52 protein-coding genes (1 of these 52 running past the window's edge) are annotated in these 57,671 nt (G+C 67.5%); 32 read left to right on the top strand and 20 right to left on the bottom strand.

Annotated features, from left to right (window positions below; translation table 11 throughout):
• Positions 1-900: the end of an excinuclease ABC subunit UvrA gene (uvrA, locus tag ACWEFV_RS13645; RefSeq protein ID WP_450070544.1), read on the top strand. Its footprint begins 1,995 nt before the window's first position; 900 of the gene's 2,895 nt are visible here — the last part of the coding sequence; its start codon lies off the left edge, out of view; it ends in the stop codon at positions 898-900.
• 63 nt (positions 901-963) lie between these two features.
• The gene (locus ACWEFV_RS13640) at positions 964-2,610 is read left to right on the top strand and encodes an ABC-F family ATP-binding cassette domain-containing protein (protein WP_450070543.1); all 1,647 of its coding nucleotides are present in this window, start codon (positions 964-966) and stop codon (positions 2,608-2,610) included.
• Between the two features lie 26 nt (positions 2,611-2,636).
• Here the strand turns inward: ACWEFV_RS13640 and ACWEFV_RS13635 are convergent, their stop codons facing one another.
• From ACWEFV_RS13635 to ACWEFV_RS13625, 3 genes are read right to left on the bottom strand one after another with little or no spacing between them, the layout of a single operon-like run.
• Complete coding sequence (locus ACWEFV_RS13635; RefSeq protein ID WP_450070542.1) at positions 2,637-3,203, bottom strand: hypothetical protein; 567 nt, start codon at positions 3,201-3,203, stop codon at positions 2,637-2,639.
• Positions 3,203-4,372: a winged helix DNA-binding domain-containing protein gene (locus ACWEFV_RS13630; protein ID WP_450070541.1), complete on the bottom strand. Its 1,170-nt coding sequence runs from the start codon at positions 4,370-4,372 to the stop codon at positions 3,203-3,205. Before ACWEFV_RS13630 ends, ACWEFV_RS13635 begins: the two co-directional genes overlap by 1 nt.
• A 3-nt stretch (positions 4,373-4,375) precedes the next feature.
• On the bottom strand, positions 4,376-4,726 hold the full coding sequence (locus ACWEFV_RS13625; protein WP_450070540.1) for a hypothetical protein: 351 nt from the start codon (positions 4,724-4,726) through the stop codon (positions 4,376-4,378).
• Between the two features lie 123 nt (positions 4,727-4,849).
• On the opposite strand from ACWEFV_RS13625, the gene ACWEFV_RS13620 reads away from it, so the two are divergent.
• From ACWEFV_RS13620 to ACWEFV_RS13610, 3 genes are all read left to right on the top strand, one after another.
• A complete protein-coding gene (locus tag ACWEFV_RS13620; RefSeq protein WP_135460100.1) occupies positions 4,850-5,344 on the top strand; it encodes a lipoprotein LpqH in 495 nt (164 codons plus the stop codon).
• Between the two features lie 71 nt (positions 5,345-5,415).
• Positions 5,416-7,161, top strand: a complete 1,746-nt coding sequence (locus ACWEFV_RS13615; RefSeq protein ID WP_450070539.1) for a tetratricopeptide repeat protein — start codon at positions 5,416-5,418, stop codon at positions 7,159-7,161.
• On the top strand, positions 7,158-8,354 hold the full coding sequence (locus ACWEFV_RS13610; RefSeq protein ID WP_450070538.1) for a CHAT domain-containing protein: 1,197 nt from the start codon (positions 7,158-7,160) through the stop codon (positions 8,352-8,354). Before ACWEFV_RS13615 ends, ACWEFV_RS13610 begins: the two co-directional genes overlap by 4 nt.
• Before the next feature lies 1 nt (position 8,355).
• On the opposite strand, the gene ACWEFV_RS13605 is transcribed toward ACWEFV_RS13610, so the two are convergent.
• A complete protein-coding gene (locus ACWEFV_RS13605; RefSeq protein ID WP_135455394.1) occupies positions 8,356-8,799 on the bottom strand; it encodes a hypothetical protein in 444 nt (147 codons plus the stop codon).
• Positions 8,800-8,860: 61 nt separating this feature from the next.
• Here ACWEFV_RS13605 and ACWEFV_RS13600 point away from each other — a divergent pair, with 61 nt between their 5' ends.
• Positions 8,861-10,201 carry a hypothetical protein gene (locus tag ACWEFV_RS13600; RefSeq protein ID WP_450070537.1) on the top strand — a complete coding sequence of 447 codons (1,341 nt, stop codon included), beginning with the start codon at positions 8,861-8,863 and terminating at the stop codon, positions 10,199-10,201.
• Positions 10,198-11,337, top strand: coding sequence for a hypothetical protein (locus tag ACWEFV_RS13595; RefSeq protein WP_450070536.1), 1,140 nt, complete (start codon positions 10,198-10,200; stop codon positions 11,335-11,337). The genes ACWEFV_RS13600 and ACWEFV_RS13595 overlap by 4 nt, the downstream gene beginning before the upstream one ends.
• Before the next feature lie 3 nt (positions 11,338-11,340).
• On the opposite strand, the gene ACWEFV_RS13590 is transcribed toward ACWEFV_RS13595, so the two are convergent.
• The 3 genes from ACWEFV_RS13590 to ACWEFV_RS13580 all read right to left on the bottom strand — a co-directional run bounded on the left by ACWEFV_RS13590 (position 11,341) and on the right by ACWEFV_RS13580 (position 16,530).
• Entirely contained in the window at positions 11,341-12,675 is a 1,335-nt protein-coding gene (locus ACWEFV_RS13590) for an alpha/beta hydrolase-fold protein (protein ID WP_450070784.1), read from the bottom strand.
• A 74-nt stretch (positions 12,676-12,749) separates the two neighbouring features.
• Complete coding sequence (gene lysX / locus ACWEFV_RS13585; protein WP_450070535.1) at positions 12,750-16,076, bottom strand: bifunctional lysylphosphatidylglycerol synthetase/lysine--tRNA ligase LysX; 3,327 nt, start codon at positions 16,074-16,076, stop codon at positions 12,750-12,752.
• 67 nt (positions 16,077-16,143) lie between these two features.
• Positions 16,144-16,530: a DUF1844 domain-containing protein gene (locus ACWEFV_RS13580; protein WP_450070534.1), complete on the bottom strand. Its 387-nt coding sequence runs from the start codon at positions 16,528-16,530 to the stop codon at positions 16,144-16,146.
• A 263-nt stretch (positions 16,531-16,793) separates the two neighbouring features.
• Here ACWEFV_RS13580 and infC point away from each other — a divergent pair, with 263 nt between their 5' ends.
• From infC to ACWEFV_RS13555, 5 genes are all read left to right on the top strand, one after another.
• Positions 16,794-17,405, top strand: a complete 612-nt coding sequence (infC, locus tag ACWEFV_RS13575) for a translation initiation factor IF-3 (RefSeq protein ID WP_167858141.1) — start codon at positions 16,794-16,796, stop codon at positions 17,403-17,405.
• Between the two features lie 23 nt (positions 17,406-17,428).
• Positions 17,429-17,623, top strand: coding sequence for a 50S ribosomal protein L35 (gene rpmI / locus ACWEFV_RS13570; RefSeq protein ID WP_135455383.1), 195 nt, complete (start codon positions 17,429-17,431; stop codon positions 17,621-17,623).
• Between the two features lie 40 nt (positions 17,624-17,663).
• Positions 17,664-18,053: a 50S ribosomal protein L20 gene (rplT, locus tag ACWEFV_RS13565; protein ID WP_135455381.1), complete on the top strand. Its 390-nt coding sequence runs from the start codon at positions 17,664-17,666 to the stop codon at positions 18,051-18,053.
• Positions 18,054-18,076: 23 nt separating this feature from the next.
• On the top strand, positions 18,077-18,835 hold the full coding sequence (locus ACWEFV_RS13560; RefSeq protein ID WP_450070533.1) for a TrmH family RNA methyltransferase: 759 nt from the start codon (positions 18,077-18,079) through the stop codon (positions 18,833-18,835).
• Between the two features lie 164 nt (positions 18,836-18,999).
• The gene (locus ACWEFV_RS13555) at positions 19,000-19,440 is read left to right on the top strand and encodes a hemerythrin domain-containing protein (RefSeq protein WP_450070532.1); all 441 of its coding nucleotides are present in this window, start codon (positions 19,000-19,002) and stop codon (positions 19,438-19,440) included.
• Positions 19,441-19,485: 45 nt separating this feature from the next.
• Here the strand turns inward: ACWEFV_RS13555 and ACWEFV_RS13550 are convergent, their stop codons facing one another.
• Positions 19,486-20,793, bottom strand: coding sequence for an amino acid deaminase (locus ACWEFV_RS13550; RefSeq protein ID WP_450070783.1), 1,308 nt, complete (start codon positions 20,791-20,793; stop codon positions 19,486-19,488).
• A gap of 160 nt (positions 20,794-20,953) precedes the next feature.
• Between ACWEFV_RS13550 and ACWEFV_RS13545 the strand changes: the two genes are divergently transcribed.
• From ACWEFV_RS13545 to ACWEFV_RS13535, 3 genes are read left to right on the top strand one after another with little or no spacing between them, the layout of a single operon-like run.
• On the top strand, positions 20,954-21,988 hold the full coding sequence (locus ACWEFV_RS13545) for a sugar kinase (protein ID WP_450070531.1): 1,035 nt from the start codon (positions 20,954-20,956) through the stop codon (positions 21,986-21,988).
• A complete protein-coding gene (locus ACWEFV_RS13540; RefSeq protein ID WP_450070530.1) occupies positions 21,985-22,731 on the top strand; it encodes an IclR family transcriptional regulator in 747 nt (248 codons plus the stop codon). Before ACWEFV_RS13545 ends, ACWEFV_RS13540 begins: the two co-directional genes overlap by 4 nt.
• A gap of 48 nt (positions 22,732-22,779) precedes the next feature.
• Positions 22,780-23,184, top strand: coding sequence for a RidA family protein (locus ACWEFV_RS13535; protein ID WP_450070529.1), 405 nt, complete (start codon positions 22,780-22,782; stop codon positions 23,182-23,184).
• A 9-nt stretch (positions 23,185-23,193) separates the two neighbouring features.
• On the opposite strand, the gene ACWEFV_RS13530 is transcribed toward ACWEFV_RS13535, so the two are convergent.
• Both ACWEFV_RS13530 and ACWEFV_RS13525 read right to left on the bottom strand, forming a co-directional pair.
• On the bottom strand, positions 23,194-24,429 hold the full coding sequence (locus ACWEFV_RS13530) for an acyl-CoA dehydrogenase family protein (RefSeq protein WP_450070528.1): 1,236 nt from the start codon (positions 24,427-24,429) through the stop codon (positions 23,194-23,196).
• 26 nt (positions 24,430-24,455) lie between these two features.
• Entirely contained in the window at positions 24,456-25,478 is a 1,023-nt protein-coding gene (locus tag ACWEFV_RS13525) for an oxygenase MpaB family protein (protein ID WP_450070527.1), read from the bottom strand.
• 228 nt (positions 25,479-25,706) lie between these two features.
• Between ACWEFV_RS13525 and ACWEFV_RS13520 the strand changes: the two genes are divergently transcribed.
• Positions 25,707-26,624: an adenylate/guanylate cyclase domain-containing protein gene (locus ACWEFV_RS13520; RefSeq protein WP_450070526.1), complete on the top strand. Its 918-nt coding sequence runs from the start codon at positions 25,707-25,709 to the stop codon at positions 26,622-26,624.
• Between the two features lie 60 nt (positions 26,625-26,684).
• Here the strand turns inward: ACWEFV_RS13520 and ACWEFV_RS13515 are convergent, their stop codons facing one another.
• The 3 genes from ACWEFV_RS13515 to ACWEFV_RS13505 are packed head-to-tail and all read right to left on the bottom strand — an operon-like array spanning position 26,685 to position 30,990.
• Entirely contained in the window at positions 26,685-27,494 is an 810-nt protein-coding gene (locus ACWEFV_RS13515; RefSeq protein WP_450070525.1) for a hypothetical protein, read from the bottom strand.
• Positions 27,495-27,496: 2 nt separating this feature from the next.
• On the bottom strand, positions 27,497-30,016 hold the full coding sequence (locus ACWEFV_RS13510) for a hypothetical protein (RefSeq protein ID WP_450070524.1): 2,520 nt from the start codon (positions 30,014-30,016) through the stop codon (positions 27,497-27,499).
• Entirely contained in the window at positions 30,013-30,990 is a 978-nt protein-coding gene (locus ACWEFV_RS13505; RefSeq protein ID WP_450070523.1) for a hypothetical protein, read from the bottom strand. Before ACWEFV_RS13505 ends, ACWEFV_RS13510 begins: the two co-directional genes overlap by 4 nt.
• A gap of 543 nt (positions 30,991-31,533) precedes the next feature.
• Between ACWEFV_RS13505 and pheS the strand changes: the two genes are divergently transcribed.
• Both pheS and pheT read left to right on the top strand, forming a co-directional pair.
• On the top strand, positions 31,534-32,577 hold the full coding sequence (gene pheS, locus ACWEFV_RS13500; protein WP_135455365.1) for a phenylalanine--tRNA ligase subunit alpha: 1,044 nt from the start codon (positions 31,534-31,536) through the stop codon (positions 32,575-32,577).
• Positions 32,577-35,069, top strand: coding sequence for a phenylalanine--tRNA ligase subunit beta (gene pheT, locus ACWEFV_RS13495; protein ID WP_135455363.1), 2,493 nt, complete (start codon positions 32,577-32,579; stop codon positions 35,067-35,069). The genes pheS and pheT overlap by 1 nt, the downstream gene beginning before the upstream one ends.
• Positions 35,070-35,071: 2 nt before the next feature.
• Here the strand turns inward: pheT and ACWEFV_RS13490 are convergent, their stop codons facing one another.
• Complete coding sequence (locus ACWEFV_RS13490) at positions 35,072-35,707, bottom strand: maleylpyruvate isomerase family mycothiol-dependent enzyme (protein WP_135455361.1); 636 nt, start codon at positions 35,705-35,707, stop codon at positions 35,072-35,074.
• 45 nt (positions 35,708-35,752) lie between these two features.
• On the opposite strand from ACWEFV_RS13490, the gene ACWEFV_RS13485 reads away from it, so the two are divergent.
• From ACWEFV_RS13485 to argH, 9 genes are all read left to right on the top strand, one after another.
• Entirely contained in the window at positions 35,753-36,613 is an 861-nt protein-coding gene (locus tag ACWEFV_RS13485) for a MerR family transcriptional regulator (RefSeq protein WP_210115527.1), read from the top strand.
• Positions 36,614-36,661: 48 nt separating this feature from the next.
• Positions 36,662-37,696 carry an N-acetyl-gamma-glutamyl-phosphate reductase gene (gene argC / locus ACWEFV_RS13480; protein ID WP_450070522.1) on the top strand — a complete coding sequence of 345 codons (1,035 nt, stop codon included), beginning with the start codon at positions 36,662-36,664 and terminating at the stop codon, positions 37,694-37,696.
• 38 nt (positions 37,697-37,734) lie between these two features.
• Positions 37,735-38,934: a bifunctional glutamate N-acetyltransferase/amino-acid acetyltransferase ArgJ gene (gene argJ / locus ACWEFV_RS13475; protein ID WP_450070782.1), complete on the top strand. Its 1,200-nt coding sequence runs from the start codon at positions 37,735-37,737 to the stop codon at positions 38,932-38,934.
• Positions 38,931-39,809 (top strand): acetylglutamate kinase, encoded by an 879-nt coding sequence (argB, locus tag ACWEFV_RS13470; protein ID WP_135455353.1) that lies wholly within the window; start codon positions 38,931-38,933, stop codon positions 39,807-39,809. The genes argJ and argB overlap by 4 nt, the downstream gene beginning before the upstream one ends.
• The gene (locus tag ACWEFV_RS13465) at positions 39,806-40,981 is read left to right on the top strand and encodes an acetylornithine transaminase (protein WP_450070521.1); all 1,176 of its coding nucleotides are present in this window, start codon (positions 39,806-39,808) and stop codon (positions 40,979-40,981) included. Before argB ends, ACWEFV_RS13465 begins: the two co-directional genes overlap by 4 nt.
• On the top strand, positions 40,978-41,904 hold the full coding sequence (gene argF / locus ACWEFV_RS13460) for an ornithine carbamoyltransferase (RefSeq protein ID WP_135455348.1): 927 nt from the start codon (positions 40,978-40,980) through the stop codon (positions 41,902-41,904). The genes ACWEFV_RS13465 and argF overlap by 4 nt, the downstream gene beginning before the upstream one ends.
• Positions 41,883-42,377, top strand: coding sequence for an arginine repressor (locus ACWEFV_RS13455; RefSeq protein ID WP_210115668.1), 495 nt, complete (start codon positions 41,883-41,885; stop codon positions 42,375-42,377). The genes argF and ACWEFV_RS13455 overlap by 22 nt, the downstream gene beginning before the upstream one ends.
• A gap of 23 nt (positions 42,378-42,400) precedes the next feature.
• Positions 42,401-43,600, top strand: a complete 1,200-nt coding sequence (locus ACWEFV_RS13450; RefSeq protein WP_135455344.1) for an argininosuccinate synthase — start codon at positions 42,401-42,403, stop codon at positions 43,598-43,600.
• Positions 43,601-43,699: 99 nt separating this feature from the next.
• Positions 43,700-45,124 (top strand): argininosuccinate lyase, encoded by a 1,425-nt coding sequence (gene argH, locus ACWEFV_RS13445; RefSeq protein ID WP_450070520.1) that lies wholly within the window; start codon positions 43,700-43,702, stop codon positions 45,122-45,124.
• A gap of 48 nt (positions 45,125-45,172) precedes the next feature.
• Here the strand turns inward: argH and ACWEFV_RS13440 are convergent, their stop codons facing one another.
• The 3 genes from ACWEFV_RS13440 to ACWEFV_RS13430 all read right to left on the bottom strand — a co-directional run bounded on the left by ACWEFV_RS13440 (position 45,173) and on the right by ACWEFV_RS13430 (position 49,201).
• Complete coding sequence (locus tag ACWEFV_RS13440; protein WP_450070519.1) at positions 45,173-46,639, bottom strand: FAD-binding protein; 1,467 nt, start codon at positions 46,637-46,639, stop codon at positions 45,173-45,175.
• Positions 46,640-46,788: 149 nt separating this feature from the next.
• On the bottom strand, positions 46,789-47,268 hold the full coding sequence (locus tag ACWEFV_RS13435; protein WP_135455338.1) for an MPT63 family protein: 480 nt from the start codon (positions 47,266-47,268) through the stop codon (positions 46,789-46,791).
• A 139-nt stretch (positions 47,269-47,407) separates the two neighbouring features.
• Complete coding sequence (locus ACWEFV_RS13430; RefSeq protein WP_450070518.1) at positions 47,408-49,201, bottom strand: ABC-F family ATP-binding cassette domain-containing protein; 1,794 nt, start codon at positions 49,199-49,201, stop codon at positions 47,408-47,410.
• A 152-nt stretch (positions 49,202-49,353) separates the two neighbouring features.
• Between ACWEFV_RS13430 and ACWEFV_RS13425 the strand changes: the two genes are divergently transcribed.
• The 3 genes from ACWEFV_RS13425 (at position 49,354) to ACWEFV_RS13415 (ending at position 53,191) form a co-directional block, all read left to right on the top strand.
• A complete protein-coding gene (locus tag ACWEFV_RS13425; RefSeq protein WP_450070781.1) occupies positions 49,354-52,350 on the top strand; it encodes an acyl-CoA synthetase in 2,997 nt (998 codons plus the stop codon).
• Between the two features lie 67 nt (positions 52,351-52,417).
• A complete protein-coding gene (locus ACWEFV_RS13420; RefSeq protein WP_450070517.1) occupies positions 52,418-52,963 on the top strand; it encodes a hypothetical protein in 546 nt (181 codons plus the stop codon).
• A 9-nt stretch (positions 52,964-52,972) separates the two neighbouring features.
• Positions 52,973-53,191 carry a Trm112 family protein gene (locus ACWEFV_RS13415; protein WP_135455332.1) on the top strand — a complete coding sequence of 73 codons (219 nt, stop codon included), beginning with the start codon at positions 52,973-52,975 and terminating at the stop codon, positions 53,189-53,191.
• On the opposite strand, the gene ACWEFV_RS13410 is transcribed toward ACWEFV_RS13415, so the two are convergent.
• The 3 genes from ACWEFV_RS13410 to ACWEFV_RS13400 are packed head-to-tail and all read right to left on the bottom strand — an operon-like array spanning position 53,174 to position 55,344.
• A complete protein-coding gene (locus ACWEFV_RS13410; RefSeq protein WP_135455330.1) occupies positions 53,174-53,800 on the bottom strand; it encodes a TetR/AcrR family transcriptional regulator in 627 nt (208 codons plus the stop codon). The genes ACWEFV_RS13415 and ACWEFV_RS13410 overlap by 18 nt on opposite strands.
• 6 nt (positions 53,801-53,806) lie before the next feature.
• Positions 53,807-54,634: an ABC transporter permease gene (locus tag ACWEFV_RS13405; protein ID WP_167857873.1), complete on the bottom strand. Its 828-nt coding sequence runs from the start codon at positions 54,632-54,634 to the stop codon at positions 53,807-53,809.
• On the bottom strand, positions 54,559-55,344 hold the full coding sequence (locus tag ACWEFV_RS13400) for an ABC transporter ATP-binding protein (protein WP_450070516.1): 786 nt from the start codon (positions 55,342-55,344) through the stop codon (positions 54,559-54,561). Before ACWEFV_RS13400 ends, ACWEFV_RS13405 begins: the two co-directional genes overlap by 76 nt.
• 80 nt (positions 55,345-55,424) lie before the next feature.
• Here ACWEFV_RS13400 and ACWEFV_RS13395 point away from each other — a divergent pair, with 80 nt between their 5' ends.
• Positions 55,425-56,036, top strand: a complete 612-nt coding sequence (locus ACWEFV_RS13395) for a DNA-3-methyladenine glycosylase (protein ID WP_135460093.1) — start codon at positions 55,425-55,427, stop codon at positions 56,034-56,036.
• Positions 56,037-56,063: 27 nt separating this feature from the next.
• Positions 56,064-57,350 carry a tyrosine--tRNA ligase gene (gene tyrS, locus ACWEFV_RS13390; protein WP_167857872.1) on the top strand — a complete coding sequence of 429 codons (1,287 nt, stop codon included), beginning with the start codon at positions 56,064-56,066 and terminating at the stop codon, positions 57,348-57,350.
• The last annotated feature ends 321 nt before the right edge of the window (positions 57,351-57,671 follow it).

Here is a 57,671-nt window from a genome sequence, read left to right as displayed (position 1 = left end):
GCCACGGTGATGGCCAACAAGTTGAACAAGGCCAGGCAGGTGCCGGGCCGGCACACCCGGGTCAACGGGCTCGACCAGCTGGACAAGCTGGTCCGCGTCGACCAGTCACCGATCGGCCGCACTCCGCGGTCCAACGCGGCCACCTACACCGGGGTGTTCGACAAGATCCGGTCACTGTTCGCCGCCACCACCGAGGCCAAGGTCCGCGGCTATCAACCGGGCCGCTTCTCGTTCAACGTCAAGGGCGGCCGGTGTGAGGCTTGCTCGGGTGACGGCACCATCAAGATCGAGATGAACTTCCTGCCCGACGTCTATGTGCCGTGCGAGGTGTGCCAGGGCGCCCGGTACAACCGGGAAACCCTTGAGGTGCACTACAAGGGCAAGACCATCGCCGAGGTGTTGGACATGTCGATCGAGGACGCCACCGAGTTCTTCGAGCCGATCAGCTCGATCCACCGGTACCTCAAGACCCTCGTCGACGTCGGTCTGGGCTATGTCCGGCTCGGGCAACCGGCGCCGACACTGTCCGGTGGTGAGGCGCAACGCGTCAAGCTGGCCGCCGAGCTGCAGAAGCGGTCCACCGGGCGCACGGTCTACATCCTCGACGAGCCGACGACGGGCCTGCACTTCGAGGACATCCGCAAGCTGCTCAAGGTGATCAACGGCCTTGTCGACAAAGGCAATACGGTGATCGTCATCGAGCACAACCTCGACGTGATCAAGACCTCGGACTGGATCGTGGACATGGGTCCCGAGGGTGGGGCCGGCGGCGGCACCGTCGTCGCGCAGGGCACGCCCGAGGATGTGGCGGCGAAACCGGACAGCTACACCGGCCAGTTCCTCGCCGAGCTGGTCGAGGTGCCCGCGCCGAAACCCAAGCGGCGCAAGGTCAGTGCTTGATCGACCCGGTGCAGCCGCTAATTCGGTTGCACCGGGCCGGTGCGGTTCTGGAGACTGGCACGTATGGGCCACGTTGAGGTCGCACACATCAGCCATACGCTGCCGGACGGTCGGCAGCTCCTCGACGATGTCTCGTTCCGGATCGCCGACGGTGCCACGGCGGCACTTGTCGGTCCCAATGGCGCCGGCAAAACCACACTGCTGCGGTTGATTTCGAGCGACCTGGTACCCCAGCAGGGCACGGTCGCGCACAGCGGTGGCCTGGGCGTGATGCGCCAATTCATCGGCGGCATCCGTGATTCGACGTCGGTCCACGAACTGCTGTTGTCGGTCGCGCCGCCTCGCCTGCGGGCCGCCGCGGTCGACGTGGATGCGGCCGAGCTCGCACTGATGGAGCGTGACGACGAATCCAGCCAGATGCGCTACGCCAACGCGCTCGCCGGCTGGGGCGACGCCGGTGGATACGATGCCGAAATTCTCTGGGACGCCTGCTGTATCGCCGCGCTCGGGATGTCCTACGAGTCCTGTCGCTGGCGCCTGGTCAACACGCTGTCGGGCGGCGAACAGAAACGACTGGTGCTCGAGGCGCTGCTCCGCGGACCCGACGAGGTGTTACTGCTGGACGAGCCGGACAACTATCTCGACGTGCCGGGCAAGCAGTGGTTGGAACAGCGCCTGGGCGAGACGACCAAGACGATCCTCATGGTCAGCCACGACCGAGAGCTCCTCAACCGCACCGCGGAACGGATCGTCACGGTCGAATCGCGGCACGTCTGGATCCACGGTGGCGGGTTCGATGGTTATGCGCAGGCCCGCCGGGACCGCAACGAACGTCTCGAAGAACTGCGACGACGATGGGATGAGGAGCACGCCAAGCTCAAGACGCTCGTCGTCGAGCTGCGCCAGAAGGCCGCGTACAACGACGGTATGGCGTCGCGGTATCAGGCCGCGCTGACACGGCTGCGCAGGTTCGAAGAGGCCGGTCCACCCGAGGTGCCGCCGCGTGACCAGGACATCAAGATGCGGTTGCGGGGCGGCCGTACCGGTAAGCGTGCGGTCGTCTGCGACAGCCTCGAATTGACCGGTCTGATGCAGCCATTCGACCTGGAAATCTTTTACGGTGAGCGCGTTGCGGTGCTGGGTTCCAATGGTTCTGGCAAATCGCACTTCCTGCGATTGCTGACCGCGGTGGCCGATGAATTGCCTCGTGGTGCCACCACCGCCGAGCCCGTGGCGCACAGCGGTCTCGCGCAACTCGGTGCCAGGGTGTCACCGGGACTGTTCGCTCAAACGCACGCACGCCCGGATCTCGCCGGCCGAACACCGTGCGAGATCGTGATGGTCGAGCACGCCAGGCTGCGCACCGAAGCGATGAGCGCCCTGGCTCGCTACGAGCTGCAGGCCTGTGCGGAACAGCCGTTCGAAACACTTTCGGGAGGTCAGCAGGCCCGGCTGCAGATCCTGCTACTCGAACTCGGTGGCGCGACACTTCTGCTGCTCGACGAACCGACCGACAACCTCGATCTTGCCAGCGCCGAGGCGCTACAGGACGGACTTGCCGCTTACGCGGGTACGGTGGTCGCGGTCACCCATGACCGTTGGTTTGCCCGATCGTTCGACCGCTTCCTGGTGTTCGGGGCCGATGGCTTCGTCTATGAATCGACCGACCCGGTATGGGACGAGTCGAGGGTGATGCGCACGCGGCGTTAGCTTTTCGTCAGCGGCGACCGAATCGGTCACCCAAAGGTGTGGTAGCTCTGGAACGCAAACCAGTGCGGGCCAAGCCGTTTCGTCCAGCTGATGACGTAGTCGCCCGATGACTTGTGTTCGGTCTGTGGCGCGCTGCCGTCGGCGCTGTAGGCGAAGCCGTTCCAACCGTTCTGGTCGTCGCGGTAGGTGAAGTCGACGAAGTTGTCGGACCGGCCCGAGATGTACTCGATGGGGTAGCCGGCGATATGGCCGGGGTGTTTACCGAAGGTGGCATCCTGGTTGAAAGCCTGCAGAGCCCGCTCGAACGATGGCTGCGCCATCCGCCAATGCAGTTGCAGTGGAACGTTTGTGCAGATCAGCGCGATGCCCGCGATCACCAGCGCGGGACTTGCCAGCATCACCGCCCAGTCCCGGCGGCCGGCCGTGCGCCGCAGTGCGACACCGACGACGCACCAGATCACCAACAGCGGGATCGATGCCAGCGTGGCGACATAGAAAATGTCGGATGGATCGCCGGGAAAACTCGCCCCGTAGAGCTGACCGACGACGGCGAATCCGGTCAGAGTCAACAGCGCCCAACCCGCGATGCGCATCAGCGCTTCGACAGCGGCGACGGGAACCGGGGTTTGGTTCGCACCCCGGCGAGCCATTCGGTCAGCGCGTCGGCGCGCTGCTGCAACGCGCGGGTGCCGTCACGGCCGATCTCCTCGAGCAGGTGCAACTCGATCCGACCGTCGGTGTCCTGACCCCAGCCGCCCACGATCCGGCCGTTCCACCACGCTGTGGGCCCGGCGTTGCCGTTGGTGTCGAACACCTGGCGGCGGTGATCGCCCAGGTACCAGTCGCGGTCGAACCAGCCCATGGTGGTGACATCCAGACCAGGCAGCAGGGCCGCCCACGGCTCGGGCTCCGGCTCTACGTCGAGGTCATCCGGCAGTACATAACCCACGGCGTCGGGAGCGGCTTCCAAGTCCACCTCGACGGCACCGATATCGCGCAACGCGTGGCGGGCCCAGGTCAGGGTGTTGCCGAACCACCACTTGATGTCGGTGACCGTGGCCGGGCCGAACGTCCCCAGCCAGGTCCGCACCAGCTCGGCACGGGCATGGTCGGGCTCGGCCGGCGGCACTGAAGTCCCGAGCCACTCGGACGTGACGGTCCAGCGCGGCCGCGACGTGGTCCAGGTGCCGTCGTTGGGGCCACGTACGATCTCGCCGCGCACCCCGAGCACCGTCAAAACCCTTGGGGAAAGCGGAGTGTCACCGCCATAGTGCTTTCCCGGTGCCGGGTTGTAGCTGCCTGAGAGTTCGGGCAGTGCGGTGCGCAGCTGTGCCGCAGGGGTGGGCCCGTGCTCGTGCAGGTGGGCCAGTACGGCCTGGCACGCAGTGTCCAGCCAGTGGGCGCCGTCGACGGCCACCCCGGCCTTCTCCACATCGGCGATGAGCTTCCGCTGCTCGTTTCCGGCCACCCGGTCGCTGGCCCCGGCCTGCACCAGCGGCAGGTCCCCGGCGCGCACGATCCACAGCGTGCGGCGCATCGCGAGGTGCTTGAGGATTGTGCGTCGGCGATAAAGCTCGCCGTCCAGATCGTCGGCGGTGAAACCGGGCAGCCGCGCCCACAGGGACAGGTACGGGGTCGATGGATCAGTGGCATGCAGGCCGACGAAGGATCCCGCGATGTCCATGACCGAGGAGGCCGGCCGGCTCAGGAAATGACGCCGGGCCAGCCGAGCCCGGCGCTCGGCGAGTGTGAACGTCCGCACGGATCAGGCGTCGTCCGTCTTGTGCATGGACTCGCGGATCTGCTGTAGGCGCTCGGCAGCAGCCTGCTGGCGCTTCTCGTACTGCTCCTCGATCGAGCGGCCCTCAGGGGTCTCGGCGGCCAACTCTGACGCCCCGATTGCGGTGCCGTACCGGGTCTCGATCTTCTCGCGGACCGCGTCGAACGTCGGTACCCCGGCGGCGGTGTAGCCGGTGTCGGCCGGCTCAGAAACCGGCCCTGGGACAGGCCCGGGCAGCGGGCCCGTGCGGGGGGCTGCGGGAACGATCTCGCCCTCCACCACATCGGGCTCCTGGGCTTTTTCGGGTTGATCCGGCTGCTCTGGGTCCTTCGTCACGAAACCCACGTTACCTGCGGGAACTGACATTTCTTGGGATCGGTAGCACGTGGCCCCGCCAAGACTTCAGGACACGACGGAGCCATCGGGGCAACGCGGAACGAAGGGGAAGACGCAATGACCATGAATCGAGTTATCGCAGGCGCCATGGGACTGCTCGCTACCGGTGCGGTGCTGGTGGGTTGCTCGAACGACAAGGCGGCCGACAAGCCCGCGGACAAGCCGGCCGCGTCGGCGACCGACACCAAGGTCAGCTCCGGGAGCAGTGCCCAGGTCAAGGTCGATGGATCCGATCTGGCGGGACTCGACCTGAACTCGGTCACCTGTGTCAAGCAGGGCGGCAAGATCAACGTGGCAAGCGCCGCGATCGGCGGCCAGCAGGGCCTGGGCGTGGTGATGACGGACGAGGCCACTCCGAAGGTCGAGTCGCTCGGCCTGGTCTATGACGGCAGCGCACTGGCGGTCAGCGAGGCGATGGGTGTCAAGGTCGGCTCGGCAGAGGTCAAGGTCGACGGGGACACCTACACCATCACCGGTGAGGCGTCGGGCGCCGACATGAAGAACCCGATGGCCGGGATGGTCAACAAGCCGTTCACCATCACGGTGTCCTGCAGCTGATCTCCCGACATGGCGGGCGTGCCCGGCAGACCTTCTGCCGGGTACGCCCGCCGCTTTTATATGGTGCAGGGGTGACCATCGCCGGCGATCTCGACCGCGCCCGTCACCTGTCGCTGTCTGCCGAGGAGGTCGCTGCCCGCGACCTGCTGGTGTCGCAGCTGCCCCTGATCGAGCAGGCCGACCGCGACGACTACGCGCTCGAGGTGTTCGCCCAACTCGGTGAGATCTACCTGGTGCGCACCGCGTATGAGGGTGTGGTTGAGAGTATTTCCCGCATCCGCGATTGCCTGGCGATCTACGTCGCGATCCGGTCGGGGCAACGCCCCGACCTCGCGGCCGAGGTCACCATGTCCGACCACGACATCGATCACCTGATCTGCCGGTATACCCGGCGCGTCGAGTTTCTCGCTGCCGGACTCGCCGCGGCTCGTGGCGATCATGACGATGCCGCAGCGCATCTGGCGGCGCTGATCGAAGTCCCCGGGAATTATGGTGACTTGCTGTCCGAGCACCGTAACCTGATCTGCCACACCAGAATTCTGATCGCGAGCGGTCTTTGCGACGATGACCTGTATGCGGCATCGGTACCGGTGTGGGCCGAGGTGCTCGACGTACTCCAGAATGCCGGGCCCGGTGCCGACGACGCCGAGACCGATTCCCTTTTCGTCACCGGCGCACTGGGTTACGGCCGGTTCTGCATCGAGTCCGGCCGGCTCGACGAGGCCGAACCGTGGTTGCGCCGGGCCGGTGCCCGCGCGGAGGCCCGCGACTGGAGGCTCGCCACCGCCCGCGCCCAGCTCGAGCGAGGGGCCTCGGCCTGGTCGGCCGGTCGTTACGCGGAGACCCAGGACCTGGTCACCGCGGCCTACCCGGTGATCGCCGAACATGCCCGCGCCCACGACGTCTCCCGGAGCTGGCTGTATTTCGGACTGATCCGGTTGGGACTCGGTCGCCTGAAGGAAGCCGATGAATGTTGGGAGCACGCCGAGCGGCACTGGCGGGAGCTGGGCAAGCCGCTCCACATTCACCGGATCCTGTTGCAACGCAGCTGGATCGCCATCTTCCGTGGCGCCTTCGAGGAGGCGGTACAACTGGTGGAGCAGGCCAGGCAGTTCCTGGACGCGTCGCCGCGACACAGCTGGCTGCAGTACGCCCGGCTCGATGCGCACCTCGGAAACATCTGGCGGGCCGATGCGCTCGTCGAGATGGGTTTCGACGGCGTCGGCGAGCCCGGCCAGGACTGGAACCAGGTCGAGGCCCGGTACGCGGCGGGGGTCGGCGTGGTCGACTGCGCCCCGGGCACGCCGGAGTACCGCCGTGCGATGGTCAAGCTCGACCGGGCCGCCGCTCTGTTGGTTCCCGCCGCGCTGGCAGTCGATTCGGTGCGCTACACGATCACCGACGCCGGAGCCAGGGCCCGCTGGGCGAGCGGCGTCTCGGCTCCGTTGTTGGCGGGGGCGTTCGCTGTGGCCTGGGAATCGGACAATATCGATCTGACGTGTGAACTGGTCGAATACCACAGCGCGCGAGGAACCTTCAGTACAGATCCGGCAGCTGGGCCGGGTCCGGTCGCAGATTGGACCGGAACCGCCACGGCTGTGGTTCCGGTCGAAGCCGAACTCGCGCCGCAACTCGCTGTTGCGGCCGCTGCAGGGCCGGTCGGCGGCGAAGGCGAGCTGACGCGGCTCGGACCGTTGCCCCCGCTGCGGATGGATCCGAGTTCGGGCCCGATCATGAGCCACTACCGGGAGCTGGCGCTGCAGCGGTACGGACAGGACGTCACCGCGCCCGGTGGGGAATGGACGACGTGGCCATGACCGACACTCTGGTACTGCGGTTCGCCGATGTCGGTATCGCGACCTATGTGAGCCTGCGTGTGGTCGGGGAGCCGCAACGTTCGGTCACCTGGGTGATAGAGGAACCGCACATGCAGGCGGTGGAGGCCGTTCTCAACCCTGCGCTGCCGGACCCGATCGGTACCGAAACCCACGGCGACGCGATTGAACGGGCCGTGACCACAGGCGCGTTCGCCACCGCCGAGGCGGAACTCGACCTGGCCCGGTTGCTGGGCTCGCACCTGATCGGGATCGCCGGCTGGCAGCTACTGGCCGACTGCGTCGCCGACGTGCGGCCCGTCCTGTTCGTGACGCCGAGCCCGCGGTTGGGCCGGGTGCCCTGGGGGCAGCTGGCGATGCCGGGCCCCGACGGCTTCCGGTTGATGGAGTTGGTGGACGTGCTGATGGCGGTGCCGCCCAACATCGTTCACGCACCGCGCACCCCGGCCCGTTGGCAGGACCGCCTCGGACGGCCGCCGGTGCTGGTGCTGGATCCGCGCATTCCCGGACAGCGGCCGGATTCGGCCCTGGGCTCGGTGATGGGTCGCCCATCGCCACAGACTCCGCTGTCGGAGCATTTCGGTGACCTGGTGGCCGGCCACGCCGTCCTGCCGAAGGTCGCCGACACCGTCGAGCTGTTCCGTCGCACCGATACCGATCGGCGCTGGTTGGCCGACGCGTGCGCCCAGGACCCGAGCCGGCTGCTCTACGTCGGGCACGCCAGTGCCGCTGACGGTGCCGCCGGCCACGCCGATCGGGCCGCGCTGCATCTGGCCGAAGACCGGCCGCTGACCGCGGGGGAGATGATCGCGGCGCGGTTGCCGATCCCACCCCGGGTGGCGTTGCTGGCGTGCGCATCCGGCGGCGACTACCGGTTCGACGAGGCGGCCGGCCTGGTCGCCGCCATGATCCTGGGCGGCGCGCAGTTGGTCACCGCGACGCTGTGGTCGCTGCCGACGACTGCGGGCTTCCGGCAGTTCGGCAATGCACCCGAGGCCGATCCGATGGCGGACACCATCGTCGGAGTGGATCTGGCACATCGCGACGAGAACGCGGGCCTGGCGGTGAACCGCTGGCAGCGCGCCACGATGCGCCGCTGGCGCGACGGTGACACCACGGCCAGCCCGCTGTACTGGGCCGCGATGGCCACGTTCACCGTCGACGGCGCCCGCTGAATCAGGCCGGGGTCACACACACCGCGACGGTGCTCTCGTCACCGGGCCGGTAGTAGGTGTCGATCACGTTGCCAGGTGAGACTTTCGCCAGTGCCGTCGCGGGAATCAGCGCGCGCTGGCGCACCGGGAACTGACCGCCGCCGCGCCGGCTGACCATCAGATCGAGTTCGACCTCGCGGTAGTCCTCCCGGATCGCGCCGGTGGCGCGCATCCCGGTGATGATCCCGCGCGACCGGGTTCCGGTACGGATCAGGGCAAGCTGAGTCCCGGTCAGTAATCCCTTGCGGACCAGCATGTGGTCGAACTCGGCCACCAGCTCGCCCAGGGTGACCAGACGCTCGTCGGCCTCGTCATTCGGGTGGATACACCGGGCCCGGCGGGCGGCGGTCAACACGGCGCCCGTGCCCAACAGGCACAGGACGGTGATCAGCACGGCGTCGGTCATGTTCCCAGGGTCCGGCCGGGGGAGCGCTACCGAACCCAACTTCGGCTCTATCCTGGTGCCGGTGAGCATCGGGTCCGATACGGCTGGGGCTGAGGCCGGCCCCAATTCGGGCATGACTTCGGCGCAGCCGCGCCGCGCCGTGATCGACCGGGCCTGGCGCGCACTCGGGCCCGGGGTCGAGGTGTTCAGCGGTGACGACGGCGGGCCGCTGCGCCGGACCGTCAAACGGATCATCGATCCACTGGTGCTCAGACTCCGCAGCAACACACAGTTTTCGGCGCCGATTCTGGCGCCCGACGTGGCCGCCGACCTGCACGAGCAGATGGTGCGTAGCGGGCCACATCTGCGTGCTGCGGCGGCCTGGTTCGTCGAACTCAAACTGCAGCGCCGGCGGCTGCGCATCACCAACGGCAATGCCCAGGAGTTGTATTTTCCGGCGTGTTTCGAACTCGCGGTGACGCGGGGCGCTCCGACATCCGATCGATCGCAGGTGGCGGCCGAGGTGCTGGCCGAGCTGCACGAGGGCCGTGACCGCACGGCCATTGAAGCGCTCAACGCGTATGTGGCCGAACCGCAGGTCGTCGACCGGTTGCGGCGCCAACTGGCGCGCAGCTGGGGTGACGTCGTCCCGTCGGACGCCATCACCGGTCCGTTCTTCGCCGGGCTGGCCACCGTGCTCGGCCCGGCCGACAGCCACCGTGCGGAGGCGGCCCGGCAGCGGGTGTGGTCGGCGTTGGTGGCCGACGCCACGCCGTACAACCTGGGTGCCGGGGCGCGACGTGTCGGGACTGCTCAGCCGTGGTCGATCGTCGACATCGGGCTGAGTTCAGTTCTGCCGCAACAGGCTCCGTCGATCAGCGGGCCGGGCGAGGGGGACCGCCCGCTGGACCGCAGCGTGGTGGACCGGGTCCGTGCGACGTTGCGCCGAGCCCTGGACCGCGATGAGCTGCCCGATCTCCCGCTGCTGTGCTCCGAGGAAGTGGACCGGGCCTGCGCGCCGTGGGGGCTGCTCGCCGAGGACAAACAGGCCGCGCTTCTCACAGGCATCGAGGTGGCGACCGACCTCCATCCGCTCGACGCCTCGGCGTCGGGACGCTATCAACTGTCGGCACGGATCCAGGCCCGGTTGGCCAAGGAGGCGTATGTGCTGCATGCCCGCCGCTATCTGGCGGCCGGCACGGCGGTGCACCCGCGCCAGCAGCAGGTCATCGACGATCTCGGTGCGTTCGCCCGGCCCTACCTGAGCCGGCTGTGGGCGCGGCTGCACGGCCGCGACGTGTGGCAGGAGTCCTGCGCGGACGTCGACGACCTGCGGTCCCTGTTGGAAGGTGTGGCCAGATCGGTCAGCCTCGATCATCGGCAGCGGATCAAGGCGATGCTGGAAGTGCAGGTGGCAGAGTGAAATTGGGTGCTGACGCCGGCCTGTGGAGCACGGGCCACCTGGACCACGGTGCGCCCTTGGTCGCAGTGCTGGAGGTCGGCGGCGCCGTGCTGTCGTGGGTGGTGGATGGGGGCGCCGGCGAACCACCTTCCATCGCATTCACCGACCCCGAGCGTGCGGATTGGTTGTGGCGCGTGCTCGGGGAGTCCGGCCACGTCGCTGTCTTGAACGCGCTGCGTCACAGGGAACTGGGACAACCGCTCGACCTGCCCGATGTGCAGCTGCTGCCCGGCTCGACGGATGCGTTGCGGCGCCTGGCGATTGGCCACTGGCTGCGCCGGTGGTGGCCGGCCAGTGACCGCGACGGCATCGCGGCGCTCGAGCGCCCGCTGCTCGATGCGGAACTCGCCCTGCTGACGGTGGCGGCCGAGGACTTCTTCACCGACGACACCCTGGACTCCGACGTGGAGAGCCTGCTGGCACCCCACATGGAGGCGCTGAATTTCCTCGCCGGTCAAGGTGATCCGAGGGTCGACGAGCTGGTCGGAGAATGTCGGGAGTTGGCCGCCGAGGTCGGGCTGGACTGGCCTGACATCGTCGTCGCGACGGCTCGGCGTGAGGACTACGCCCTGGCGGCCGGGGCCGGCGACGGATCCGGCCAGGCGGGCCTGATCGCCCGAGGGGTGGCGACGGTCGACTGGGCGGCGGTACCGCCCGCGGTATTCGACGCCGCCGAGGACACCGTCGAGTGGTCGGTTACCGCCGTTGGCGAGGCAACCAGCGCGGTGGTGCGGGTGGCGCTCTCGGGCCCGGATTCATCGGCAGGCATCGGCGTGGAAATGCGCGGCGGCGGCTGCGCCGGCTCCGGTGTCCTCGACGCCACAGGCCGCGCCGTGCTGCCGCTGCGCGCTCCAGATGGGCAGCCGCTCAGCGAGACCCGCGCGTGGAATACGGATTGGTCACAGGCCACGGTGCGGGTCGGCGCGGACGGCGTCGACGAGTCCGCAGCGGACCGGGACCGGGTGCGGGCGTTCGCGCGGGCCCGGCTGGCTGGGGCAGTATCCAATTCGGGGCTCGCCGCGGTATCCGATTCGCGGCTCGCCGCGGCGGCCGACGCGTTCCTTGCCGAGGTACGTGCGGCCGAATCCGACTACTGACGGTTATTTGGCGGCGGTCTGGATGTAGGCCGCCGACGGCGATGTCTGCGGTAATCCGACCGGGGTCACCTGGGGGGTGCCGATCACACCGGCCAGCCAGGGCAGGGCAGCGGAGAACGCGTGGCTGGCGAACGGCCAGTCGTGTGTGCCTTGTTGGGTCACCACCGCGCAGGCGATGCCGTGTTTCGAGCCGAGTGCGCAGAGGGCGTTGGCCGCCTTGGCCTGATCGTTGGCGCGGCCCGCGGGCTTGCCCGCCGTCGACGTGTCGTTGACGTCGAACCAGCCGGCGGTCTGCTCGTACTGGCCGTGTCGGTTGATCGCCGTGCTCGGGTCGAACGCATCCCAGGCCGCGGCGTTCCCGCCGAAGAGCCGGTCGATGGTCTGCGCCTTGGTGCCCGAGTTCGGGCCGATGTCACCCGCGATGTCCACGAATGCACTGAACAACTCAGGGTGCATGACTGCCAGGTCCACCGCGCAGGTGCCGCCCATGGACCAGCCGACGATGCCCCAGCCGGCCGCGGCCGGGTTGACGCCGTAGTGGTTGCTCATATACGGCACAACGTCTTTGGTGAGGTGGTCGGCGGAGTTCCCGCGCTTGCCGTTGACGCATTCGGTGTCGTTGTTGAAGGTGCCGCCGGGGTCGGCGAACACCAGCACCGGCGCGTACCCGTGGTGGGTCGCGGCGAAGTCGTCCATCGTCTTGATCACGTTGCCGGCCCGCATCCAGTCGGCTGGGGTGTTGAACTCGCCGCCGATCATCATCACCGTCGGCAACTGTGGCGCGGGATTGGTGGCGAACCACGCAGGCGGCAGATACACGTATTCACCACGATGCCGGAAACCCGATGCGGTGTTGGGGATCTCGACCGGCACCACGCTGCCCTTGGCCGGGATGGTGCCCTGACGTTGCATCGCGGCCACCGTGACCTGATCGGTCTGGTCGGGTAGCGGCCCGGCCGTCAGCTGGTTCCAGGCGGTCTGTACCCACGGGAAGTAGCCCACCCACAGGTTCAGCGCCAGGGCCGTGCACAGCAGGGTCATCGGCACCGCCATGACCGCGGTGCCGCGCCGCCACCAACGGCTGCCGCGCCACCCGGCGAGCAGGACCACAACGGCCACACCCGTCAGCGCGATCCACACCCACAGCGACCGCGGTGCAGGGTTGCCCGCCAGGCCCTCGGAGTCGATGTACCAGTTGGTGCCGACGACCAGGATGCCGCCCACTGCGGCGGCCAGCGGCAGCCAGATGAGCGCCCAGCGGCGGGTACGCCAGCCGATTGCGGCGATCAGCACCACGGCGGCGATGACTTGGACGCTGGTCGGTACCCAGCCGTGCATCAAGGACAGGTGGTGAGTGAAGGTCACACCAATATCGTCGTCGCCGAATCTTGGGAACCGCTGTGAACCGCCTGCTAACGAGGTTTGGCCAGAGGAAACGGCAGTGTTTCGCGGATGCTACGTCCGGTGATCAACATGACCACGCGGTCCACACCCATGCCGAGACCGCCTGTCGGTGGCATCGCATACTCCATCGCCTGCAGGAAATCCTCGTCGAGTTCCATGGCCTCGGGGTCACCGCCTGAGGCCAGCAACGACTGCTCCTGCAGCCGCCGGCGCTGTTCGACGGGGTCGGTCAGTTCGCTGTAGGCGGTGCCCAGCTCGACGCCCCAGGCCACCAGGTCCCAGCGCTCGGCAACCCCGGGAACGCTGCGGTGCGGCCGGGTCAGCGGCGATACCGACGTCGGGAAGTCCTTGTAGAACGTGGGTTCTTCGGTGCGGTCCTCGACGAGGTGCTCGTACATCTCCAGCACCACGGCCCCGGCGTCCCAGTGGGTCAGGTACGGGATGTGCGCCGCATCGCAGAGCCGGCGCAGCGTGGCCAGATCCGTCTCGACGGTGACGTGCTCGCCGAGGGCTTCTGACACCGCGTCGTGCACGGTCTTGACTGCCCACCGGCCCGAGATGTCGACCGGTTCGAGGACCCCATCGGCACGCGGCCGCTGGAAGACCTGGGCTCCGTTGGCGGCCTGGGCGGCGTTCTGGATCAGTTCGCGGCAGCCGTCGATCCACACGTTGTAGTCGGCGTGGGCCTGATAGGCCTCCAGCAGGGTGAACTCCGGGTTGTGGCTGAAGTCCACGCCTTCGTTGCGGAACGCCCGGCCCAGTTCGAAGACCCGCTCGACACCGCCGACGCACAACCGCTTGAGGTACAGCTCGGGTGCTATCCGCAGATACAGATCGAGGTCGTAGGCGTTGATGTGGGTCAGGAACGGCCGGGCGTTGGCGCCGCCGTGGATCTGTTGCAGGATCGGCGTCTCCACTTCGAGGAAACCCTTGCCGTACAACGTCTCCCGAATGGCGTGCAGCACGCCGCTACGGGCCCGGATCAGATCCCGCGCCTCGGTGTTGACGGCCAGGTCCACGTAGCGGGCCCGTACCCGGGCCTCCTGGTCGGTCAGGCCCTTCCACTTGTCCGGCAGCGGGCGGAGGCATTTGCCGATCAATCGCCAACTGTCGACCAGCAGCGAGTGCGTGCCGTTGCGGCTGCGTCCCATCGAACCGGTGACCTCGATCAGATCGCCGAGATCGATTGTTTCGGTGAAGTCGGCGGTGCCGGCCTGCGTCAGGCGGGTGTTGTCGAGCAACAGCTGAACTTCGCCTGACCAATCGCGCAGTTGAGCGAACAGCACGCCGCCATAGTCCCGGATCCGCAGGATCCGCCCGGCCACGCTCACGGTGTCACTGTCAGCGGACTCCAGTGCGGCCGCGACGGTATGGCTGGGGGCCTGGCCCACGGGATAGGCGTCCACACCGTTGGCCTGCAACTGGCGCAGCTTGGCCATCCGGACCCGGACCTGCTCGGGTAGCCGTTGTTGATCGTCGTCGGTCAGAACGTCCCGCAGCCCGTTGCGGTCCGGAGCACTGCCGTCGTGGTGCAGCTGGCCCGAATCCACCAGATCGGCCGGGGCCGCGACGTGTTCGCCGGTGTGCTGCTTGTTTCGCCGGGAGAACGGCAGCACCAGGAAACCTTCGGCGATCACCGAGGCCACCCCGACCCGCGGGATCAGCCGGGCATCCTCGTAGCAGGCGTACCGCGGCACCCACTCGGGCTGGTACTTCATGTTCGACCGGTACAGCGTCTCCAGCTGCCACCATCGGGAGAAGAACACCAGCAGGGCCCGCCAGAGCCGGGCCACCGGACCCGCGCCCAGTTGCGCACCCTGTTGGAACGCCGACCGGAACATCGCGAAATTCAGTGAAATCCGGCTGACCCCAATGCCTTCGGACTGCATGCACAGTTCGCTGACCATCAGTTCGATGGTGCCGTTGGGGGACTGGGGGGAGCGGCGCATGACGTCGAGCGAGACGCCGTTGGCGCCCCACGGCACCAACGAGAGCAATGCGACCACCTCAGGTTCTGAGTTGTCCCCGCGATGCTGCATCGCCTCGACGAGCAGGCAGTCACCGTCGGCCGGGTCGCCGAGCCGGCCCAGCGCCATCGAGAAGCCGCGTTCGGTCTCGGTGTCCCGCCAGGCGTCGGCGCGCCGGATCACCTCGGCCATCTCCGCCTGATCCAGCTCGCGGTGGCGCCGGATGCGCACCGAGGTCCCGGCCCGGCGAGCCCGGGTGACCGCCTGTCGCACCGCGCGCATGTCCGGGCCGGACAGCCGGAAGTTGTCCGGGTGCAGGATGGCCTCGTCGCCGAGTTGCAGTGCGTTGAGTCCGGCCGCCCGGAACGCCTCGGCCGCGGCCGAGCTGGCGCCCATCACGCCCGGCGCCCAGCCGTAGGTCTGGCACAACTGCAGCCAGGCCGCGATCGCCTGCGGCCAGGCCTTGGGATCACCGACAGGATCACCGCCGGCCAGGCACACACCCACCTCCACGCGGTAGGCGATCGCGGCCCGCCCGTTGGGGGCGAACACCACCGACTTGTCGCGGCGGGTGGCGAAATAGCCCAGCGAGTCGTTCTTGCCGTAGGCCTCCAGCAGCCCGCGGATCGCCGATTCGTCCTCACCGGTCAGCGCATTGGAGGCGCGCTGCGACTGGAACAGCACGACGGCGGCCACCATCAGCGCGAGAGCGCCGAACAGGCCGAAGATGGCGTTGAGGAAGGTGTGCGAATAGCCCTCGAAAACCTCGGTCGGGACCGTCGCAAAGCCGCTCACCCGGTTGACGGCATACAGCAGCCGCCACTCGGAGGCCAGCGTGCCGGGGAACAGCTCCAGCAGTCCCCACGCAGCCAGGATGCCGATCGCCATGCCCGCGACCAGCACGACGGCGGATTTGAGCAGCGCCCCGCGCCGTACCTTGGCCCAGAACTGATTGCGGGCCAGCATCAGCAAGGCGATGGCGGCCAGGTGGAATGCGACGCCGATGACCTCGCCGACATCCTCGGCGAGCGGATCACCGCCCGTGGCGAGGTCACCGAGGTTCCAGCCGATGGCGCCCACCATGTAGAGCACCAGGATCCACCAGGCGATCCGCTTGCGGGCCGCGAGCGCGGCGGCCAACAACGCCAGCACGAAGGCCCAGGCGAAGCTGGTGTCGGGGAAGTTGAAGATGTAGTCGTTGACGAACTCGCGCGGCACCTGGATCAACCAGCGCACCGCCGGAGAAACGCTGGCGATCAGCGACAGGGTGGCGATGACCCCGACGGTCCAACCCGCCGCTGCGGGAACCCAGGAGAACCTCGACGCGGGCTGGACCCCGGCGCGGCGGCCGCGGCTGATAACGGTCATAAGCCCGGAGAATAGGCGGTCAAACCGTCAATTGGGTCCATCGCGCGCACAGACACCTTCCAGGCGATTACCAGACCGGACCGGTGTACTTCTCGCCTGGGCCTTTGCCCGGTTCCTCGGGCGCGGCGCTGGCTTCACGGAATGCCAGTTGCAGACTCTTGAGGCCGTCGCGCACGGGGCCCGCGTGCGGTCCGAGGTATTCGGCCGATGCCGTCACGAGGCCGGCCAGCGCGGTGATGAGCCTGCGGGCCTCATCAAGATCACGGTGCGGGCTATCCTCGGGATCCTCGGCGGACAGTCCGATCTTCTCGGCCGCGGCGCTCATCAACATGACCGCCGCCCGGGTGATCACTTCCACCGCGGGGATGTCGGCAAGTTCGCGGACGGCGGGGCCGTCCAGATCGCTTGAGTCCTGCGGCGTAGCGTCGGCGGGCGTTTCTGTCGGATCGGTCATGCCTGCTAGACTGTCATGCGCGACCGTCCCGGCTTATGTCAGGGACAGCAAGTGGAGTCCCACTCCCACCGTTGGCCACAAGGTACAACGGTCCGGTCGCCGGTGTCCTCGGACGCCGGTTCTGTGCTCCAGATACTGGAGGTGCAGGCGGCGTAAGCCGTGATCGGTCGGCATTGGGCCCTGCTTTTAGCAGGGCTTTTCTGTTCTTCGGGCAGAGATGCAGATGGGTGGGTCTCCTCAGCAGACCCAACATAGGAGGCCCCATCAGCACTGAGACCCGCATCAACGAGCGCATTCGCGTACCTGAAGTCCGCCTGATCGGACCGAACGGCGAGCAGGTAGGGATCGTGCGCATCGAAGATGCTCTCCGCGTCGCCGCGGATGCCGATCTCGACCTCGTCGAAGTTGCACCAGCCGCTAAACCCCCGGTCTGCAAGATCATGGATTACGGCAAGTTCAAGTACGAGACGGCACTCAAGGAGCGCGAGTCTCGCAAGAACCAGCAGCAGACCGTCGTCAAGGAACAGAAGCTGCGTCCCAAGATCGACGATCACGACTACGAGACGAAGAAGGGCCATGTGGTCCGCTTCCTCGAAGCCGGGTCCAAGGTCAAGGTGACCATCATGTTCCGCGGTCGTGAGCAGTCCCGCCCCGAACTCGGGTACCGGTTGCTGCAGCGGTTGGGCGCCGATGTCGCCGATTACGGCTTCGTCGAGACGTCTGCCAAGCAGGACGGCCGCAACATGACGATGGTGCTGGCACCGCACCGCGGCGCGAAGACTCGCGCCAAGGCGGCGGAGCAGGCCGAGCGCCCCGGCGGCGGGCAGCAGGCTGCACCAGCCGCACCAGAAGAACCAGACGTTACGCAGAACTAGTTTCAAGACAGAACTGAGGATTCATGCCCAAGGCGAAGACCCACAGCGGAGCATCGAAGCGCTTCCGCAAGACCGGGACCGGCAAGATCGTGCGCCAGAAGGCCGGCCGGCGTCACCTGCTGGAGCACAAGGCCTCCAAGCGCACCCGCCGGCTTGACGGCCGCACCGTGGTGGCAGCCAACGACACCCAGCGTGTCAACAAGTTGCTCAACGGCTAGACCTGCCGCTCCCCGTACCGAACGAGAATAGGAACATCCCATGGCACGCGTGAAGCGCGCACTCAACGCCCAGAAGAAGCGGCGTACCGTACTCAAGGCCTCGAAGGGCTACCGCGGCCAGCGGTCCCGCCTGTACCGCAAGGCCAAGGAACAGCAGCTGCATTCGCTGACCTACGCCTACCGGGACCGCCGTGCCCGCAAGGGTGAGTTCCGCAAGCTGTGGATCTCGCGTATCAACGCCGCGGCCCGCGCCAACGACATCACCTACAACCGCCTGATCCAGGGTCTCAAGGCCGCAGGCGTCGAGGTCGACCGCAAGAACCTGGCCGAGATCGCCGTCAGCGATGCCGCCGCGTTCACTGCGCTGGTCGAGGTTGCCAAGGCCGCGCTGCCCGAGGACGTCAATGCGCCCTCGAATGAGGCCGCCTGACGCTCACCGAGCGTTCTGCCCGGGTGGCGGCTGCAGTCAAACTGCAGCGCCACATCGGGCGCCGCCGCGCCGCACGCTTCCTTGCCGAGGGTCCCAACCTCGTCGAGGCCGCGTTGCGGCGCGGACTTGTTTCCGAGGTGTTCGCGACCGAGGCCGCGCTGGATCGCTTCGGCGCGCTGCTGGCCGACGCGCCGGTGCAGTTGGTCACCGAGCGTGCGGCAAAAGCCTTGTCGGACACCGTGACACCGGTCGGCCTGGTGGCGGTGTGCCGGTTGCCGGAAGTCTCCCTCGATGATCTTCTGGCTGCCGCGCCCCGGTTGATCGCGGTACCCGTGCAGATCTCGGAGCCGGGCAACGCGGGAACGTTGATCCGGACCGCCGACGCGATGGGCGCGGACGCGGTGGTGCTGGCCGGCAACAGCGTCGACCCCTACAACAGCAAGTGTCTGCGGGCGTCGGCCGGCAGCATCTTCTCGCTGCCGGTGATCAACGAGCCCGATGAGGCGGCAACCGTTGCGCGGCTTCAGGCCGCCGGGTTGCAGGTGTTGGCCACCACGATCGACGGCGAGGCCAGCCTCGACCATGTGGACCTGGCCGGGCCCACCGCCTGGCTGTTCGGTCCCGAAGCCCACGGCCTGCCAACCGAATTGGCCTCGGCAGCCGACCACCGGGTGCACATTCCGATGCCCGGAAATTCCGAAAGTCTCAACATCGCCTCGGCGGCGTCGATCTGCCTGTATCAGAGCGCCCGCGCCCACCGCATCGGCCAGATCTCAGAGTAGTTTCGGCTCAGCCCGTCCGTCGCGGGCGTAGCGCCGGGGCGATTTTCGGCCCCGTTTTCCGCCGCAGCGCTTCACTCGTGGAGTCAGAAGGTCGGTCTAAGGTCGATGGATACGCCGAGATCGCCGGAGGACGAGCCGTGTGCCAATACTGCGGATGCCGGGACATGCCCCTTCTGCGGGATTACATCGCCGAGCATGAGCGGGCCGTCGATCACGGCCGCGAAGCGGTCCGCGCCCTGGATCGGGGCGAGCTGGACGTGGCCCGTCAGCGGCTGACGGCGATGTTCGAGGAATTGCGTTCCCATTGGCAGGGTGAGGAAAACGGGCTGTTCGCGGTGATGCACCGCGACGAGCTCTACGCCGAGCACATCGACCCGTTGGTGGCCGAACACCGCGAGCTGGCCGCCTTCCTCGAGGTCGTCGACCTGTCCGACCCCGGGGATCAGCAACGGGTGCGCGATGAGATCGAGGAGCTCTACGCGCACATCGCGAAAGAAGAGGACGGACTGTTCCCGGCTGCGCTCACCGCGCTCGACGGTGTGGACTGGGATGCCGCGATGGCCGGGTGGCGCGAGGCGCACCCGGGTCGCGAGATGATTTCCTAGGGCGTGGACGAGAACCTACGTGACGCGGTATCGGCGAAGCCCGGGTCAGAAGTAGGTGCGGATCATGTCGACGACGAGCGGATCAGTCTCCTGCTGCGCCACGACGGGGATCCATCTCCACTTGTCGAAGGCAGTGCACGGGTGGGAAAGCCCCAGCCGCACAACGTCACCCACGCGAATGTCGGAATCGGGCGGGATGGTCAGGAATGCGTGCTGGTCGTTGACGGCGACGATCTCCGCATCGGTGAGCGGACGCGCGGGCGCACCGAGCTGCGACGCGACCAGCTGCGGGGTGGGGAGTCCCTCGTCGAACGGAACATCTCGCTTTCCGGCGTCCAGCAGTGCCAGCCCGGGTTCTGGGCGTGACACCACCCGCGCCCAGGTGTGCATCGCCGAACGTAGCCGGTACTTTTCACGGCTGCGGCCGAAAGGCGTTATCCCCGTGTAGAAGCCGTCGTCGTGGATGATGTAGGCCCCCGCGCGGACCACGACGTGCGTGCGGCCACCGGCGAGCGGGGCCAGAACATCGGCCACGAGATCGAAATAGGCGCTGCCGCCGGCGCTTACGTACACATCGGCGTCGGTGGGGTAGTGGCCCGCGGCGTCGATGTTCCGGTGCAGCCGCGCCATTTCCTCCAGGTAGTGCCTGACGCGTGCCATCGACGCCTCGGAAGCGTCATGCGCCAGTGACCCCTCGTATCCGCACACGCCGGCCAGGCGCAGGGAGTCGGTGGCCGCGATCCGTGCGGCCACCGCTGCGGCCTCGTCGACCGAGCGGGCTCCGGTCCGCCCGCCGGGCTCGCCGAGTTCGACGAGTACCGGAATAGGCCGGGCCACCCGGGTGTCGGCCAGTGCCGCGTCCATCGCGTCGACGGTGGCTGTCGAATCCGCCCAGGTGAGCACCACGAGATCGGGCCGGGCGGCCATCTCCCGGGCCAGCCAGCGCAGGGCGGCCGGGTCGACCAGGGCATTGGCAAGCAGGATCCGCCGAACGCCAAAGTTCACCGCGACGCGTACCTGGCTCGGTGTGGCAAGGGTGATTCCCCATGCGCCGCTGCGCAATTGACGGTCCCACAGGACCGGCGACATGGTGGTCTTTCCGTGCGGCGCCAGTTCCACCCCATGTGCTGTGCACCAGGCCGCCATGGCGGCGACATTGTCTTCGATGGCCGAATCGTCCAGCGTCATCACCGGTGTGGTGAAGGCGGAGAGGCGGGGCTGGGTGGCCAGGAACTCCGCGGTGGTGAGGCCGTCGGCCTCGACGGGAAGCGCCTTGTCCAATTCCGACAGGCGTTCGGCGCGAAGAGTGTCCCACGCCCGACCGGCCGGCGTGGGCTCGCCTCGCGTCGTCATGCTGATCGTGTCCTCCATGGTGATTCTGGTGCGTTGCACGCACCACAACGGTGTGAGCTGCTGCGTTGCGAACGATGCAATCTATGTTGCATTTTTCAGTGTGACCTATCTAACATGGCATGTGACACCGCGTCAATCGTCTCGACTCCGAAGGACAGCAGTGCCCGAATTGCCCACAGACCCCGTTGGCAGAGTCGCCTGCCTCGGTGAACCGCTGGTCCTGGCCGGTGCGGAAGCCGGATTGCACCTGGCCGGTGCTCAGGCCGGATTGCACCTGGCCGGTGCGGAAGCCAACGTCGCGGCCGGACTCGTCGCCTGGGGCATCCCCGCCTCCTTCGTCGGTCGCCTCGGCGACGACGGCTACGGGGACCTGATCAGGTCGGAGCTGACCGCGCGCGGCGTCGACATCTCCGCGGTCGAGATCGACCCGACCCGGCCCACCGGGTACTACGCCAATCTCACCGCGCTCGACGAGGCGGGGGAGGTGTGCAGCGTCAGCAAGTGCAGCGGGGCCGGCTCGGCGGCCTCCGCGATGGCGCCCGGATTTCTGGACTCGGCCGCCGTCGTGTCCGTACTCGCGAGCGCGTCGGTCGTGCACTGCAGCGGCATCACACCGGCTCTGTCCGATACCTGCCGGGCCATGATGCGCCGGTTGCTCACCGACCGGCCCGGCATCAACGCGCTGTTGAGCTTCGATGTGAACTGGCGCGAACAGCTGTGGCCCGACGGCGATCCGGCCGAGGTGGTGGCCCTGGCCAACCTGGCCGACGTGGTGCTCCTGGGCGCCGACGAGGCGCTTCGCGTCGCGGGAACCGACGACCCGGTGGCGCTGCGTCGCATCCTGCCGGGTCCGGAGATACTGGTCATCAAGGACGGTGCAGACCAGGCCTTCGCGGTCGACCGGACCGGCGATGTTTTCGTCGCCCAGGCGTTGCGCGTCGACGTCGTCGAGCCGGTGGGCGCCGGCGACGCCTTCGCCGCCGGATTCCTCAGCGGTGTTGTGCGCGGCGAGGATCCGGAATCGTGCCTGCGGCGCGGCCACATCGGAGCCGCCGTCACCCTGACTGTCGTGGCGGATTCGGCCCCGCCACCGCCTGATACGGCGATCGAGCACCTGCTCGCCTGCACAGACGGAGAGTGGGCGGCGACGAAGGTGAGTGAGGTCGGGTTCACGGTGTGCGGGAGCAAGCGGTGAGTCAAAGTGTCGCGCGGGCACTACAACTCTTGATTCAGCTGGGAAACGGTCCGGCCGGCCTGGACGAGCTCGCGGCCGCAACGGATGTGCACAAGACCACCGTGATGAGGCTGCTGCGCACACTGACCGACGAGCGGTTCACGTTCCGCGACAACAACAATCGCTATCACCTCGGCTCCCGGATCTTCGAACTCGCCGCCCACGGCACCAATCAGCGGGAGATCCGCCAGATCGCCTCGCGACATCTCGTCGAGTTCAACCGCGAATACGGCCGCACCACCCACCTCGCCGCGATGGAAGGCGGCGCCATCGTGTACATCGACAAGCTCGAATCACACGATCAGATCCGGATGTACTCGCGAATCGGCCTGACCGCCAACCTGAATTCCACCGCCGTCGCCAAGGTGATCCTCGCCGACCTGCCAGATGCCGAGCTGCGGCCGATCGTCGCCGCGATGGACTTCACCCGCCGCAGCGCCAACACCATCACGACGCCGGAGGAGTACCTGCGCGAAATCGAGGCCGTGCGGGTTCAGGGCTGGGCCCAGGACCGCGAAGAGAACGAGCCGTCGATCAACTGCGTGGGCGCTCCGATCCGCGGTGCGAACGGCCGCGTCGTCGCGGCGGTTTCCGTATCGGTTCCCGACGTCGTGTTGCCTTTCGGACAGGTCCTCGAACTTCTGCCACCGTTGCAGGCGATGTGCGAACGCATCTCGGCCGAATGCGGCTATCGGCCGTCGTAGCTCGACCGGGAAATCATCGAAAACACCGCAAGCAGAGGAGATTCCACCGTGCCCGATTCCCAGGTCATCCGCACCGATGACGCGCCGGCGCCCGCACACACCTTCAGCCAGGGCATCCGTAAGGGCGGGTTCCTGCAGGTGTCCGGTCAGGGTCCGATGGACCCCGCGACCAACACCTACATCGGCGAGGGCGATGTGCGGGTGCAGACCCGTCGCACGCTGGAGAACGTCAAGGCGATCCTGGCGGCCGGCGGCGCCGGTGTCGACGATGTCCTGATGCTCCGGGTCTACCTCACGACGCGCAACGATTTCGCGGCCATGAACGAGGTATACGGCGAGTTCATGGCCGAGAACGTCAAGTCCGACCAGCTTCCGTGCCGGACAACGGTGTTCGTCGATCTCCCGCACGAGGTCATGCTGGTGGAGATCGACGCGCTGGCCGTCGTCGGCTAACTCGGCAGACTAACTCAGCAGACCGCGTGCCACGTGGGTGATCTGCACCTCGTTGCTGCCGGCATAGATCATCAACGACTTGGCATCGCGGGCCAACTGCTCCACCCGGTACTCGGTCATGTAGCCGTTGCCGCCGAACAGCTGCACGGCATCCATTGCGACGTCGGTGGCGGCCTGCGAGCAGTACCACTTGATCGCGGAGGCCTCGGCGAGGGAGATCGTCGCCCCCTTCTCGGCGGATTCGATGACGCGGAACAGCATGTTGCGCACGTTCATCCGGGCCACTTCCATGTTGGCCAGCTTGAGCTGGATCAGCTGGAACTGGCTGATTTCCTGGCCCCACAGGGTGCGGGTCTTGGCGTAGTCGACGCTCAACCGCAGGCATTCCTCGATCACGCCGAGCGCCATAGCGGCGACCCCGATGCGTTCGGCCGAGAAGTTGGACCGGGCGCTGGCCCTACCCTCGTCGGGCCCGTCGGACCCTTCGGTCTCACCGAGCAGCCGGTCGCGTCCCAGCCGGACGTTGTTGAAGAACAGCTCACCGGTGCGCGATGAGTGAATGCCCATCTTGCGGAACGGCTTCGACTGCTCGAAGCCCTCCATGCCGCGGTCGAGGACGAAGGTCAGCACCTTGCGGTTGCGCTTGTCCGCGCCATCCCCTTCATCGAGCTTGGCGTAGACCACCACGACGTCGGCGTCGGGCCCGTTGGTGATGAACGTCTTCTGGCCGTTGAGGATGTAGTCGTCACCGTCACGGGTGACGTAGGACTTCATGCCGCCGAAGGCATCCGAACCCGAATCGGGTTCGGTGATCGCCCAAGCACCGATCTTCTCGTAGGTCACGAGACCGGGCAGCCACCGTTCCTGCTGGGCCAGGGTGCCGCGGCTCTGGATGGTCGACACGGTCAGGCCCAGGCTGACGCCCAGCCCGGTGACCAGGCCCATCGACACCCGGCACAGTTCGCTGATCAGGACGAATCCCATGCCCGGCGATCCGCTGCCGCCGAACATTCCGCCGCGGGCACCCGAGGGCTTGGCGTCCCCGCTGCGCAGCTTCTCCAGTCGCTTGTCCAGCGACTCCTTGGCGAGGGCGTCAATACCGAACGTGGCGAACAGCTTTCGCACGATCGGGTACGGCTCCATGTCTCCGCTCTCGAGCTCGTCGAGGTGCGGGCGGATCTCCTTGTTCACGAACTCACGAACCGCGTCGCGCACGGCGATGTCTACGTCAGACCAATCAAGCATCTCGACAGCTTAGACAGGTGTCAAAGTCAGGCCGCGGGGCGGCGGGCGGGCCGCCGCAGCGCCGGCAGCGAGAACGTTGTGTGCACCAGGGCTCCGGCCCGGTCCAGCAGGGTCTTGCTGCGCGGCACGTAGTGCATCGGTAGACCCCAGCGGTCGCGTGGCGGGGCCATGAAGCCCGGTGCTTCCACCAGGGGACCGTCGGCGGCCAGCTTCCCGGCCGCGCGGCGGTACGCCGACAGGGCGCGCGGGTGCAGCCTGATCTCGTCGGGCACCGCGACGAACGCCAATTCGACCGCCTTGCCGAAGATCCGCAGCAATACCTCGTCGCCGGGCGTCCACCGCATTCCGGCCTTTTCCCGCACCGCCGGGTCGAACAGGCCGGCCGCGATCCAGCGCTGTGCTCCGACAAGGGGTTTGAACAGTTGGTCCCAGACCGGTGTCGGCATCAGCACGAACCAGGGCTTGGGGATCCGGATGGTGAAGATGTCAAGGGTGGCCCGGTTGATCTCGAGCTCGTCGCGGCACTTGGCGTCCCAGTACTCCTGAAAGTCCTCCCAGCTGTTGGGGACCGGCCGCATGCTCATGCCGTACATGCGGTACCACTGCACATGTTCATCGAACAGCTGTTGCTTCTCGGCTTCGGTCAGGCCGCCGCAGAAATACTCCGCGGTCTTGATGATCAACATGAAGAACGTGGCGTGTGCCCAGTAGAACGTCTCCGGGTTCAGCGCGTGGTAGCGCCGCCCCTGGCTGTCGACACCTTTGATGGTGGTGTGGAAACCCTTGATCTGCGCGCCGGTGTCCGCCGCGCGGTCGCCGTCATAGACCACGCCCATGATCGGGTACACCGACCGGGCCACCCGCTGTAGCGGCTCGCGCAGCAGGATCGAGTGCTCCTCGACGCCGGCGCCGAGTTCCGGATACATGTTCTGGATCGCGCCGATCCAGACGCCCAGCATCCCGGTGCGCAGGTCGCCGAAGTACTTCCAGGTCAGCGAATCCGGGCCGAGTGGATTGTGCTCGGTGCCGGTGGTGGCTCGTGTGGTCATTGGGTCCTCGTTGACTCGTCATGACGTGAATCACAGCTGAGGCCAACGATAGTAGTGACAACGCGCGTTGTCTACGCCGCCGCGGCGCGTCGCCGCGCACTGTTATTCGGCGGCTACCGTCGCGCCACAGCGCTGTGACCAGCCGGGTTTGCCGGCACCGGGAGAGTGTGGGCATACCGGCTCGCAGCATGATTGCCGCCCGGTCCGCGCGCCACTTACTCTGGCGCTGTGGATGGCGAGCCTCTCGATGACCCGTCCGGCCGAGTCGGGGATGTCGAGCAGGCGCCGCAACAGCGCCCGGTGCGGACACCCGGGTTGCCGGGTCCGCTGGGTTGGCTGCAGAGCGCCAACCGCAGCCCAGCCGTCGTCGACCTGGTCCGGCGGTGGCGTCGGGCGTTGCCCGGAGATCCGGATTTCGGTGACCGGCTCTCGGCGTCGGGCGAGGGCGGTCCCCGGGCCGCGGCGCGGGTGGCTGACCGACTGCTGGACCGTGACGCCGCCTCGCGTGAGGTGAGCCTGGGCGCATTGCAGGTGTGGCAGGCGCTGACCGAACGTGTCTCGGGAACCCCGGCCAATCCCGAGGTGACACTGGTGTTCACCGATCTCGTCGGGTTCTCATCGTGGTCGTTGCGCTCCGGCGATGATGCCACGTTGCGACTGCTGCGCCGGGTGGCGCAGGTGATCGAGCCGCCGGTGCTGGAAGCGGGCGGTCACATCGTCAAACGCATGGGCGACGGCATGATGGCGGTGTTCTCCGACCCGGAAACCGCCCTGGGGGCGATGCTCGTCGCGCTCGACGGAGTGAAGAGCATCGACATGGACGGCTACGCGCCGCGCATGCGGATCGGCATCCACACCGGCCGGCCGCAGCGCATCGGGTCGGATTGGCTCGGCGTCGACGTCAACATCACCGCCCGGGTGATGGAACGTGCTGCCAGGGGCGGCTTGATGATCTCGCACACCACGTTGGAGGGCATCTCGGAAGGCGAGCTCACCACCCTGGGTGTGACCGTCAAACGTGAACGGCGGCAGATATTTTCGGCGAAGCCGGAGGGTGTTCCCGACGATCTGATGATGTACCGGGTGAAAATTCCCAGGCGGCTGCCGGCCGGCGAACATGAGGGTGACGGGGTGCCGGGCGCATAGGGGTGCGGTGCTCAGGGGGAGCGTCGGTGCTGGGCGCACTCACCGCAGCGCGGCTCGGTTCTATTGGAAAGGGTCGTAGTCCGGTTGGAGCGCCGGCGGGGGTGGGGGCGCCTGTCGTGGGGGTGGCGCGTACGTGGGTGGCGGAGCGACCGGCCTGGTGGTGACGGTGGCGGGTTCCGCGGGCAGCGCGCTGCTCGGCGCAGGCGCGGCAGGTGTCAATCCGAGCATCGCCAGCTGGTCTGCGGTTGAGGGCGTGACGAAATAGGACTTGGACTTCGGCTGGAGGACCAGCACCACGATCGCGATCGCGAGGAGAAGTACTGCGGCGCTGAGGATCAGCGTCAGCGTCCGGAACCATGAGACCTGGCCGCCCGGCGCCAGCACGATGGTTACGACGGCGACGGCTGCGGTGACCGCGATGCCGATGAGCATCGGCGTACGCGCGGTTCCACGTCGGCGGGCGTACTGAACGGCCAGCCATACCAGTGCCCCAGCGACGCCAACCGAGACCGCCGCCAATGCCACACCGGGAAATGTGGTGCCGCCGTACATGAATTCGAGCTCCGGTAGCGCCAGCAACGTGCCGATGGCGCCGACCACGAGCAGTGCGGCGATCCCACCCACCAGGTAACCGGCCAGGAAAACCGTCCACGGCGGGCCGCCTGCCTTCCACGGAGGCACCGTGGACGACCCGGTGTGCGCGAGCGGCGTTGGGCGCTCCGGCGTTGCGCGGTGTAGCACCCCAGTCCAGCCCGGCGCGGTTGGTGGCGGAGCCGGCTGCGGTGGAGCGGTGTACTGCGGTGGCGCGGTGTACTGCCGTGGCGCGGGGTCGGCGAACGGATCGTAGTTACCAAAGGGATCCAGTGACACGGTCAGCCTCCGTTTCCGGCTTTGCGGCGACGCCACCACAGCACGCCGCCGGTTACGAGCCAGGCGGCCACGGGCAGGGTCACCAGCAGATAGAAGAACGGCTTCGAGGTCGCGGGGTTCGGGATTTCGTACGGCGTCCAGGACGTCGGTTGCTGCGGCCAAATCTGGCTCAGCGGAACAGAAGTGGTGATGCCGCCGACCCAGATATCGTCACTGGACTGCTGCTCGATCGGACCGACGATCGACGGACCCGCAGTGGTGGCGATGGACTGGTACTTCGACGTGAACTCCTGTTCGCCGACGTCCTTCAGTTCGATCTTGCTGAAGTCGACGCCTCCCCAGGAACGGCCTCGAGTCCACGTTCCGTCAGCGTCCTTGGTCTTCCAGCTGAAGGTCGGCTTGGCGTGGGTGTACGAATAGACGTAGCGGTCGAAGACCTCACGCGAGTTCCACGGCACGGTCCACGCGGCGACGTCGCCTGAATCGATGACATCCGCATACTGAGTTGGCTTGTCCGCGTTGCGCTTCCGATACCACTCGGCAGCGATCCGGCTGGCGTACACCCGGCGCAGATCGGCGAACTTGGGATCATGATTGATCGCCTCGATCACCGCGGGCATGATCATGTCCTGGTACACCTTGCCGTTTTGTGCGGTGATCGCCGGATCCTGGCCGTCGCATGATTCGTTCGGGCTGATATCGCTGTCTTCGAGCCCGACCTTGACCGTCAGTGGTGCGTCGATGATGTACAGCTGGTCGCCGTCCTCCCGAACCGTAGCCGGCGTGGGCTCTATCCATTGCCGGCGGCCCAGGAAGCATTTGTCCGTGCCGCGCAGTGTGTCTTCGAATCGTTTGCCGAGCGGGGTGTCGTCTCGCTGTAGCCGGCCCGACACCTCCTTCATTTCGAGGTCTGCCTCAAGCAGCACCTGACCCGCTTGGGTCTTGCCGAACTCCCCGTCGATGACACGGTCCGGCTCGGTGGGATTCAGGTTGACCCAGAATTTGTCGGGGGACAGCGCCATCCAGACGTAGAAGGCGTCCATGGCCATCTGGGCGTTGCGCTGCCCGCCGTAGGACGGCGCATCATCAGACGTGGTGCTGGCACGGAACGCGTACTGCATTGCCGGTTTGCCTGCGACGGTGTCGGTGACATAGCGCAACTCGAGCGTCGAGAAATCGATACCGCCGTAGTCGATTGCGGGCGCGGCAGGTGCCAGAGGAGCCTGCTGGGGTGCTGGTGCCGCAGGAGCGGGGGCCGGTGCCGCAGGAGCAGGCGCCACCGGTACCGGTACTGGTATCGGAATCGGCGCCGCCGGTATCGGCACAGGAATCGGCGCTGCCGGTATCGGCACCGGTACGGGGGCCGGCGCCGGAATGACGATCGGCGGTGGCGCTGCAGCAGGCGCTTGCGGGGCCGGGACAGCTGGAACCGCAGGCGCGGGCACCGGCCGTTGCTGTGGCGCCGGCGGTTGTGCCGGTTGGTGTTGTGGTGCCGGTGCCGGTGCCGGTGCCGGTGCCTGGCCGGCCTGAACCTCGATGGGCGCCGGTTTCGGCTGCTGCACGGGCGCCGGTTGCGCTGGCTGTTGCGTCGGATTGGCGGTTTGATCGAGTGCGACCTCGATCTCGTCTCTGACCGCCTGATCTTCGGGGCTGTCTGGTGCGTCTCCCAGCGGGAGCGGCAGCGAAGCCGCGCCACCCGGGCCACCTGGACCGCCTGGTTCTTCGGGTACGGCCTTCGTCGGCCAGTACTTGACGCAGACCGCCGTCGGCATGGTTGTGCCGTCATTCCTCAGCTGATCCAGGGTGCGCTTGATCCAGCGCTGTGTGGCGGGGCTGGGCAGCCTGCCGAACATCATCACCAACGAGGACCCGGTTTGGCCGGCCATCTTGACGTGGTCGATGAACTGTTTTCTTGCGTGCGACGCAAGCGAGTCCCCGGACTTGGCTTCGACGATGGTCCACAGCCGTGGCGGAACCTTGTTGGTCACGTTGGTGATATCGAACACCGGTCCGTTCGGGAGGATCCCGGGGTCGATCTTGGAGCCCTTGATCCAGCCCGCCGACTCGCTGCCGGCCAGCTTCCACAGTTCGTTCCACAGAAAGTCTTCGAAGGCAGGTCCGACTCGCCGGTTCTTGATGACGGTGATGTAGTTCGTCTTCCACCGCTGGAAGGCCATCGGCTTAGCGCCGGCCATGGTCCTTTTGATTATGTGATTGCGCCAGGCGATGAGCATGTGATTCTCGGTGCCACCGGGCAGGCCCTCGTCTTTGAGCTCGTCCAGTTCGTCCTTCGACGGTTCCTCGACCGATTCCAGCCCCGGATCCAGCCCCGGATACCTGTACTCGACCGTCTTGTCTTGAGGTGCGACCTCGGTGGCATCGAATCCCGGCAGGGCGAACCCAGTGGTGCACTCGCCGTAGGCCCCGTAATCGGCGCGGGCTGTCGGACCCCCCAGCCACGTCGAGGTGGCGATGACCAGCGCGAACACCATGGCGTAAGTGACGAGCCGGTGACTGGTCATGGCTTTCCTGCCCAGCGGTCGTAGTAGCCGCGGGCTTTGGGTTGGCCTTTGGTGATGCCGAGGCGGAAGAGCCGGAACGGGCTCGTCACATCCCTGTCGTCATTGCTCTGCACCTTGTACTCGACGAGCGCGGGGTCGCCGGGATCGGTGAGGTAGTCGACGTAGACCCAGCGTGAGGGTCGGTTGCGGCGCAGCATTTCGCCGAGGTACCAGCAGGCGCCTGCGAGTAGGTCGGTGTTGGCGGGGTCGTTGATGGCCTCGACGGTGGGGGTGTGGTGGTGGATGAGGTCGGTGAGTCGGTCGATGGATTCGGGGGTGAAGTCCCAGTTTCCGGGGTAGCGGTTGGCCCATTGTGGGAAGTCGCGTTGGCGGGCGGCCAGCCAGTCGTCGAGGACGGGTGAGGGCGGTGGGCTGGGCAGTAGGTCGATGCCGACGACGCCGGGTGGGGGTGGGGTGGTGACCTTTTCGCTCCAGGCGGTGAAGGTCTGCACGAGTGGTCCTGCGTTGGTGGGTCGGTCGATGACGGTGGCGACGAGAAGGTGCAGGGGTGAGACGGGGTTGAGTCCGAGTCCGTCGCCGGGTACGGCGATGGGGATACCGGCCGGGGTGCCGGCGGGGTTGTCGTCCCAGCCCCAGTAGGTGGCGGTGATGCGGCCGCGTAGCGCGGTGTCGGTGAGGGTGGGTTGTGCGTGTTCGGCGAAGCCGGGTTGGTTGTCCCAGTCCCAGTGTCCGGCGGTGAGGTGGGTCAGGGTGAGTCCGATGTAGGCGATCAGTGCGCGGATGACGGGGCGGTCGTCGTCGGTGAAGACGTCGTCGGGTTCGTGGAACAGGGTGGTGATGACGTGTTCGAGTGCGCGCAGTGATTGGGCCGAGTAGTCCAGGGCGACCCCGTAGGGTTCGGCCAGCCCGGCCAGTCCCGCTACCGCGGGCGAGATCCCGTCATCCCATTCATCAGCCAACTTCTGACGATCCACCTGGCAACCTTCTGTAGCAATTGTTGTGTCCGAGGCACGAACTTTCCGCCGGTGAAGACTGCGCACCGTACAGCGGTTGACCCGGGCAGCTGAATATGCGAAAAGGCTACGTCGGCAAACAGTCCTGAGGCGGCGAGATTGATCCGTTCACAAGCGTAACGGCATTCATCGGGCGCCTCGCGCGCTAATTTGATTTGGCTGCCCAGCGGTCGTAGTAGCCGCGGGCTTTGGGTTGGCCTTTGGTGATGCCGAGGCGGAAGAGCCGGAACGGGCTCGTCACATCCCTGTCGTCATTGCTCTGCACCAAGTAGGCGAAGCCGGGTTGGTTGTCCCAGTCCTAGTGTCCGGCGGTGAGGTGGGTCAGGGTGAGTCCGATCCCGCTACCGCGGGCGAGATCCCGTCATCCCACTCATCCATCAGCCAACTTCTGACGATCCACGTCGTCATCGTCTCCGATCTCGGCTGAGTTCGTTGTCGCAGGTTCAGTCTGAGCCGGTGGAAACGGATTCGAAGCCTGATCAGGCCATCGCCTATGATCGCCGGGTGGCTGAGCAGCCCAGTGATCTCTCAGAAGAAGCCCTGACCAAAGCCGTCAGCGCGGCCCGGCATGCCTTTGAGCTGGCCGGTGACCTTGACGCGCTCGCGCGCGCCAAGACCGAGCACCTCGGCGATCGTGCCCCGATCGCCCTGGCACGCCAGGCGTTGGCGACCCTGCCGAAGGCTGACCGCGCCGACGCCGGCAAACGGGTCAACATTGCCCGCGGCGAGGCCCAGCGTGCGTACGACGAGCGGCTGGACGCGTTGCGCGCCGAGCGCGACGCCGCGGTGCTGGTCGCCGAGCGCATCGATGTGACGTTGCCCTCGACGCGCCAGCCGGTGGGCGCCCGGCACCCGATCACGATCCTGGCCGAGAACGTCGCCGACACCTTCGTCGCGATGGGCTGGGAGCTGGCCGAGGGGCCCGAGGTCGAGACCGAGCAGTTCAACTTCGACGCCCTGAACTTCCCGCCCGATCACCCGGCCCGCAGCGAGCAGGACACGTTCCAGATCGCCCCGGACGGCTCACGTCAGGTGTTGCGTACCCACACCTCGCCGGTGCAGATCCGGGCGCTGCTGGAACGCGACCTGCCCGTCTATGTCGTTTCGATCGGGCGGACCTTCCGCACCGACGAACTCGATTCAACCCACACGCCGGTGTTCCACCAGGTGGAGGGGCTGGCGGTGGACAAGGGCCTGACCATGGCGAATCTGCGCGGCACGCTGGACGCGTTCGCGCGGTCCCAGTTCGGGCCGGAGGGACGCACCCGGTTCCGTCCGCACTTCTTCCCGTTCACCGAGCCGTCCGCCGAGGTCGACATCTGGTTCCCGGGCAAGAAGGGCGGCCCCGGCTGGGTCGAATGGGGCGGCTGCGGCATGGTCAACCCGAATGTGTTGCGCGCCTGCGGTATCGACCCCGACGTCTACTCCGGATTTGCCTTCGGCATGGGATTGGAGCGAACCCTGCAGTTCCGCAACGGAATTCCTGACATGCGCGACATGGTCGAGGGCGATGTCCGGTTCTCGCTGCCGTTCGGGGTCGGTGCCTGATGCGGATTCCTTTCAGCTGGCTGCGTGAGGCCGTTCGTGCCGGCGCGCCGGATTGGGATGCGTCGGTCGAGGAACTCGAGCAGACGTTCATCCGGATCGGACACGAGGTCGAGGAGATCATCCCGATCGGCCCGGTGAGCGGACCGCTGACCGTCGGCCGGGTTGCCGAGATCGAGGAACTCACGGAGTTCAAGAAACCGATCCGGGCCTGCAAGGTTGATGTCGGTATCCAGAATGTGGACGGCGAGCATCGCGACATCGTCTGCGGGGCGACGAATTTCGCGGTCGGCGACCTGGTGGTGGTGGCGCTTCCGGGAACCGTATTGCCCGGCGACTTCACCATCGCCACCCGCAAGACCTACGGCCGGGTTTCCGACGGCATGATCTGCTCGGCATCAGAGATGAACCTGGGCGTCGACCAGTCAGGCATCCTGGTGCTGCCCGAGGGCACCGCCGATCCGGGTACCCCGGCGGCGGAGATCCTTGGTCTGGACGACGTGGTGTTCCACCTGGCCATCACGCCGGATCGCGGTTACTGCCTGTCGGTGCGAGGTCTGGCTCGCGAGATCGCGTGCGCCGATGATCTGGACTTCGTCGATCTGGCCGACGTACCGCCGTTGCCCGCCGAGGGTGAGGCCTGGCCGCTGACCGTCGAGCCCGGAACGGGCGTGCAGCGTTTCGGGCTGCGCCCGGTCACCGGCATCGATCCGGCGGCAGTGACGCCGTGGTGGATGCAGCGACGGCTGATGCTCAGCGGCATCCGTGCCATCTCGCCGGCCGTCGACGTGACCAACTACGTCATGCTCGAAATCGGCCACCCGATGCACGCCCACGACAGCAGCCTGATCACCGGCGGTTTCGCGGTGCGCTTCGCCCGTGACGGCGAAAAGGTCGTCACCCTCGACGATGTCGAGCGCACCTTGAACTCGGCCGACGTGTTGATCGTCGACGACGTCGCGACCGCCGCGATCGGCGGCGTAATGGGCGCGGGCACCACTGAGGTACGTGATACCACCACTGATGTGCTGCTGGAAGCCGCAGTGTGGGATCCGGCCGCGGTGTCACGCACGCAGCGCCGCCTGCATCTGGCCAGTGAGGCCGGCCGCCGTTACGAGAGGTCGGTTGACCCGGCCATTTCGGTTGCCGCACTGGATCGTTGCGCGACCCTGCTGGCCGAGATCGCCGGCGGTACCGTCGCGCCGACGCTCACCGACTGGCGCGCGGACGGGCGCACCGACTGGTCTCAGCCGGCCATCGAGATCCCGGCCGACCTGCCGGACCGCACCGCGGGCGTCGAATATGCCGCGGGCACCACGGCACGGCGGCTCACGCAGATCGGCGCTGTTGTAACCGGGACCGATCCGCTCACCGTGACCCCGCCGAGCTGGCGACCCGACATGCGTCAGCGTGCCGACCTCGTCGAGGAAGTGCTGCGGCTGGAGGGCCTGGAGTCCATCCCGTCGGTGCTGCCGACAGCACCGGCCGGGCGTGGCCTGACCGCGGTGCAGAAGCGGCGCCGGGCCATCGGAAAGTCACTGGCGCTGGCCGGATTCGTCGAGGTCCTGCCCACACCGTTCCTGCCTACCGGCGTGTTCGACACGTGGGGCCTGGCCACCGACGACCCTCGACGCAACACCACCAAGGTGCTCAACCCGCTGGAGGCCGACCGGCCGCAGCTGGCCACCACGCTGCTGCCCGGATTGCTGGAAGCGCTGGGCCGCAACGTATCCCGTGGCGCAGCCGATGTCGCGCTGTTCGCGATCCAGCAGGTGGTGCATCCCACGGCCGAGACCCGGTCCGTCGAACGCATCCCGAACGACCGCAGGCCCACCGACGAGGAGATCGCCGGGCTGGACGCCTCCTTGCCGCATCAGCCGCAGCATGTCGCTGCGGTGCTCGCCGGGCTGCGGGAGCCTGCCGGACCGTGGGGCCAGGGACGTCCGGTGGAGGCCTCCGACGCTTTCGAGGCGGTACGGGTGATCGGCCGGGCGGCCGGGGTGGAATTCACCCTGCGCGCCGCCCAGGAGCTGCCGTGGCATCCGGGCCGCTGTGCCGAGGTGGTCGTCGGCGACACGGTGGTGGGTTACGCCGGCCAGCTGCATCCGGCGGTCGTCGAGCGGGCGGGCCTGCCAAAGGGCTCGTGCGCCGTCGAACTCGACCTCGATGCCGTGCCGATCGTCGAGGTGCTGCCCGCGCCGTCCGTGTCACCGTTCCCCGCGGTGTTCCAGGACATCAGCGTGGTGGTCGGTGACGAGGTGGCCGCGGCCGCCGTCGTCGACGCCGTCCGTGACGGGGCCGGCGAGCTGCTCGAGGACGTCCGGCTGTTCGACGTCTACACCGGCCCGCAGATCGGGGAGGGCCGCAAGTCCCTGACCCTGGCGCTGCGGTTCCGGGCTGCCGACCGGACCCTGACCGAGGACGAGGCCAGCGCCGCCCGCGACGCCGCCGTCGCGGTCGCCGGCGAGCGGGTCGGCGCCGTCCTGCGCGGCTGATTTCATTCTGCTCGGCGCAACAACTCGACGCCGTCACCGCGCAGGTGCGGAAGCGCAGCCGATTCACGTCCGGTCGCGAGCAGGAGCAGCGCCGAGACGGGCCCCTCGATGAGCGGCCCGGCCCCAGCAGCCCAGCCGGTGTCGACCGCGCATAACCGGTACGGAGCCAGCCTCGTGGTGGCCCGGAACGGGAACCGCGGATTCCAAACCCGTTCCAGTGCCAGCTGTGCTGCCTCAGTGGGCATTTCGTGGTGAAGGTTCAGTGGTACCGCGATGTCCTGGCCGTGCACGAGAAGGTCCATCAGCCGATCGGTTGCTGTGGTGCCGACGGCGGTGAAGCGCGACCCGATCGTGTTGCGCATCTCGTTGAGCAGCTGACGGTCGTCGCTCTTCGTGGCATGGCGAATCGCGGTAGTGCACACCATGCGGTCGAGGCTGCCGCGAGCGCGCAACAGGTTGACCAGAATTCGACCGACATTGGCCTGGGTCGACAGCGTCACGTGGGCCACCACGTCTCGGACCTGCCATCTGTCGCACAGGCTGGCGTGGCGCCATTGCGATGCGCTGAGCTGTTCGAGTAGTTGCAGCAGGCTGCGTCGTTCTGCGTCGACGGCGCGCCAGATGTCCTCGGTGTGCATGCGGCTTACGCTAGGAACTCCAGTCGGGTGGAGGTTCAAGGCACTGTGACGCACGGCACAAGCATCGGTGAGTTGTCGCGGCTCACCGGCGTATCGGTGCGGACGATCCGTTACTACTGCGATGAAGGCCTGCTGGACGCACGTCGGAGTTCCGGTGGCCACCGCGTTTTCGAGGCCTCGGCGGTCGAGTCGCTCACCCTGGTCAGACGGTTGCGGGCGGCTGGTCTCGGCCTGAACGCCATCGGCGACATCCTGGCCCGCCGGGTATCGATCGGTGACGCCGTGGCGGTCGAGCGACGAGCCGTCGACGCGGAGTTGGCCGGCCTGGCGAGGCGTCGGGCCTCGTTGGAGGCGTTGTCCACTGCGCAGGGGGGACGTCGTGGACACGACGTTCTCGTCGAGTTCTGGCGGCGATTGTTCGCAGGGGCGACGTCGGCGGACGTATTCGACGGGTTCGTGGAGATGACCGTGCCGCGACCACCGGGGGAGGCAAGCCCGGCGCGTGTTGTCGCGTACGCAGAACTTGTGGCCCTCGCCCGGCAACCGGCATTCGGCGCGGTGATGGCCAGGCAACTGTGGCGGTTCGAACCGGGTCGCATCAGCGATCGTCGGGGGCTCGTGATCGGCGTCGCGGAGGCTTGTGACATGGCCTTACTGCTCGTGCACTCCGGACGGCCGCCGTCGGGTGGGCCGGCTGTCGACAGATTCGTCGACGCCCATGCCCGGGCCCGCCAGGATGCTGACACGCCCCCGTTTCGGCGTGCGCTCATCGCAAACGCGGGCGCCGACACCGATCCCGATGTCCGTCGGTACTGGGATCTTTTCAGTGAGATCGCAGGTGAGACGACTACGGTGGGTTCCATCCAGCGCTGGCTTTACGACGGGCTCCGCCTCGGCGCCGCATAGCCAATTAATGAGTTTGCATCTGCATGCATAACAATGCAGAATTGCGGTATGACTTCGATAGCGGTGGCCGGCGCCAGCGGCTACGCCGGCGGAGAGATCCTGCGATTGCTGCTCGGGCATCCGGCCTACGCTGACGGCCGGTTGACCATCGGGGCGTTGACCGCGGCCTCCAGTGCCGGGACGACGGTGGCCGAGCATCACCCGCACCTGCTGCCGTTGGCCTCCCGTGTCCTGGAGCCCACCACCGCCGAGGTGCTGGCCGGTCATGACGTGGTGTTCCTCGGGCTGCCGCACGGTCATTCCGCTGCGCTCGCCGAGCACCTCGGTCCCGACACCCTGATCATCGACTGCGGTGCAGACTTCCGGCTGACCGACGCCGCCGACTGGGAGAAGTTCTACGGTTCACCGCACGCCGGCAGCTGGCCCTACGGGCTGCCCGAACTGCCCGGCGCCCGGGACCGGCTCAAGGACACCAAGCGCATCGCGGTGCCGGGTTGCTATCCGACCGCCGCACTGCTGGCGCTCCTGCCCGCCGTGGCCGGCGATCTCGTCGAACCGGCCGTCACTGTCGTAGCCGTCAGCGGCACTTCGGGTGCGGGCAAGTCCGCCAAGGTGGACCTGCTGGGTTCCGAGGTGATCGGCTCGGCACGTGCCTACAACATCGCCGGCAAGCACCGGCACACCCCGGAAATCGCCCAGGGACTGCGGTCGGTGACCGACAAGGACGTCACCGTCTCGTTCACCCCGGTGCTGATCCCCACCTCCCGCGGCATCCTGGCCACCTGCACCGCCCGCACCGAGGCATCGGAGGCCGAGGTCCGGGCCGCTTACGAAAAGGCTTACGACGCAGAGCCGTTCATCTACCTCCTGCCGGAGGGGCAGCTGCCCAAGACCGGGTCGGTGATCGGCAGCAACGCCGCGCAGGTCGCGGTCGCCGTCGATGAGCAGGCGAAGACACTGGTGGCCATCGCCGCCATCGACAACCTCACCAAGGGAACCGGCGGCGCTGCGGTGCAGTCGATGAATCTGGCACTGGGCTGGCCCGAAACCGAAGGACTTTCGATCGTGGGAGTGGCACCTTGACCGAGTCGACGCAAACCGGGACGGCCCAGGCCGCCAAGCTGATCCGTACCCAGGGCGTGACCGCCCCGGCAGGTTTCCGGGCCGCCGGAATCGCCGCCGGTATCAAGGCATCCGGCGCACCGGACCTGGCCCTGGTATTCAACGAGGGACCGGACTACGCGGCAGCTGGGGTGTTCACCCGCAACAAGATCAAGGCCGCGCCCGTGAAGTGGTCACAGCAGGTGCTCACCACCGGGCGGCTGCGCGCGGTGGTGCTGAACTCGGGCGGCGCCAACGCCTGCACCGGCCCGCTGGGCTTCCAGGACACCCACGCCACCGCCGAGGCCGTCGCCACCGCGCTGAGCGACTGGGGCACCGAGACCGGCGCCATCGAGGTCGCGGTGTGCTCGACGGGCCTGATCGGTGACCGGTTGCCGATGGACAAGGTGCTGGCCGGCGTCACCGAGATAGTGCACGAGGTCGCCGGTGGACTGACCGGCGGAGACGACGCCGCGCGGGCCATCATGACCACCGACACCGTGCCGAAACAGGTTGCGCTGCACCATGCGGTGGAATCGGGGGAGAACTGGACCCTCGGCGGGATGGCCAAGGGTGCCGGCATGCTGGCGCCGTCACTGGCCACCATGCTGGTGGTGCTGACCACCGATGCCGTCGCGGATTCCGCGGCACTGGACACCGCGCTCAAGCGGGCCGCGGCGCTGACCTTCGACCGGCTTGACGTTGACGGCAGCTGCTCGACCAACGACACCGTGCTGCTCCTCGCGTCGGGCGCCAGCGAGATCGCGCCGAGCCAGGACGATCTCAACGAGGCCGTGTTGCGGGTCTGCGACGACCTGTGCGCGCAGCTGCAGGCCGATGCCGAGGGCGTCACCAAGCGGGTCGTCATCACCGTGACCGGCGCCGACACCGAGGACGACGCGCTCGTCGCGGCACGCGTCATCGCTCGCGACAGCCTGGTCAAGACCGCACTGTTCGGCTCCGACCCGAACTGGGGCCGGGTCCTGGCCGCGGTCGGTATCGCCCCGGTCAAGCTGGATCCCGAACGGATCAGCGTGTCGTTCAACGGTTCTCCGGTGTGCATCGACGGGGCCGGCGCCCCGGGTGCCCGTGACGTCGACCTGTCCGGCGAGGACATCGTCGTCGTCGTGGACCTGGCCGTGGGCTCGCATGAGGCATCGATCAGGACCACCGACCTGTCACACGCCTACGTCGAAGAGAACTCGGCCTACAGCTCATGAGCCAGGCCATCGAGCGGGGCGTCAAGGCCCAGGTGCTCGCCTCGGCGCTGCCGTGGCTCAAACAACTGCACGGCAAGATCGTCGTCGTCAAGTACGGCGGCAACGCGATGACCGACGACACCCTCAAGGCGGCCTTCGCCGCCGACATGGTGTTCCTGCGCAACTGCGGCATCCATCCCGTGGTGGTGCACGGCGGCGGGCCGCAGATCAGCGCGATGCTCAAGAAGCTCGGCATCCCAGGCGATTTCAAGGGCGGCTTCCGGGTGACCACTCCCGAGGTCCTCGATGTGGCGCGCATGGTGCTGTTCGGTCAGGTGGGCCGCGAGCTGGTCAACCTGATCAACGCCCACGGCCCCTACGCGGTGGGTCTCACCGGGGAGGACGCGCATCTGTTCACCGCGGTGCGGCGCAGCGTCACCGTGGACGGGGTGGCCACCGACATCGGGCTGGTCGGCGACGTCGAACACGTCAACGCCGACTCGCTGCTGGATCTCATTGCCGCGGGCCGGATTCCGGTGGTCTCGACCATCGGTCCCGATGCCGACGGCGTGGTGCACAACATCAACGCCGACACCGCGGCCGCGGCGCTGGCTGAGGCGCTGGGCGCGGAGAAGCTGGTGATGCTCACCGATGTGGAGGGCCTCTACACCGACTGGCCCGACCGCTCCTCGCTGGTCACCGAGATCGACACCGCGGCACTGACGCAACTGCTGCCGTCACTGGAATCGGGCATGGTGCCCAAGATCGAGGCCTGCCTGCGGGCGGTGGCCGGCGGCGTGCCGAGTGCGCACGTGATCGACGGCCGCGTCGAACACTGCGTGCTGGTCGAGCTTTTCACCGATGAAGGAACTGGAACCAAGGTGGTGGCGAAGTGAGCCTGCAGGACCGCTGGGAAGCGGTGATGATGAACAACTACGGCACCCCGCCGTTGGCTCTGGCCAGCGGTGACGGCGTCGTGGTGACCGACACCGACGGCAAGTCCTATCTGGACCTGCTCGGCGGCATCGCGGTCAACCTGCTCGGGCACCGCCACCCCGCGGTCATCGAGGCCGTCACCACCCAGCTCAACACGCTGGGGCACACGTCCAACCTGTACGCCACCGAGCCGGGCATCGCGCTGGCCGAGGCGCTGGTCGGGCATCTGGGAACTCAGGCCCGGGTGTTCTTCTGCAACTCGGGCACCGAGGCCAACGAGGTCGCCTTCAAGATCACCCGGCTCACCGGTAAGACGAATATCGTTGCCGCCCAAGGTGCCTTCCACGGCCGCACGATGGGGTCGCTGGCGCTGACCGGCCAGCCCACCAAGCAGGCCCCGTTCGAGCCGTTGCCGGGCAACGTCACGCATGTGCCCTATGGCGACGTGGAAGCCCTTGCCGCCGCGGTCGATTCGCACACCGCCGCGGTGTTCCTGGAACCGATCATGGGGGAGGGCGGCGTCGTCGTCCCACCCGCCGGATACCTGGCTGCCGCCCGGGACATCACCACGAAGAACGGCGCGCTACTCATCCTCGACGAGGTGCAGACCGGCGTCGGGCGCACCGGCGCGTTCTACGCCCATCAGCACGACGGCATCACCCCCGACGTGGTGACCCTGGCCAAGGGGCTGGGCGGCGGACTGCCGATCGGTGCCTGCCTGGCCATCGGTGCCGCCGGCGATCTGCTGACCCCGGGCCTGCACGGCAGCACCTTCGGCGGCAACCCGGTGTGCACCGCGGCGGCACTGGGCGTACTCAAGGCACTGGCGGACGGGGACCTGATCGCCCGCGCCGGGGTGCTCGGCAAGACCCTGAGCCACGGCATCGAGGAGCTGGGCCATCCGTTGGTCGATCACGTGCGCGGAAAGGGTCTGCTGCAAGGCGTGGTGCTGACCGCGCCGAGCGCCAAAGCCGTCGAGGCCGCTGCCCGCGACGCCGGCTTCCTGGTCAACGCCCCGGCCGCCGACGTGATCCGGCTGGCGCCGCCCCTGATCATCACCGAACCGCAGATCGAGACCTTCCTGACCGCTCTGCCCGCCGTGCTCGATACCGCTGTGGAGGCTTCCTCATGACCATCCGGCATTTCCTGCGTGACGACGATCTGTCACCCGACGAGCAGGCCGAGGTCCTCGCCCTCGCCGCCGAGCTGAAGAAGGCGCCGTTCTCGCGGCGTCCGTTGGAAGGCCCGCGCGGCGTCGCGGTGATCTTCGAGAAGAACTCGACCCGCACCCGGTTCTCGTTCGAGATGGGTATTGCCCAGCTCGGCGGCCATGCCGTAGTGGTCGACGGCCGCAGCACCCAGCTGGGCCGCGAGGAGACCCTCGAGGACACCGGGGCGGTGCTGTCCCGCTACGTCGACGCCATCGTGTGGCGGACCTTCGCCCAGGAGCGGCTGACCGCCATGGCGTCGGGATCCTCGGTGCCGATCGTTAATGCGCTGTCCGACGAATTCCACCCCTGCCAGGTGCTGGCCGACCTGCAGACGCTGGCAGAGCGCCGGGGCAACCTGGCCGGGCTGCGGATGACATATCTGGGCGACGGGGCCAACAACATGGCGCACTCGCTGATGCTCGGCGGGGTCACGGCGGGCATCAACGTCACGATCGCCGCGCCTGCCGGCTTCGAACCGGATCCGCATTTCGTCGACGCCGCCAAGCGCCGTGCGGCCGAGACCGGGGCGACGGTCTCGCTCACCGACGACGCGAGGGCCGGGTCCGACGGAGCCGACGTGCTCGTCACCGACACCTGGACCTCGATGGGGCAGGAGAACGACGGCCTCGACCGGGTGCGGCCGTTCCGTCCGTTCCAGGTCAACGCCGAACTTCTCAAGCTCGCCGACCCGGCAGCCATTGTGCTGCACTGCCTTCCGGCGCACCGTGGGCACGAGATCACCGACGAGGTGATCGACGGCCCGCAGAGCGCGGTGTTCGACGAGGCCGAGAACCGGTTGCACGCCCAGAAGGCTCTGCTGGTCTGGTTGCTGGAGAACAGGTGAGTGCACCGACGCGTGCCGGCCGCCAGGCCCGCATCATCGCTCTGCTGTCGTCCAGGCAGGTGAGCAGCCAGACCGAACTGGCCGCACTGCTGGGCCAGGAGGGCATCGAGGTCACCCAGGCGACGTTGTCGCGGGACCTGGAGGAACTCGGCGCGGTGAAACTGCGTGGCGTCGACGGCGGCGTCGGCGCGTATGTGGTGCCCGAGGACGGCAGCCCGGTGCGGGGTGTGTCCGGTGGCACCGAGCGGTTGACCCGCTTGTTGGGGGAGTTGCTGGTATCGACCGACGCCAGCGCTAATCTTGCCGTGCTGCGCACCCCGCCCGGGGCCGCGCATTACCTGGCCAGCGCGATCGATCGCGCCGCCCTGCCGTATGTGGTCGGCACCATCGCCGGTGACGACACCATCCTGATGGTGGCGCGCGAACCGATGACCGGGGCCGAACTTGCCAACACCATCGAAAACTTGAAGTAGAGCTCAAAACAAGGAGATTGCTCATGTCCGAACGCGTCATCCTGGCGTACTCCGGAGGTCTGGACACCTCGGTCGCGATCAGCTGGATCGGTAAGGAGACCGGCAAAGAGGTTGTCGCCGTCGCCATCGATCTGGGTCAGGGCGGCGAGGACATGGACGTCGTGCGCCAGCGTGCCCTGGACTGCGGCGCGGTCGAGGCGGTCGTGGTCGACGCCCGTGACGAATTCGCCGACGAATACTGCCTGCCGACCATCAAGGCGAACGCGCTCTACATGGATCGCTACCCGCTCGTGTCGGCCATCAGCCGCCCCCTGATCGTCAAGCACCTGGTCGACGCGGCGCGTGCCCACGGCGGCACCGTCGTCGCGCACGGCTGCACCGGCAAGGGCAACGACCAGGTGCGGTTCGAGGTCGGGTTCGCCTCCCTGGCGCCCGAACTGGACGTCATCGCGCCGGTTCGCGACTACGCCTGGACCCGCGAGAAGGCCATCGCGTTCGCCGAGGAGAACGCCATCCCGATCAACGTCACCAAGCGTTCACCGTTCTCGATCGACCAGAACGTGTGGGGCCGCGCGGTGGAGACCGGTTTCCTCGAGGACCTGTGGAACGCGCCGACCAAGGACGTCTACGACTACACCCAGGACCCGACGGTCAACTTCAACGCCCCCGACGAGCTGATCATCAGCTTCGACAAGGGCCGCCCGATCGCGATCGACGGTCGCCCGCTCAGCGTCCTGGAGATCATCCAGGAGCTCAACACCCGGGCCGGCGCTCAGGGCGTGGGCCGGTTGGATGTGGTCGAGGACCGGTTGGTCGGCATCAAGAGCCGCGAGATCTACGAGGCTCCGGGCGCGATGGTGCTGATCACCGCGCACACCGAGCTCGAGCACGTGACACTGGAGCGCGAGCTGGGCAGGTACAAGCGCGGCGTGGACCAGAAGTGGGGCGAGCTCACCTATGACGGCCTGTGGTTCAGCCCGCTGAAGCGCTCGCTGGAGGCGTTCGTCGAGCACACGCAGCAGCACGTGTCCGGTGACATCCGGCTGGTTCTGCACGCCGGGAGCGTCATCGTCAACGGTCGTCGTTCCGGTGAGTCGCTGTACGACTTCAACCTCGCGACCTACGACGAGGGCGACAGCTTCGACCAGAGCGCGGCCAAGGGCTTCGTGCAGCTGCATGGTCTGTCGTCCAAGATCTCGGCCAAGCGCGACCTGGGCCTCTGATGCCGAGCAGACGTAAAACTGCCCAATTTCCAGTGTTTCTAGGCAGTTTTGCTGGGGGCCCCTCCCGCTTGCGGGGGACTGCTCGCGGGAAGAAGTGACATGAGCACCAACGACGGAACCACCAACGAGGGCTCGCTGTGGGGCGGCCGGTTCGCCGACGGTCCCTCGGCCGCCCTTGCCGCCCTGAGCAAGTCGACCCACTTCGACTGGGTGTTGGCGCCGTACGACGTCAAGGCGTCCAAGGCCCATGCCCGGGTCTTGCACCGGGCCGGGCTGCTCACCGACGAACAGCGCGACGGGCTGCTCGCCGGCCTGGACAGCCTGGGTTCCGATGTCGCCGACGGCAGTTTCGAGCCGCTGGTGAGCGACGAGGACGTGCACGGTGCGCTGGAGCGCGGGCTGATCGACCGGGTCGGGCCCGATCTGGGCGGCCGGCTGCGTGCCGGCCGCTCCCGCAACGACCAGGTCGCCACGCTGTTCCGGATGTGGCTGCGCGACGCCGTCCGCCGCGTCGCCGACGGCGTGCTCGAAGTGGTCAACGCGCTGGCGGTACAGGCCGCAGCGCATCCGACGGCGATCATGCCCGGCAAGACCCACCTGCAGGCCGCCCAGCCGATCCTGCTCGCGCATCATCTGCTGGCCCACGCTCATCCGCTGCTGCGCAATGTCGACCGGCTCGCCGATTTCGACGATCGCACCGCGGTCTCGCCCTACGGCTCGGGGGCGCTGGCCGGCTCTTCGCTCGGCCTGGATCCTGACGCTATCGCCGAGGACCTCGGATTCGCCTCGGCCGCAGACAATTCCGTCGACGCCACCGCGGCGCGGGATTTCGCCGCCGAGGCGGCGTTCGTGTTCGCGCAGATCGGGGTGGACCTGTCCCGGCTCGCCGAGGACATCATCCTGTGGAGCACAACCGAATTCGGGTATGTCACGCTGCACGACTCCTGGTCGACCGGCAGCTCGATCATGCCGCAGAAGAAGAACCCGGACATCGCCGAGTTGGCCCGCGGTAAGTCCGGACGGCTGATCGGTAACCTCACCGGCCTGCTGGCGACGCTCAAGGCGCAGCCGCTGGCCTACAACCGGGACCTGCAGGAGGACAAGGAACCGGTCTTCGACTCGGTAGCTCAGCTGGAGCTGCTGCTGCCGGCGATGGCCGGTCTGGTCGGCACGCTGACCTTTGACGAGGCCAGGATGGCCGCGCTGGCGCCGGCCGGTTACACACTGGCCACCGATATCGCCGAATGGCTGGTCCGCGAAGGTGTTCCGTTCCGCGTCGCCCACGAGGCCGCGGGTGCCGCGGTGCAGGCCGCCGAGGGGCGCGGCGTCGGGCTCGAGGAGCTCACCGACGACGAATTCGCCGCGATCAACCCGTCGCTCACCGCACAGGTGCGCGAGGTGTTGACCGTTGAGGGTTCGGTGAACGCGCGCAGCGCCCGGGGCGGTACCGCGCCCGTTCAGGTCGCCAAGCAGCTCGGCGTGGTCCGTGAGACGGCCGAGAGGTTGCGCGCCACCCTAGGTTGAGGCGGCGCCGCTCGCCGACTTCGCCGACGATCGATTCGGCATTGACTGTCAGAAGCCGATGCCCGAGTACATCAACGCGTCCGGGTCGTACCGCTGCCGGACGGCGGTGAGTCGCTTCAGGTTGCCGCCGAAGTAGCGTGCCGCCGCTGTGTCGGGTTCGACGTAGTTAACGTAGCCACCGACCGAACTCGCGTGAACCGTGTCGTGTGCACTCTGCAACCAGCGATCGGCAGCGGCAACGGTCGTGGGTGCGGGGGTCTCGGCATACCACTGAATGCACGCTGCCTGCCGACGCCACGGAAACGCCGTATCGCCCGAATCAACGTCGCTGACCGCTCCCGAGAGCGACTCGATCACGGTGGTCGCCGAACCCGCGGCCTGCGGCCATGCCGATGTGGCGGCGACGATCGATTCCGCGGTGGCCGGGGTCATCTTCCCGACGATGTCGGAGCCCGCCACGAATGCCCGCGGGTGAGTCGCTTGGGCACCGCCTTCGAAATAGTGGACGAAGTCCATCCGACTAAGGGTTCGGCTCGTACCGATTGCGGGCCGCACTCCGATCGCGGCGCTCAGGTCAGCGGCTCTGCTCGGACCGTCTCCGGGCGGAGTCGCCAACACCATCGTGCAGTCCCCGGAACCCCCACCCTTCGTGATGTTGACCATGCCCCAGATCGCTCGGTCCGCGGTGCACAGCCACTCGTGCCAGCCGATGAGTGCGTGCTCAGTCGCAGCTTCGGGGAATACCAGGGTGATGACGTCCCTGTCGGTAATCGGAAACGTCCGGAACGTGAAGGATGTGACCACGCCGAAGCTGCCGCCTCCACCGCCCCTCAGGGCCCAGAACAGATCCGCGTGGTCGTCAGGCGCCGCGGTGATCGCTTCACCGCTGGGTAACACGACGGAAGCCGATACCAGCGCGTCGCAAGTCAGGCCGGAAAGCCGGGCATCGGACCCCAAGCCCCCACCCAGCGTCAAACCGGCGACGCCAACTGTCGGGCAGCTGCCGCCGGGGATCGCCCGTCCATGCGCCGCCAGGGTCGTGTGCAACGAATTCAATTGTGCTGCAGCCGAAACCGTCGCCAATCTGCGTTCGTCGTTGTAGGCAACACCGCCAGGCAACCGCCGTAGGTCGATGATCATCGCGGCAGGTGCCGCCGAAGCGCCGATATAGGAGTGTCCGCCACTACGAGCGGCGACCTTGATGCCGTTCTTCGCGGCGAACACCATGGCCTTCTGCACGTCGCTGGTCGACTTCACTGCGACAACCGCCGCCGGTGCACAGTTGGCGAATCGCATATTGAAGACGTTCTTTGCCGTGGTGTACTCGGCGCCGGCCGGCAGAATGAGCTGGCCTTCGATCGCGTCCTCGAGGGCAGCCCAGTCCGGCGGACCGGACACCACGGGCGGAGGTTGCGGACGCGGAGCCGCGGGTGACTGGCACGAGGCCAGCAGCGAACCGGCGGCCACGCCGAGCGCGCCACGAACGAAGACCTGACGTGAGACCTCCGGTGCCATTGCGGAATCGTATGGCTTACGCCAAAGGCGGTGTCCTTGAAGGTGGATCGTCGGGACGGGCGACGCTGGGAATCGCTGCCGAGCTGCGCGCCCGGTTGCAGCGCTGAGGCACTAGAGGCCGAGCTGACTCGGCGCGTCCGAGGCGACGATCACGGCCCCCAGATCATCAGATCCTGCATGCCGTTGTTCATCGTGATGGTGTTCGGCGCAGGGCCGGTTACGTCGAAGTGGATCTTGCCGGTGGATTGCCCGCCCTGCGGGATGGTGCCACCACTGATGTTGGTCGGGCTGGCGACGAACCACAGCACCCGGTAGGCGGCCTGGTTCGGGGCGACTGCATTGAACTGTGAGATCGCGGGCGTGACGCTGCCGGCAACGGCGTGGACGGTCGCGGTGGCCTCCCACAACTGGCCGGCGACCCGGTAGCCCGGCATCGGATCGGTGCTCGGCTTGAGGTTGCCCACCATCCAGGAGTAGGTGACCTGACCGACGCTGTCGGTGTCTTTCAGCGTGCTGCCCAGCTTTCCCACCATGGGATATGCCGCTGTTGCGCTCGGTGCGAGGAGGATCGCGATCGTCGCCGCGATCAGGGCGGACAGGGCGGCCTTCAGTACTGTGGTGATCTTCATGATGCCCTCCACAATCGGTAAAGCACTGACGTATGTCAGCTAACTCCGATGAGGTGGAACCCGTCGATACTTCCCGGAACTGATTCGGGGATCTCGGTCCGTTCGGCCAGGTTGGTCAGCGACGAATCAGGCTGTGCCCTCAGCCGATCTGCTCGCCGAGTTCGAACCAGCGTTCCTCGACCTCGGTGACTTCGTCCTCCAGCGCGCGGATGGCGGCCACCTTGACCGCGAGTCCCTCGAAATCGGACTGGTCGTGGTCCGCCATCGCCGTCCGGGACCGGTTGATCTGTTGCTGCAGTTTCTCCAGCCGGCGTTCCAGGGCGGACACCTCCTTCTGCGCTGCCCGCAAGTCGGCGCCGGACAGCCCGTCCGCTGCAGTGCCGGCGGTCGGTGCCGGCGCCGCGCCGGTCGCTGACCCATGCGCGGCCCGCAACCGCAGGTACTCATCCACCCCGCCCGGCAGATGCCGGAGATGCCCGCCGAGGATCCCGTACTGCTGATCGGTGACCCGCTCCAGAAAATAGCGATCGTGGCTCACCACGATCAGCGTGCCGGGCCACGAGTCGAGCAGATCCTCCATGGCGGAGAGCATGTCGGTGTCCAGGTCATTGGTCGGCTCGTCGAGGATCAGCACGTTGGGCTGTGCGAGCAGGATCAACAGCAGTTGCAGGCGACGTTGTTGCCCGCCGGAGAGGTCCTTGACCGGTGTCGACAACTGGGCGCTGGAGAACCCGAGACGCTCCAGCAACTGCCCGGGCGTGAGTTCCTGGGCCTTCGACCCGCTGCCGAACACATACGTCGTGCGCAGGTTGGCCAGTACCGTCCGCACCGGATCGCCGAGGTGGGGCTCAAGCTCGTCCACGGTCTGGGTGAGGGTCGCGACCTGCAGCGTCTTACCGTGTTTGACCCGTCCCGAGGTCGGTTGCACCGAACCGTCGATAAGGCCCAGCAGCGTCGATTTTCCGGCGCCGTTGACGCCCAGGATCCCGGTGCGCTCACCGGGGGCGACCCGCCACTCGACCTGATGCAGCACTTCGCGGTCGCCGTAGCTCACCGACACATCCAGCAGGTCGACGACCTGCTTGCCCAGCCGTGACACCGCCAGGGACTGCAGCGCGACCTTGTCCCGGATCTCCGGCACGTCGGCGATCAGCGCGTTGGCCGCATCGATGCGGAACTTCGGCTTCGAGGTGCGGGCCGGAGCGCCGCGGCGCAGCCAGGCCAGTTCCTTGCGGGCCAGGTTCTGCCGGCGCGCCTCGATCGTGGCCGCCTGCCGGTCGCGTTCCACCCGCTGCAGGATGTAGGCGGCGTAGCCGCCGTCGAACGGTTCGACGATGCGATCGTGCACTTCCCATGTGGTCGTACAGACCTCGTCGAGAAACCAGCGGTCGTGCGTCACCACCAGCAGCCCACCGGACGACGCGGACCAGCGCTTCTTGAGGTGCTCGGCGAGCCAGGTGATCGCCTCCACGTCGAGGTGGTTGGTCGGCTCGTCGAGCGCCAGCACGTCGTGATCCCCGGCCAGCAGCCTGGCCAGAGCGACCCGGCGCCGCTGTCCGCCCGACAGCGTGCGGAGTTCTGCGTCCCAGGGCAGGTCACCGAGCAGGCCGGAGATGACATCGCGCCCACGGGGGTCGCCGGCCCATTCGTGTTCGGGCACGTCGCCGACCACGGCGTGGCCGACGGTGTCGGCGTCGTCGAGGGTGTCGGCCTGATCGAGTACGCCGACCCGCACACCACCGCGCACGGTGACCCGTCCGGAATCCGGTTCCAGCCGGCCGGCCAGCATGGCCAGCAGGCTGGATTTGCCGTCACCGTTGCGGCCGACGATGCCGATCCGGTCGCCTTCGCTGACACCGACGGTGACCGCGTCGAACACCACCCCGGCGGGGTATTCCAGATGCAGGGTTTCGCCCCCGAGCAGGTGTGCCATCGCCGCCGACCCTATCTGCCGGTGGCCGTGACAGCGGCATCGCATGGGGCCACTGCAGACGTCGGGGTGATCACATCTGGAACCGGTAGCTGTTGTGCCATGATGACCACGTCAATCGGGGGTCGGGGTTGAGTTGTCGTGTGGGGAGCAAGCTGGTGGATTTCTCGGCAGTGACCAAACCGGTCGAGCGGTTGCTGGCGACCGCTCAGAACGGTCTGGAGGTGCTGCGCTACGGGGGCCTGGAGACCGGTTCGGTGCCGTCGCCCTTCCAGATCATCCAGAGCGTGCCGATGTACCGGCTCCGGCGGTACTTCCCGCCGGACGTCCGTCCCGGCGTCCAGAATCCGCGGCCGCCGGTGCTGATGGTGCATCCGATGATGATGTCGGCCGACATGTGGGACGTGACGCGCGACGACGGTGCGGTCGGCATCCTGCACTCCGCGGGTGTCGACCCTTGGGTGATCGATTTCGGTTCACCGGACAAGGTCGAAGGCGGCATGCAACGCAATCTCGCCGACCACGTGGTGGCGTTGTCGGAGGCCATCGACATCGTCAAAGAGGTCACGGGCCGCGACGTGCACCTGGCCGGTTACTCGCAGGGCGGGATGTTCGCCTACCAGGCCGCGGCCTATCGGCGGTCCAAGGACCTGGCCAGCATCATCGCCTTCGGGTCCCCGGTGGACACCCTGGCCGCGTTGCCGATGAACCTTCCGGCCGGCGTCGCCGCGGGTGCGGCGGATTTCATGGCCGATCACGTGTTCAGCCGCATCGACATCCCGGGCTGGTTGGCCCGCACCGGGTTTCAGATGCTGGACCCGATCAAGACCGCACAGTCGCGTCTGGAGTTCCTGCGGCAGCTGCACGACCGCGAGGCCCTGCTGCCGCGCGAGCAGCAGCGCCGGTTCCTGTCCTCGGAGGGCTGGATCGCGTGGTCGGGGCCGGCGATCGCCGAGCTGCTCAAACAGTTCATCGCCCACAACCGGATGATGACGGGCGGCTTTTCCGTCCACGGTGACCTGGTCACGCTGTCCGACATCGACTGCCCGATCCTGGCGGTGGTCGGCGAGGTCGACGACATCGGTCAGCCGGCCGCGGTCCGGGGCATCAAGCGGGCCGCGCCGGATGCGGATGTCTACGAATATCTGATCAGGGCAGGGCATTTCGGTTTGGTCGTGGGTTCCAAGGCCTCCACCCAGACCTGGCCGACTGTGGCGCAGTGGGTGAAATGGCTTGGTGGAGAACAGATGCCGGAGGGTGTGGTCCCGATGGGATCGCAGCCGGCCGATCATCCGGAGGGCGGGGTGTCGTTCTCCACCCGCGTCACCCACAGTGCCACCGCCGCCACCGAGATGGCGTTCGGGGTGGCCCGCTCGGCGGCCGAGGCCTTGGTGACGGCGAACAAGAACGCCAGGACCCTGGTCATCGAGACGGCCCGGACGCTGCCGAGGCTGGCCCGGTTGGGTCAGGTCAACGACCACACCCGGATCTCGCTCGGCCGGATCATGAGCGAGCAGGCGCGCAGCGTGCCCAACGGTGAGGCGCTGCTGTTCGACGGCCGGGTGCACACCTACGAGGCGGTGGACCGCCGGGTCAACAACGTGGTGCACGGCCTGATCGACGTCGGGGTGCGTCAGGGCGCCCGCGTCGGCGTGCTGATGGACACCCGGCCCAGCGCCCTGGTCGCGATCGCGGCGCTGTCCCGGTTGGGGGCGGTGGCGGTGCTGCTGCCGGAGACGGATCTGGCCGAGGCCGCCCGTCTCGGCGGCGTGTCCGAGATCATCGCCGACCCGAGCCACCTCGACATGGCGCGTGAACTCGGGAAGCGCGTGCTGGTCCTCGGCGGCGGTGAAAACCGTGATCTGCACCTGGAGGAGTACGACGACGTCGCGTCTGTCGTCGATATGGAGAAGATCGACCCCGACGTCGTCGAGCTTCCCGGCTGGTACCGGCCCAACCCGGGCCTGGCCCGCGACCTGGCCTTCGTCGCCTTCAGCGAGGTCGGCGGTGAGCTCGTAGCCCGCCAGATCACCAACTTCCGATGGGCGCTTTCGGCGTTCGGTACCGCGTCGGCGGCCAATCTCGGCCGAGGTGACACGGTCTACTGCCTGACCCCGCTGCATCACCAGTCCGGCCTGCTGGTCAGCCTGGGCGGTGCGGTGGTCGGCGGCTCACGCATCGCGCTGTCCCGCGGGCTGCAGCCTGACCGGTTCCTGCAGGAGATCCGGCAGTACGGCGTCACGGTCGTGTCCTACACCTGGGCCATGCTGCGCGAGGTCATCGACGATCCGTCGTTCTCGCTCACCGGAAGCCACCCGGTTCGGTTGTTCATCGGCTCGGGCATGCCCGCCGGGTTGTGGAAGCGGGTGGTCGACGTGTTCGAGCCGGCCCAGGTCGTGGAGTTCTTCGCCACCACAGACGGGCAGGCCGTGCTGGCCAACGTGTCCGGCGCCAAGATCGGCAGCAAGGGCCGCCCGCTGCCGGGCGGCGGCACCGTCGAGCTGGCCGCCTACGACGCCGATGACGACCTGATCCTGGAGGACGAGCAGGGTTTCGTGCGCAAGGCCGAGGCTAACGAGGTCGGCGTGCTGCTGGCTCACCCGCGCGGCCCGGTCGATCCGACCGCCGTGGTCAAGCGGGGCGTGTTCGCGCCGGCCGACACCTGGGTGTCCACCGAGTTCCTGTTCCGTCGTGACGAGGACGGTGACTACTGGCTGGTCGACAACCGGGGTGCGGTGATCCGGACCGAACGGGGACCGGTGTTCGCGACGAGCGTCAACGACGCGGTCGGCCGCCTGGACGCGGTCGACATGTCGGTGACGTACGGCGTCACGGAAGGAGGCCGGCAACTGGCGGTGACGGCGCTGGCGCTGCGTCCGGGCGGCAGCGTCCCGACGGCCGATCTCACCCACGCGCTGGACGATCTGGCCGCGGGTAACCCGCCCGACGTGGTGCACGTGGTGGCCGACATGGAACTCGGCGCCTCATACCGCCCGCTCGTCGGTCCGCTGCGGGCGGCGGGCATCCCGAAACCGGGCCGCCGTAACTGCTGGTACTTCGATGCCGATACAGGTACGTACAAGAAAATGACGGCGGCCAGCCGGGCCGAACTCGTCGCGGGAGCCCCCGATGACGAGCCGGCGACCGACTAGCCGACGGGGTGCCGGGGCAGGAAAGCGCTGTTAGGCTCCGGCAGACGGCAGAACGACTGGAGGATCGATGACATCGGGATCGGGTGCGAACAGCTGGCGTCGGATCGTCACCGGAACGGTGACGGGCGGTGCGCTGGTCCTGGGGCTGCTGGTGGGCGCAGGTGCGCCGGTAGCGGCCGCCGATCCCGCTCAGCCGACCCCTGCCGCGGATGCACCCGGATCGGCTGCCCCCGCGGCGCCGCAGATGACCGCCGACGAGGCACTGTCCATCATCGCCAAGGACTACGACACGGGCGAGGGCGGTGGCCAGATCTCGACGCTGATCCACGACATCATGAAGCTGCGTGCGCAGGGGTACAGGCCATCGAACGCCAACCGTGAAGCCATCACCGCGGCGCTCGACAAGCGCCCCAATCAGGTTCCGCTGATCAACGCCCTCAAGAGCACGCTGTCGTACCAGCGCAAGTTGCAGGCACAGTCCAGCGCCCAGGTTCCGAAGCAGAGTGGTCTCAACCCCGGGGTGGGCCAGTTCCCGGGCGGCATCGCTCCCATTCCGGGCGGGGGCGGCGGCGAGCCCGGCCCGAGTGGCGGCATCTCGATCCCGCTGGGCTAGCGTCACCTGGTGGTCGACGACAAGCTCTTGAGCATCCTGGTGTGCCCGCAGGACCGCGGGCCGCTGCTGCTGGCCGGTACGGACTGGCTCTACAACCCCCGGTTGCGGCGGGCATACCGGATCGAGGACGGCATCCCGGTGCTGCTCGTCGACGAGGCCGTAGCCATCGAGGACGACGCCGAGCATCGCCGGCTGCTGGAATTGGCCGGATCAGGGGAGTCCGGGTAGGTCACCCGTGAGGTAGCGCTGCAGGGTGGGTGCGATGGTCTCGACGATCTGATCCGCCGGCAGCGTGGCGAAGGGTTCCAGTTCCAGGATGTAGCGCGCCATCGCGACCCCGACCAGTTGCGAGGCGACGAACTGGATGCGCACGCGAGAACTTCCGGGCGGGCTGTCTACCCGGGGCCCGATTTCGCCGATGATGATCTCCTGGAGAAACGACCGCACCAGCGATACGTCGTTGCCGGCCAGGATGGAGCGCAAGGTCGCCACGAAGCCCTTGCCGATCTCAGAATCCCACAGCGGCAACAGGATTGACGGCAAGGTATGCCCGATCTGCTCGACCGGCACGTCTTTGAGCTTCCCGATCACGGTCATGGGATCGATGGGAATGTGGATCGCGGCGGCGAACAGCTGGGTCTTTGTGCCGAAGTAGTGGTGCACGAGGGCGGCGTCCACCCCGGCGTCGGCCGCGATCGAGCGGATCGATGTCTTGTCGATTCCGTTGCGGGAGAACAATTCCCGTGCGCTGGTCAAGATGCGCTCGCGTTTGTCCGACGGGCCGGCGGGGCGGCCGGGCCGTTTGCGTTCTCGTTCGGAATCGATGTCGGTGCTCACGGCTTCCTAAGGTGTTCGGCGGCGCAGGGTGGCCGCGGCCAGACACAGTGCCAGCACAGCAAACCCCACTACGATCGCGATGTCACGGGCCGCGACGGCGGTGAGCTCTGGGTGGGCACCGACCTGCTGCAGGGCTTCGAGCGCATAGCTCGCAGGCAGCACGTTGCTGATCCACTGCAGCCATTCCGGCAGCGCAGCGCGCGGCACAATGATGCCGCACAACAGCAGCTGCGGCGCGATCACCACGGGCATGAACTGGACCGCCTGGAACTCGGTCCGGGCGAACGCGCTGCACAACAGGCCCAGCCCCACGCCCAGCACGGCGTTGATGATCGCGATCAGGAACACCAGGATGGGGCTGCCCGCGGTGTCGAATCCGAGGAACCAGAACGAGACGATGCAGGCCAGGGTGGCCTGGGCCGCGGCGGCGATCGAGAACGCGGTGCCGTAGGCGGCCAACAGGTCGAAGCGGCGCAGCGGTGTGGTCAGGATCCGCTCGAGGGTTCCCGAGACGCGTTCGCGCTGCATGGTGATCGAGGTGATCAGGAACATCACGATCAGCGGGAAGACGCCGAGCATGATCAGACATGCGTTGTTGAACGGCGTCGGGTGTCCCGGCGGGTGCGGCGCATTCTGGAACATGAAGTACATCAGCGTGATGATCAGGCTGGGTACCACCAGGATCATGGCGACACTGCGGTGGTCGGCCGCCAGTTGCCGCAGGATCCGGCCGGTCGTGGCCAGGTAGGCCGCCGGGCTCAGTCGGCCCGGTTGATCGCGCCCGAGTCGCTGCGCCGGATGACGGTGAGAAACGCTTCCTCCAGGGACGTACATTCCGTGTCCTTCCGTAGCTGGTCCGGGGTGGTGTGGGCGAGCAGTCGGCCGTCGCGCATGAGCAGCAGGTCGCCGCAGTGGTCGGCCTCGTCCATCACGTGGCTGGAGACCAGCAATGTGGTGCCGCGCCGCGACAGTTCGTTGAACTGTTCCCACAGGTCGACGCGCAGTACCGGGTCGAGGCCCACGGTGGGTTCGTCGAGCACCAGGAGTTCGGGCTCGGACACCAGCGCACAGGCAAGTGAGACCCGGGTGCGCTGGCCGCCCGAGAGGTTGCCGCAGTAAGCGGTGCGGTGATCGTCGAGGCCGACCGACCGGATGGCACTGGTGGCCGAGTCCGCAGACGTTCCGTACAGCGCGGCGAAGTACCGCACGTTGTCGATCACCCGCAGGTCGTCGTAGATCGTCGGATCCTGCGTCACGTATCCGACCCGGTGGCGCAGCGGTGCTGAGCCGGCGGGGTGCCCGAGCACGGTGACCGTGCCCGCCGCGACGATCTGGGTTCCGACGACGCTGCGCATCAGGGTGGACTTGCCGCAGCCGGATGGGCCGAGGAGGCCGGTTATGGTGCCGCCGGCGATCTGCACGGTGAGATCGCGGATCGCGGGCCGGCCACCCCGGGTGACCTGCAGTCCGGCGATGTCGATGGCCGGGGGAGCGGCGCCGGCCGGGAATCCTGGGGAGAATTCATCAATCGATGAAGTCATCATGTGGTGAATACTGCGCTCCGGTGTGGCCGGTGTCAACGGTGGATGTTACGAAGTGCAGAATCGCTCGGGTGGGCTTGCAGATAGGCACCGAGCTGTTGACTGGTGCCCCCTTGCTCGCGGCCCGCCGACTGTTGGGAGCCGAGCTGACCGGTCGCGGCGTCAGCTCTGTCATCGTCGAGGTGGAGGCGTACGGCGGCCCGCCCGACGGGCCCTGGCCCGACGCCGCCTCGCACTCGTTTCGCGGTGCGGGCGGTCGGAATCTCGTGATGTTCGGCCCGCCCGGGTACCTGTACACCTACCGCAGCCATGGCATTCACGTCTGCGCGAATGTGGTCTGCGGGCACGACGGCATCGCGGGGGCGGTACTGCTGCGAGCGGCGTCGGTGTGCGAGGGCGCCGACGTGGCCGGCGCCCGTCGTGGACCGGCGATTCGCCCGGCGGCGCTGGCGCGGGGGCCGGGCAACCTCTGTTCGGCCCTGGGAATCACCATGGAGGACAACGGAATTGACCTGTTCGACGCCGACAGCCCGGTCCGCTTGACATTGGGTGATCCGCTTCCGTCGGTCGACGGCCCACGGGTCGGCGTGAGCAAGGCCGCCGACCGCAGATGGCGGTTGTGGCTGGCGGACAGGGGAGAGGTGTCGGCCTACCGGCGCAGCCCGCGCGCCCCCGCGCCCGGTGCCAGTGACTGATCTCGGCAATGCGGCATGATCGTCGTCATGAGCATGGGAATCCTCGATGAGCTGGACTGGCGTGGCCTGATCGCCCAGTCGACCGACCGCGACACGCTGGCCAATGACCTGGCCAAGGGACCCATGACTGTCTACTCGGGCTTCGACCCGACCGCGCCGAGCCTGCACGCGGGCCATCTGGTGCCGCTGCTGACGCTGCGCCGGTTTCAGCGTGCCGGGCACCGGCCCATCGTGCTCGCCGGCGGGGCCACCGGAATGATCGGCGACCCCCGCGATACCGGGGAACGCACACTGAACACCGCCGACACGGTCGCCGACTGGGCCGGTCGCATCCGCGGCCAGCTGGAACGGTTCGTCGAATTCGACGACACCCCGACCGGCGCCATCGTCGAGAACAACCTGAACTGGACCGCCGAGCTCTCGGCCATCGAATTCCTCCGTGACCTCGGCAAATACTTCTCGGTGAACGTGATGCTCGACCGGGAGACAGTGCGTCGCCGGCTGGAGGGCGACGGCATCTCCTACACCGAGTTCAGCTACATGCTTCTTCAGGCCAACGACTTCGTGGAACTGCACCAGCGCCACGGCTGCGCGTTGCAGATCGGCGGCTCCGACCAGTGGGGCAACATCGTGGCCGGCGCCCGGTTGGTCCGCCAGAAGCTGGGCGCCACGGTGCACGCCATGACGACTCCGCTGGTCACCGACTCCGAGGGCAAGAAGTTCGGCAAGTCGACGGGCGGCGGCAATCTGTGGCTCGATCCCGAGATGACCAGCCCATACGCCTGGTACCAGTACTTCGTGAACACGGCCGATGCCGACGTGATCGGCTACCTGCGGTGGTTCACCTTCTTGTCCTCGGATGAGATCGCCGAGCTGGAGGACTCCACCCAGAACCGCGCGCATGAACGCGCCGCGCAGCGGCGATTGGCGCGTGAACTCACCACGTTGGTGCATGGGGAAGGCGCGACGACGGCGGTCGAGCTGGCCAGTCAGGCGCTGTTCGGCCGGGCCGAGCTGACCGACCTCGACGAATCCACCCTCGGCGCCGCGCTGCGGGAGGCAAGTAGTGGACAGGTCGCCGAGTTGAAGCCGGGCGGCCCGGATTCGATCGTCGATTTGTTGGTCGGCACGGGATTGGCGGCGAGTAAGGGAGCTGCACGCCGCAATGTCGCTGAGGGTGGCGTCTATGTGAACAACATTCGCATTGAAAGCGACGAGTGGATACCACGGCAATCCGATTTTCTGCATGAGCGTTGGCTCGTGTTGCGACGTGGCAAGCGGCACATTGCCGGGGTCGAGCGCGTAGGCGCGTAGGCCCACCGACGACCGGGCTCTGACCTGGGAAAACGTCGGAGCAACCAGGCGATTTGACTCGCTGTTAGCGCTCACGTAACTTATTGCAGGTCAGAGCGACACGGACAAGCGCCGGGGAGCGAAGACGAAATCCGAGAGAGACACCCATTACGGTGGGTCTTCTCACTGTCCGTGGTAGAGTTCAGCGGCTTTTAGCCGCGGGGTTTCTGTGCGGCAAACTCGGGCGTGTTGTTTGAGAACTCAATAGTGTGTTTGGTGGTTTTTGTTTGTTGTTTTTTGGCCACGCTCTTTTTCCCGTTTAGGGTGTGGTTGTTTGTTTTT

Source organism: Mycobacterium sp. NPDC004974, from assembly GCF_053600815.1.
This window is presented reverse-complemented; position numbering and strand designations above follow the sequence as displayed.

What these genes read in the sequence shown, in the direction of transcription:
- ACWEFV_RS13640 (WP_450070543.1), top strand. Translation starts at nt 964, where the DNA reads ATGGGCCACGTTGAGGTCGCACACATCAGCCATACGCTGCCGGACGGT.
- ACWEFV_RS13490 (WP_135455361.1), bottom strand. Translation starts at nt 35,707, where the DNA reads ATGCACACCGAGGACATCTGGCGCGCCGTCGACGCAGAACGACGCAGC.
- ACWEFV_RS13405 (WP_167857873.1), bottom strand. Translation starts at nt 54,634, where the DNA reads ATGTACGTCCCTGGAGGAAGCGTTTCTCACCGTCATCCGGCGCAGCGA.
- ACWEFV_RS13590 (WP_450070784.1), bottom strand. Translation starts at nt 12,675, where the DNA reads ATGCACGGCTGGGTACCGACCAGCGTCCAAGTCATCGCCGCCGTGGTG.
- ACWEFV_RS13440 (WP_450070519.1), bottom strand. Translation starts at nt 46,639, where the DNA reads ATGGCACCGGAGGTCTCACGTCAGGTCTTCGTTCGTGGCGCGCTCGGC.
- rplT (WP_135455381.1), top strand. Translation starts at nt 17,664, where the DNA reads ATGGCACGCGTGAAGCGCGCACTCAACGCCCAGAAGAAGCGGCGTACC.
- ACWEFV_RS13420 (WP_450070517.1), top strand. Translation starts at nt 52,418, where the DNA reads ATGACATCGGGATCGGGTGCGAACAGCTGGCGTCGGATCGTCACCGGA.
- ACWEFV_RS13435 (WP_135455338.1), bottom strand. Translation starts at nt 47,268, where the DNA reads ATGAAGATCACCACAGTACTGAAGGCCGCCCTGTCCGCCCTGATCGCG.
- ACWEFV_RS13510 (WP_450070524.1), bottom strand. Translation starts at nt 30,016, where the DNA reads ATGACCAGTCACCGGCTCGTCACTTACGCCATGGTGTTCGCGCTGGTC.
- ACWEFV_RS13555 (WP_450070532.1), top strand. Translation starts at nt 19,000, where the DNA reads ATGCCCCTTCTGCGGGATTACATCGCCGAGCATGAGCGGGCCGTCGAT.
- ACWEFV_RS13450 (WP_135455344.1), top strand. Translation starts at nt 42,401, where the DNA reads ATGTCCGAACGCGTCATCCTGGCGTACTCCGGAGGTCTGGACACCTCG.
- ACWEFV_RS13530 (WP_450070528.1), bottom strand. Translation starts at nt 24,429, where the DNA reads ATGCTTGATTGGTCTGACGTAGACATCGCCGTGCGCGACGCGGTTCGT.
- argF (WP_135455348.1), top strand. Translation starts at nt 40,978, where the DNA reads ATGACCATCCGGCATTTCCTGCGTGACGACGATCTGTCACCCGACGAG.
- ACWEFV_RS13605 (WP_135455394.1), bottom strand. Translation starts at nt 8,799, where the DNA reads ATGACCGACGCCGTGCTGATCACCGTCCTGTGCCTGTTGGGCACGGGC.
- ACWEFV_RS13430 (WP_450070518.1), bottom strand. Translation starts at nt 49,201, where the DNA reads ATGGCACACCTGCTCGGGGGCGAAACCCTGCATCTGGAATACCCCGCC.
- rpmI (WP_135455383.1), top strand. Translation starts at nt 17,429, where the DNA reads ATGCCCAAGGCGAAGACCCACAGCGGAGCATCGAAGCGCTTCCGCAAG.
- pheT (WP_135455363.1), top strand. Translation starts at nt 32,577, where the DNA reads ATGCGGATTCCTTTCAGCTGGCTGCGTGAGGCCGTTCGTGCCGGCGCG.
- tyrS (WP_167857872.1), top strand. Translation starts at nt 56,064, where the DNA reads ATGAGCATGGGAATCCTCGATGAGCTGGACTGGCGTGGCCTGATCGCC.
- ACWEFV_RS13400 (WP_450070516.1), bottom strand. Translation starts at nt 55,344, where the DNA reads ATGATGACTTCATCGATTGATGAATTCTCCCCAGGATTCCCGGCCGGC.
- ACWEFV_RS13635 (WP_450070542.1), bottom strand. Translation starts at nt 3,203, where the DNA reads ATGCGCATCGCGGGTTGGGCGCTGTTGACTCTGACCGGATTCGCCGTC.
- ACWEFV_RS13620 (WP_135460100.1), top strand. Translation starts at nt 4,850, where the DNA reads ATGAATCGAGTTATCGCAGGCGCCATGGGACTGCTCGCTACCGGTGCG.
- ACWEFV_RS13580 (WP_450070534.1), bottom strand. Translation starts at nt 16,530, where the DNA reads ATGACCGATCCGACAGAAACGCCCGCCGACGCTACGCCGCAGGACTCA.
- argB (WP_135455353.1), top strand. Translation starts at nt 38,931, where the DNA reads ATGAGCCAGGCCATCGAGCGGGGCGTCAAGGCCCAGGTGCTCGCCTCG.
- argC (WP_450070522.1), top strand. Translation starts at nt 36,662, where the DNA reads ATGACTTCGATAGCGGTGGCCGGCGCCAGCGGCTACGCCGGCGGAGAG.
- ACWEFV_RS13525 (WP_450070527.1), bottom strand. Translation starts at nt 25,478, where the DNA reads ATGACCACACGAGCCACCACCGGCACCGAGCACAATCCACTCGGCCCG.
- argH (WP_450070520.1), top strand. Translation starts at nt 43,700, where the DNA reads ATGAGCACCAACGACGGAACCACCAACGAGGGCTCGCTGTGGGGCGGC.
- lysX (WP_450070535.1), bottom strand. Translation starts at nt 16,076, where the DNA reads ATGACCGTTATCAGCCGCGGCCGCCGCGCCGGGGTCCAGCCCGCGTCG.
- ACWEFV_RS13550 (WP_450070783.1), bottom strand. Translation starts at nt 20,793, where the DNA reads ATGACGACGCGAGGCGAGCCCACGCCGGCCGGTCGGGCGTGGGACACT.
- ACWEFV_RS13610 (WP_450070538.1), top strand. Translation starts at nt 7,158, where the DNA reads ATGACCGACACTCTGGTACTGCGGTTCGCCGATGTCGGTATCGCGACC.